Origin of the sequence: Selenomonas sp. FC4001, from assembly GCF_000701565.1 — a bacterium.
GTDB lineage: Bacteria > Bacillota > Negativicutes > Selenomonadales > Selenomonadaceae > Selenomonas_A > Selenomonas_A ruminantium_B.
This window is the reverse complement of record NZ_KL370793.1, coordinates 115,343-173,013: the sequence shown is the minus strand read 5'-3', so window position 1 is coordinate 173,013 and position 57,671 is coordinate 115,343. Positions and strand designations below refer to the sequence as shown.

At 52.1% G+C, this 57,671-nt stretch carries 56 protein-coding genes and 2 riboswitches (2 of these 58 running past the window's edge); of the genes, 51 read left to right on the top strand and 5 right to left on the bottom strand.

The features are described from left to right. The 27 genes from T320_RS10515 to T320_RS10380 form a co-directional block, all read left to right on the top strand. Positions 1–353 carry the 3' portion of a hypothetical protein gene (locus tag T320_RS10515; protein WP_037355590.1) on the top strand. Its footprint begins 169 nt before the window's first position, so 353 of the gene's 522 nt are visible here — the last part of the coding sequence; its start codon lies beyond the left edge, outside the window; its stop codon occupies positions 351–353. After that, positions 340–726, top strand: a complete 387-nt coding sequence (locus T320_RS10510; RefSeq protein WP_037355588.1) for a hypothetical protein — start codon at positions 340–342, stop codon at positions 724–726. The genes T320_RS10515 and T320_RS10510 overlap by 14 nt, the downstream gene beginning before the upstream one ends. Continuing rightward, on the top strand, positions 677–1,252 hold the full coding sequence (locus T320_RS10505) for a hypothetical protein (RefSeq protein WP_037355586.1): 576 nt from the start codon (positions 677–679) through the stop codon (positions 1,250–1,252). The genes T320_RS10510 and T320_RS10505 overlap by 50 nt, the downstream gene beginning before the upstream one ends. Beyond that, positions 1,209–1,673 carry a hypothetical protein gene (locus T320_RS10500; RefSeq protein WP_156032812.1) on the top strand — a complete coding sequence of 155 codons (465 nt, stop codon included), beginning with the start codon at positions 1,209–1,211 and terminating at the stop codon, positions 1,671–1,673. The genes T320_RS10505 and T320_RS10500 overlap by 44 nt, the downstream gene beginning before the upstream one ends. Next, positions 1,636–2,805, top strand: a complete 1,170-nt coding sequence (locus T320_RS10495; protein WP_156032810.1) for a PilN domain-containing protein — start codon at positions 1,636–1,638, stop codon at positions 2,803–2,805. The genes T320_RS10500 and T320_RS10495 overlap by 38 nt, the downstream gene beginning before the upstream one ends. Beyond that, positions 2,768–3,337, top strand: a complete 570-nt coding sequence (locus T320_RS14060) for a type IV pilus inner membrane component PilO (protein WP_051608725.1) — start codon at positions 2,768–2,770, stop codon at positions 3,335–3,337. Before T320_RS10495 ends, T320_RS14060 begins: the two co-directional genes overlap by 38 nt. 91 nt (positions 3,338–3,428) lie before the next feature. Beyond that, positions 3,429–4,598: a chorismate synthase gene (gene aroC, locus T320_RS10480; protein WP_037355576.1), complete on the top strand. Its 1,170-nt coding sequence runs from the start codon at positions 3,429–3,431 to the stop codon at positions 4,596–4,598. Next, positions 4,591–5,121 (top strand): shikimate kinase, encoded by a 531-nt coding sequence (locus T320_RS10475; protein WP_037355574.1) that lies wholly within the window; start codon positions 4,591–4,593, stop codon positions 5,119–5,121. Before aroC ends, T320_RS10475 begins: the two co-directional genes overlap by 8 nt. Then, positions 5,114–6,199: a 3-dehydroquinate synthase gene (gene aroB / locus T320_RS10470; RefSeq protein WP_037355572.1), complete on the top strand. Its 1,086-nt coding sequence runs from the start codon at positions 5,114–5,116 to the stop codon at positions 6,197–6,199. Before T320_RS10475 ends, aroB begins: the two co-directional genes overlap by 8 nt. A gap of 120 nt (positions 6,200–6,319) precedes the next feature. Next, positions 6,320–7,207, top strand: coding sequence for a 4-hydroxy-tetrahydrodipicolinate synthase (gene dapA, locus T320_RS10465; protein ID WP_037355570.1), 888 nt, complete (start codon positions 6,320–6,322; stop codon positions 7,205–7,207). A 57-nt stretch (positions 7,208–7,264) separates the two neighbouring features. Beyond that, positions 7,265–7,927, top strand: a complete 663-nt coding sequence (gene sdaAB / locus T320_RS10460; protein WP_037355568.1) for an L-serine ammonia-lyase, iron-sulfur-dependent subunit beta — start codon at positions 7,265–7,267, stop codon at positions 7,925–7,927. Positions 7,928–7,948: 21 nt separating this feature from the next. Continuing rightward, entirely contained in the window at positions 7,949–8,818 is an 870-nt protein-coding gene (gene sdaAA, locus T320_RS10455; RefSeq protein WP_037355566.1) for an L-serine ammonia-lyase, iron-sulfur-dependent, subunit alpha, read from the top strand. 105 nt (positions 8,819–8,923) lie between these two features. Then, positions 8,924–9,865, top strand: coding sequence for a hypothetical protein (locus tag T320_RS10450; protein WP_026761028.1), 942 nt, complete (start codon positions 8,924–8,926; stop codon positions 9,863–9,865). A 130-nt stretch (positions 9,866–9,995) separates the two neighbouring features. Then, positions 9,996–10,484 carry a CarD family transcriptional regulator gene (locus tag T320_RS10445; protein WP_026761027.1) on the top strand — a complete coding sequence of 163 codons (489 nt, stop codon included), beginning with the start codon at positions 9,996–9,998 and terminating at the stop codon, positions 10,482–10,484. A gap of 154 nt (positions 10,485–10,638) precedes the next feature. Further along, a complete protein-coding gene (locus tag T320_RS10440) occupies positions 10,639–11,790 on the top strand; it encodes a PIN/TRAM domain-containing protein (RefSeq protein WP_026761026.1) in 1,152 nt (383 codons plus the stop codon). A gap of 52 nt (positions 11,791–11,842) precedes the next feature. Further along, positions 11,843–12,595: a 2-C-methyl-D-erythritol 4-phosphate cytidylyltransferase gene (gene ispD, locus T320_RS10435; RefSeq protein WP_037355564.1), complete on the top strand. Its 753-nt coding sequence runs from the start codon at positions 11,843–11,845 to the stop codon at positions 12,593–12,595. Continuing rightward, positions 12,595–13,071 (top strand): 2-C-methyl-D-erythritol 2,4-cyclodiphosphate synthase, encoded by a 477-nt coding sequence (ispF, locus tag T320_RS10430; RefSeq protein WP_037355562.1) that lies wholly within the window; start codon positions 12,595–12,597, stop codon positions 13,069–13,071. The genes ispD and ispF overlap by 1 nt, the downstream gene beginning before the upstream one ends. A 17-nt stretch (positions 13,072–13,088) precedes the next feature. Further along, positions 13,089–14,516, top strand: a complete 1,428-nt coding sequence (cysS, locus tag T320_RS10425; protein WP_026761023.1) for a cysteine--tRNA ligase — start codon at positions 13,089–13,091, stop codon at positions 14,514–14,516. Continuing rightward, positions 14,513–15,004 carry a Mini-ribonuclease 3 gene (locus T320_RS10420; RefSeq protein WP_026761022.1) on the top strand — a complete coding sequence of 164 codons (492 nt, stop codon included), beginning with the start codon at positions 14,513–14,515 and terminating at the stop codon, positions 15,002–15,004. Before cysS ends, T320_RS10420 begins: the two co-directional genes overlap by 4 nt. Further along, entirely contained in the window at positions 15,001–15,693 is a 693-nt protein-coding gene (thyX, locus tag T320_RS10415) for an FAD-dependent thymidylate synthase (protein WP_037355560.1), read from the top strand. Before T320_RS10420 ends, thyX begins: the two co-directional genes overlap by 4 nt. A 4-nt stretch (positions 15,694–15,697) precedes the next feature. Further along, positions 15,698–16,636, top strand: a complete 939-nt coding sequence (gene rlmB / locus T320_RS10410; RefSeq protein ID WP_231465888.1) for a 23S rRNA (guanosine(2251)-2'-O)-methyltransferase RlmB — start codon at positions 15,698–15,700, stop codon at positions 16,634–16,636. Between the two features lie 146 nt (positions 16,637–16,782). Continuing rightward, positions 16,783–17,532 (top strand): RNA polymerase sporulation sigma factor SigH, encoded by a 750-nt coding sequence (gene sigH, locus T320_RS10405; protein WP_037355558.1) that lies wholly within the window; start codon positions 16,783–16,785, stop codon positions 17,530–17,532. Between the two features lie 61 nt (positions 17,533–17,593). After that, a riboswitch (molybdenum cofactor riboswitch) is annotated at positions 17,594–17,728 on the top strand. After that, positions 17,724–18,509: a molybdate ABC transporter substrate-binding protein gene (gene modA / locus T320_RS10400; protein ID WP_037355556.1), complete on the top strand. Its 786-nt coding sequence runs from the start codon at positions 17,724–17,726 to the stop codon at positions 18,507–18,509. (Overlaps the previous riboswitch by 5 nt.) Beyond that, positions 18,510–19,181, top strand: a complete 672-nt coding sequence (gene modB, locus T320_RS10395) for a molybdate ABC transporter permease subunit (protein ID WP_037355554.1) — start codon at positions 18,510–18,512, stop codon at positions 19,179–19,181. Next, on the top strand, positions 19,172–20,218 hold the full coding sequence (locus tag T320_RS10390) for a sulfate/molybdate ABC transporter ATP-binding protein (RefSeq protein ID WP_037355552.1): 1,047 nt from the start codon (positions 19,172–19,174) through the stop codon (positions 20,216–20,218). Before modB ends, T320_RS10390 begins: the two co-directional genes overlap by 10 nt. Before the next feature lie 2 nt (positions 20,219–20,220). Further along, entirely contained in the window at positions 20,221–21,009 is a 789-nt protein-coding gene (locus T320_RS10385; RefSeq protein ID WP_026761015.1) for a metal ABC transporter ATP-binding protein, read from the top strand. After that, complete coding sequence (locus tag T320_RS10380) at positions 21,009–21,851, top strand: metal ABC transporter permease (protein WP_037356511.1); 843 nt, start codon at positions 21,009–21,011, stop codon at positions 21,849–21,851. The genes T320_RS10385 and T320_RS10380 overlap by 1 nt, the downstream gene beginning before the upstream one ends. Positions 21,852–22,032: 181 nt before the next feature. Here the strand turns inward: T320_RS10380 and T320_RS10375 are convergent, their stop codons facing one another. Then, a complete protein-coding gene (locus T320_RS10375; RefSeq protein ID WP_037355549.1) occupies positions 22,033–23,793 on the bottom strand; it encodes an Rqc2 family fibronectin-binding protein in 1,761 nt (586 codons plus the stop codon). A gap of 150 nt (positions 23,794–23,943) precedes the next feature. Between T320_RS10375 and miaB the strand changes: the two genes are divergently transcribed. The 21 genes from miaB (at position 23,944) to ruvC (ending at position 51,843) form a co-directional block, all read left to right on the top strand. Further along, a complete protein-coding gene (gene miaB / locus T320_RS10370) occupies positions 23,944–25,293 on the top strand; it encodes a tRNA (N6-isopentenyl adenosine(37)-C2)-methylthiotransferase MiaB (protein ID WP_037355548.1) in 1,350 nt (449 codons plus the stop codon). A gap of 78 nt (positions 25,294–25,371) precedes the next feature. Then, complete coding sequence (mutS, locus tag T320_RS10365; RefSeq protein ID WP_037355546.1) at positions 25,372–27,966, top strand: DNA mismatch repair protein MutS; 2,595 nt, start codon at positions 25,372–25,374, stop codon at positions 27,964–27,966. Further along, positions 27,963–29,906: a DNA mismatch repair endonuclease MutL gene (gene mutL, locus T320_RS10360; protein ID WP_037355544.1), complete on the top strand. Its 1,944-nt coding sequence runs from the start codon at positions 27,963–27,965 to the stop codon at positions 29,904–29,906. The genes mutS and mutL overlap by 4 nt, the downstream gene beginning before the upstream one ends. Positions 29,907–29,924: 18 nt before the next feature. Beyond that, complete coding sequence (locus T320_RS10355; RefSeq protein ID WP_037355542.1) at positions 29,925–30,722, top strand: class I SAM-dependent methyltransferase; 798 nt, start codon at positions 29,925–29,927, stop codon at positions 30,720–30,722. 900 nt (positions 30,723–31,622) lie between these two features. Then, a complete protein-coding gene (dinB, locus tag T320_RS10350) occupies positions 31,623–32,828 on the top strand; it encodes a DNA polymerase IV (protein WP_037355540.1) in 1,206 nt (401 codons plus the stop codon). Between the two features lie 30 nt (positions 32,829–32,858). Next, on the top strand, positions 32,859–32,987 hold the full coding sequence (locus T320_RS15070; RefSeq protein WP_255327094.1) for a hypothetical protein: 129 nt from the start codon (positions 32,859–32,861) through the stop codon (positions 32,985–32,987). Beyond that, a complete protein-coding gene (locus tag T320_RS10345; protein ID WP_037355538.1) occupies positions 32,975–33,232 on the top strand; it encodes a hypothetical protein in 258 nt (85 codons plus the stop codon). The genes T320_RS15070 and T320_RS10345 overlap by 13 nt, the downstream gene beginning before the upstream one ends. Positions 33,233–33,389: 157 nt before the next feature. Further along, a riboswitch (ZMP/ZTP riboswitch) is annotated at positions 33,390–33,472 on the top strand. A gap of 82 nt (positions 33,473–33,554) precedes the next feature. Then, the gene (locus T320_RS10340; protein WP_037355536.1) at positions 33,555–34,769 is read left to right on the top strand and encodes an L-lactate MFS transporter; all 1,215 of its coding nucleotides are present in this window, start codon (positions 33,555–33,557) and stop codon (positions 34,767–34,769) included. 230 nt (positions 34,770–34,999) lie between these two features. Next, on the top strand, positions 35,000–36,457 hold the full coding sequence (locus tag T320_RS10335; RefSeq protein ID WP_037355535.1) for an aminotransferase class I/II-fold pyridoxal phosphate-dependent enzyme: 1,458 nt from the start codon (positions 35,000–35,002) through the stop codon (positions 36,455–36,457). A gap of 48 nt (positions 36,458–36,505) precedes the next feature. Continuing rightward, complete coding sequence (speE, locus tag T320_RS10330) at positions 36,506–37,366, top strand: polyamine aminopropyltransferase (protein ID WP_037355533.1); 861 nt, start codon at positions 36,506–36,508, stop codon at positions 37,364–37,366. Continuing rightward, positions 37,363–38,622 (top strand): saccharopine dehydrogenase family protein, encoded by a 1,260-nt coding sequence (locus T320_RS10325; protein ID WP_037355532.1) that lies wholly within the window; start codon positions 37,363–37,365, stop codon positions 38,620–38,622. Before speE ends, T320_RS10325 begins: the two co-directional genes overlap by 4 nt. A 9-nt stretch (positions 38,623–38,631) precedes the next feature. Next, a complete protein-coding gene (gene nspC, locus T320_RS10320) occupies positions 38,632–39,801 on the top strand; it encodes a carboxynorspermidine decarboxylase (RefSeq protein WP_037356509.1) in 1,170 nt (389 codons plus the stop codon). After that, the gene (aguA, locus tag T320_RS10315; protein WP_037355530.1) at positions 39,798–40,928 is read left to right on the top strand and encodes an agmatine deiminase; all 1,131 of its coding nucleotides are present in this window, start codon (positions 39,798–39,800) and stop codon (positions 40,926–40,928) included. Before nspC ends, aguA begins: the two co-directional genes overlap by 4 nt. Then, positions 40,925–41,803, top strand: a complete 879-nt coding sequence (gene aguB / locus T320_RS10310; protein WP_369793451.1) for an N-carbamoylputrescine amidase — start codon at positions 40,925–40,927, stop codon at positions 41,801–41,803. Before aguA ends, aguB begins: the two co-directional genes overlap by 4 nt. A 436-nt stretch (positions 41,804–42,239) precedes the next feature. Beyond that, positions 42,240–43,853 carry a type I restriction-modification system subunit M gene (locus tag T320_RS10305; RefSeq protein WP_037355526.1) on the top strand — a complete coding sequence of 538 codons (1,614 nt, stop codon included), beginning with the start codon at positions 42,240–42,242 and terminating at the stop codon, positions 43,851–43,853. A gap of 2 nt (positions 43,854–43,855) precedes the next feature. After that, entirely contained in the window at positions 43,856–45,130 is a 1,275-nt protein-coding gene (locus tag T320_RS14055) for a restriction endonuclease subunit S (protein WP_051608724.1), read from the top strand. A 21-nt stretch (positions 45,131–45,151) separates the two neighbouring features. Then, on the top strand, positions 45,152–46,168 hold the full coding sequence (locus T320_RS10295; protein ID WP_037355525.1) for a PDDEXK nuclease domain-containing protein: 1,017 nt from the start codon (positions 45,152–45,154) through the stop codon (positions 46,166–46,168). Positions 46,169–46,187: 19 nt separating this feature from the next. Next, positions 46,188–49,220 carry a type I restriction endonuclease subunit R, EcoR124 family gene (locus T320_RS10290; RefSeq protein WP_051608723.1) on the top strand — a complete coding sequence of 1,011 codons (3,033 nt, stop codon included), beginning with the start codon at positions 46,188–46,190 and terminating at the stop codon, positions 49,218–49,220. 10 nt (positions 49,221–49,230) lie between these two features. Beyond that, entirely contained in the window at positions 49,231–50,427 is a 1,197-nt protein-coding gene (locus T320_RS10285) for an MFS transporter (RefSeq protein ID WP_231465886.1), read from the top strand. A 131-nt stretch (positions 50,428–50,558) separates the two neighbouring features. Further along, positions 50,559–51,290, top strand: a complete 732-nt coding sequence (locus T320_RS10280; protein ID WP_014424194.1) for a YebC/PmpR family DNA-binding transcriptional regulator — start codon at positions 50,559–50,561, stop codon at positions 51,288–51,290. 55 nt (positions 51,291–51,345) lie between these two features. After that, positions 51,346–51,843, top strand: a complete 498-nt coding sequence (gene ruvC, locus T320_RS10275) for a crossover junction endodeoxyribonuclease RuvC (protein WP_037355522.1) — start codon at positions 51,346–51,348, stop codon at positions 51,841–51,843. On the opposite strand, the gene T320_RS10270 is transcribed toward ruvC, so the two are convergent. Next, positions 51,836–52,291 carry a DUF441 domain-containing protein gene (locus T320_RS10270; protein WP_026760992.1) on the bottom strand — a complete coding sequence of 152 codons (456 nt, stop codon included), beginning with the start codon at positions 52,289–52,291 and terminating at the stop codon, positions 51,836–51,838. The genes ruvC and T320_RS10270 overlap by 8 nt on opposite strands. 57 nt (positions 52,292–52,348) lie before the next feature. Here T320_RS10270 and T320_RS10265 point away from each other — a divergent pair, with 57 nt between their 5' ends. After that, positions 52,349–52,966 (top strand): LysE family translocator, encoded by a 618-nt coding sequence (locus T320_RS10265; RefSeq protein ID WP_037355520.1) that lies wholly within the window; start codon positions 52,349–52,351, stop codon positions 52,964–52,966. 69 nt (positions 52,967–53,035) lie between these two features. Here the strand turns inward: T320_RS10265 and T320_RS10260 are convergent, their stop codons facing one another. Continuing rightward, positions 53,036–54,355: a Na+/H+ antiporter NhaC family protein gene (locus T320_RS10260; RefSeq protein WP_037355517.1), complete on the bottom strand. Its 1,320-nt coding sequence runs from the start codon at positions 54,353–54,355 to the stop codon at positions 53,036–53,038. A gap of 180 nt (positions 54,356–54,535) precedes the next feature. On the opposite strand from T320_RS10260, the gene nudC reads away from it, so the two are divergent. Continuing rightward, the gene (gene nudC / locus T320_RS10255) at positions 54,536–55,381 is read left to right on the top strand and encodes an NAD(+) diphosphatase (protein ID WP_037355515.1); all 846 of its coding nucleotides are present in this window, start codon (positions 54,536–54,538) and stop codon (positions 55,379–55,381) included. Here nudC and T320_RS10250 read toward each other — a convergent pair. Together T320_RS10250 and T320_RS10245 are read right to left on the bottom strand one after the other, a co-directional pair. Then, entirely contained in the window at positions 55,365–55,628 is a 264-nt protein-coding gene (locus T320_RS10250) for a hypothetical protein (RefSeq protein ID WP_143035107.1), read from the bottom strand. The two genes, nudC and T320_RS10250, sit on opposite strands and share 17 nt — an antisense overlap. Before the next feature lie 126 nt (positions 55,629–55,754). After that, a complete protein-coding gene (locus T320_RS10245) occupies positions 55,755–56,891 on the bottom strand; it encodes an SLC13 family permease (protein WP_051608722.1) in 1,137 nt (378 codons plus the stop codon). Between the two features lie 189 nt (positions 56,892–57,080). On the opposite strand from T320_RS10245, the gene T320_RS10240 reads away from it, so the two are divergent. Further along, positions 57,081–57,671, top strand: partial view of an FIST signal transduction protein gene (locus T320_RS10240; protein WP_037355513.1) — the 5' portion only. 522 nt of this gene lie beyond the right edge of the window; the window shows 591 of its 1,113 coding nt (coding positions 1–591); the start codon lies at positions 57,081–57,083; the stop codon falls past the right edge of the window.

Here is a 57,671-nt window from a genome sequence, read left to right as displayed (position 1 = left end):
GGAATGCGAATCGGCTGACAGCGGAGTCGGCCTGGAACCATGGTGCGCAATCCTCAGACAAGCATAATTTGTTTGTGCGCTTGTATTCCGGCTATAACTGCATTTACGCTGGGGAGTCGGGCGTTCTTCGCGGGCGCAATTATTATTTGCCGGGGATTAGGGCCAGCAAGGAAAAGGAAAATGGCACTTTGGTGGAGGGGCAGGCCGATATCAAATTTGATGACAAGGAAAAGCCCAAGGCCCTGATTACGGTATTGATTTATTATGACGGCTATCCGCAGGAGGGACGGGAGATTATGGTCAGCAAGGGCGGCCGCATCAGAATGGAGCGTGGTAAGGTTGGCAGACGATAGGCAGGCAGGTTTTTTCCTTTGGGAAACGGTGGTGTTGAGTTTTCTGCTCATGGCTATGGCTGTGACGGCAGGGATGTATGTTAAGGCGGCTGAAGTTAAAACTGCGACAGCAGCGCAGGGCGGCGCGGATTTTATCGCTCGGGCGGAATTTGCCTATGCCGAGGCCTGGCTGGAGCGTAATGGGTCCCTGCCGGAGAGCATGACCTATTTGGGGAATGGAGATGACCTTCAGCAAAATGGCATCCGTTATGAGGTCACAGCACAGACTTGGGCTGAGGGCGGACTATGGCAGATGACGGTGGAAATTTCCTGGGAGGCAGAACATGGTCAAGGCAGGCGGGTCTACAAGCGGTATCTGGCGCGGCACAGCTGAGGGCGGCTTCATCTTCATGGAAACGCTGATAGCCCTGCCCCTGCTGGTGATGCTGCTCATGGGCATAATGACATTATTCTTCTGGTGCATGCGCTGCTATTTCATCAATCTGGCCGATGAGGAACTCGTGCAGGAAGTGCAGGGCGCTTTTGCGCAGATTATGGAAGATGCGTTGCGCGGAGAAGCTATCGAGCAGACTGGCCATAAGGAACAGAGCTTTGCCATCATAAGCAAGGCTGACCCTTTGGGGAAGCATACCAGCAAGGAGGAAAAAAGGCCGGATGGAAAGTTTGTGATAACGTACGGGCTCCATACCATGGCCGGAACCAAAAAGCTGATTCGCGGCGACCAGCTCGAAGCGCCGCTGACCGGTGACCACGCACTGGCCCGCGTGACCATAGAAGAACTTTGGGCGGAGGCGGATGGCAGCTGTCCAGGAATTTACAAGCTGCACATCAGGGGAAGAAGCGAGGTGACACAGCATGCGTATACTCTGGAAAGTGCCGTGTATCTGCCAAGGCCGTAGGAATCAGCAGGGCTTTGCCTCTTTTACAGCCCTGTGCCTATTATTGGTGCTGGCCTTTATGGGGCGGGGATTGGTTTATTTTTCCCGGCAGGGGGCAGATAGTGCCCGCATCTATCATCAGGAAATGGAACTGCGTCTGGCTGGGGAAAGTCTGGTGGAGCAGCAGGTGTTTCGTCTGAAGCAGGACAGCAGTCCGCTTGCATCTTTGGCGGAAAAGACGGACAGCCTTTTTGCGCGGGGCGATTATGATGGCCTGCCCTATCGAATTTATGGCAGACGGCAGGGGGATAGGTATTATATCATGGCGTATACCTTTTGCCGGGAATCTGAATGGGACAAACGCACGGAACCGCATTTTCTGGTCAAAGGGGTGTTGAAAAAAGATGGAGAGCAGTATAAGTGGCTGGGCTGGGCACCTTAGAGATTTTGTTTTCACCACGGAGCGGGCGTATCTGTTTGTGGCAAAAGGCCCTGCAGCAAAGGTCTGGTACTTTATCTGGCAGAGCGGCTCATGGCAAAAAATGGCGGAATGTACAGCGTCAGGGGATGCGGTCTATGCGGCAGGAGAACAGGAAGATGGGACTTTGCTGGAGCTGGCCAGTCAAGCGGCTATGGAAATTGCCAAGAAGGGCTGGCAGGATTTGCCTGTGGTTTATGTGGTGCCGGAGGCGGAACTTATCCGCTATGCCCTGCAGCTGCCGCCTGACTTGTCAAGAGAGGAGCAGCGGGAGGCCGCGTATTGGGAACTTGATGACAAATTGCTGGCCAGAGGGCTTAGCGGTGAGGATTTTGCCTGTCTTTGCCAGCCAGCCAAGGAAATGGATGGCAAGTGTCTGATAACCGCCGTGCGCAAGGGTTATTTGCAGGCGGTGAGACAGGCTTTTGCCCAAGTGGAACTGAAGCTGGTGGATATGATTCCCGCCGGTGGTGAAGAACAGCAGGGGCCGCTTAACTATCTGCAAAATCCACAGCGGGAACGGGCGGGCTTTTGTGGGCGGACTGGTTCGGAACTTGCTTATGGGCGGCTGTTGTCTATCTGGCTGGCCTTATTGCTGCTCATCTGTACCTGCTTTGTCGCTTGGGATGTTTTTACGTATCAGCAGGCCAAAAGTTTTGCGGCAGAAAGACAGGCGGAACTGGTGCTTATGGAGCAGGAGCGTAAGCAGATGGCTGAATTGACAGCTAAACGTGCCGCTGTTGAACGGCGGGAAGGTCTTTGGCAGCAGCTGGGCCAACAGGGAATATCCGGCTACAGTCTGCTGGTGCATTTGGGAACGAGCATCGGGGATGGTGTCTGTCTTACCCGGATAAATGCAGTTGTTGAAGGCGGGGAAATTATGCTGGAAGGTCAGGCGGCAAATTATGATTGTCTGATGGATTTTATGGGACGGTTGGAGGCAGACAGGGATTATTTTTCCGCGGTGAACCTCGATAATTCTTCGCTGGCCAAAGGACAGTCTGGGGAAGCAGACAGGATTCAGTTTTCTCTGCGGATAAATGGGGAGTCGGATGAACATGGAAAAGCTCGGGGAAAAACTGAAAATTCCCGGTAGCCCAAGGCAACGGTTTTTCGTTTTGGCTCTGGCAGGAACCCTGCTTTTGCCGCTTTGTTTTTATGTTGTGTTGCATCGTCCTCTGCAGATGGCGGCGGCAGATTTCCGTCAGCAGGGGGCGCAGGCAGAAAAAACGGTGACGGCGATTGCCAATTTCCAGAATGCCCATTTGCCTTTGCATGATTATCAAAGGGAACTTGGCAGGCGGGAAAGGCTGGCAAAGATGGCCTTGCCGGGAAGTATGGAACAGGGTGAGTTTCTGGTGGCGCTGGACAGGCTGGCGGTGCGGAGCCATTTGCGAATACTGTCCGTGGTGCCGGGAAAAGCCGCCGCTGATGAAGGAAGGCATTGTCTGCCAGTCAAATTACAACTGACAGGCAATTACTTTTCCCTGCTCCATTTCCTGCAGGGGCTCCAGCAGGGAGAGCGTCTGGTGGTCATAAACAGCCTTACGGTCAAGCAAGGGAAGGACAGGGAAGATGCCTTGACGGCAGAATTGGGACTTAGTATCTTTTCTGTACCCGATGAATAGACAAAAATACCGCGCAGAGAACTTGCATTATACATAATGATACATTAAAATGTAAATTAATGTGAAATTTTGCTACGATGAGGTGTATAGTATGAGCGAACTGCGTTTTATGACGGCGGGGGAATCCCATGGGCCAAGGCTGACAGCGATTTTGGAAGGGCTGCCGGCAGGTCTGAAACTGGAGAAGGAAGACATCGATAAGGAACTGGCCCGCCGTCAGCAGGGCTATGGCCGGGGCGGCCGCATGAAGATAGAGACGGACAAGGTGGAAGTGCTCTCGGGAATGCGTTTTAATGAAACTCTGGGCGGCCCGCTGACCCTGCAGGTCATCAATAAGGATTTTGCCAACTGGAATGGCCGCATGGCGGCTTTCGGTGAGCCCGAAGGAGAAAAGGTGACGGCGGCCCGTCCCGGTCATGCGGATTTGACGGGGATATTGAAATATGACCGTCAGGATGTGCGGGATATATTGGAGCGCTCCAGTGCCCGGGAAACCACCATGCGGGTGGCGGTAGGCGCTGTGTGCAAGGCCTTTTTGCAGGAATTGGGCATTAAGGTCGTATCCCATGTGGTAAATATCGGTGGCGTTGCAGTTGACATGTCAAAAATTGACATGTCAAAAATCGGTGAGGATGTGGGCTCGGAGCTCAACTGTTATGACAGCGAGGCCGAAGCTAAGATGAAGGCCCGCATTGACGAGGCCAAGGCCGCCGGGGATACCTTGGGTGGCATCTTTGAAGTCATCGTTCAGGGCGCGCCTGTGGGGCTTGGCAGTCATATCCAGTGGGATAGAAGACTCGATGCGCGCTTGTCTGCGGCGATGATGTCCATTCAGGCCATCAAGGGTGTAGAGATTGGCGCAGGTTTTGCATGTGCTGTTCTTCCGGGCAGTCAGATTCATGATGAAATCTTTTTGGCGGATGGCCGCGTGCAGAGAAAGACCAACCGCGCAGGTGGACTCGAAGGCGGCATGACCAATGGTGAGAACATCGTCCTGCGGGCAGCAATGAAGCCCATTCCCACGCTGATGACGCCGCTTAAGTCCATTGACATTGAAAGCCGTGAAGCGGTGCTGGCCTGCAAGGAGCGCAGCGATACCTGTGCGGTGTCTGCCGCTTCCGTGGTCGGGGAAGCCATGACTGCTTTTGTCGTGGCGCAGGCTATCTGCGAGAAGTTTGGCGGGGACGCCCTGACGGATGTGAAGGCGGCCATGGCTGCTTACAACAAGCGCATTGGAAAGGATTGGTGCGCGCATGCGTAATGTCATTTTGATTGGCTTCATGGGCACCGGCAAGACCAGCACCGGCAAGATGCTGGCCCAGAAGCTTGGCTGTGCCTTTATTGATATGGATGTGAAAATCGAAGAGGAAGCAGGCATGAGCATCCCCGAGATTTTTGCTAAGTTCGGCGAAGAACATTTCCGCAAGCTGGAGCATGAGCTGGCACTCAAACTTGCGGCCCGCCGCAATGCGGTGATTTCGACGGGCGGCGGTACGGTGAAGAATCCTGCCAACGTGGAGGCTTTGAAGAAGAGCGGCGTCATGGTCTGCCTAAAAGCCAATGTGGACACGGTGTTGGAACGGACGCAGAACCGCGGCACTCGTCCTGTGCTGGACAAAGAGGATAAGGGCGACCGCCGTCAGGCTGTGGAAAAACTTTTGGCCGAGCGAGCGGAGCTTTACAAGCAGGCGGATTTTGCTGTGGATACGAGCGAACTGTCTCCCCTGCAGGTGGTGGAAATCATCGCCAAGACATTAAAGACAAGAGGTGTACTTCATGCGTAAGGTGCGTGTTGATTTAGGAGAAAAGAGTTACGATATCGTCATCGGTTACGGCATTGAACAGGAGATAAAGGATTTTGTCACGAGTGCTGGTTATAGTTCCAAGGCATTGCTCATCACCGATACGCATGTGGGCCCTCTCTACGGCAAAAAAGTGCAGGAGCTTTTGAGCGAGGCAGGCCTTACGGTGACCATGGTGCAGATTCCTGCCGGGGAAAGCTCCAAAAATCTCACGGTGGCCAATGAGGTGTTCACCCGCGCCATTGAATTGGGGCTGGACCGCAAGTCGCCCATCTTTGCTTTAGGCGGCGGTGTAGTCGGTGATTTGGCCGGCTTTGTGGCGGCTACCTACATGCGGGGCGTGCCCTTTGTACAACTGCCGACAAGTTTACTCGCGCAGGTGGATTCCAGCGTAGGCGGCAAGGTGGCAGTGAACCACGAGCTGGGCAAGAATCTCATCGGTGCCTTCTACCAGCCGCAGGCGGTCTTTATGGAACTCAACTGCATGAAGACGCTGCCCCAGCGGGAAATTTATACGGGGCTTGGGGAAATCATTAAATACGGCATCATTTATGATGCGGATTTCTTTGCGTTCTTGGAGGAGAACAAGGAACAGGTACTCTCCCTGGAACCGGAAGCTCTGGTGCATATGATTGCCCGCTCTTGTGAAATCAAGGCGGCCGTGGTCAGCGAGGACGAGAAGGAAGCAGGCCTGCGCCGCATTTTGAACTTCGGACATACCATTGGCCACGCCATTGAGAAGGAGACGGAATATGTGCGTTACAATCATGGCGAAGCTGTGGCCACCGGCATGATTGGCGCTGCCCATATCAGCCGCCAGCTGGGACTCATTGATGACGAAGCTTTTGAACGTGTCAAGAAGCTCGTGGCCGCCTACAAGCTGCCCTTGCAGGCCGGTGGTGTAACAGTGGATGGCATGTACGGCGATATTTTCCACGACAAGAAGACGGTCGGGGGCAAGGTGACCTGGGTGCTGATGGAGAAAATCGGTCAGGTCATCTGCCGCAATGATGTGCCGGCCGATGTGGTGAAGCAGGCTATGGCTGCTGTCAGCGCCTGATGATTTTGCAGGAAGTGCATCAGGGGCGTTGACTTTACCACGGTTTAATGTGATAATTAAAGACAGTTAAAAGTAGATGAGCAATGAACGGGTTATATGACTCGCAGGGGAGGCTTTTTCATGAAAAAACCGATTTTTCGTGGCGCAGGTGTAGCAATCATCACTCCGTATACGGAAGATGGTATTAACTTTGAAGAACTGGGCCGGATTATTGATGACCAGATAGAGAAGCATACGGATGCCATCATCATTACGGGTACCACTGGTGAATCCGCTACCATGAGCGACGAGGAGCACCGTGCTGCCATTAAGTTTGCCGTAGACCATGTGAAGGGACGGATTCCTGTCATCGCAGGTACTGGCTCCAACGAAACCAGCTACGCAGTGGAGCTTTCGAAATACGCGGAAAGCGTGGGCGCGGATGCACTGCTGGTGGTAACGCCGTATTACAACAAATGCACCCAGAAGGGGCTGATTGCTCATTACACGGCTATTGCCGATGCGGTGAATATCCCCATCATCCTCTATGATGTACCTTCCCGTACCGGGGTGGCCATTGCTACTTCTACCTATGTGGAACTGGCTAAGCATCCCAACATCGTGGCTGTGAAGGAAGCCAATGGCGACCTGTCCAAGATTCTGCGCCTGCGCGCCGCTGTGGGCGACGACCTGGTGATTTATTCCGGCAACGACGACCAGATTGTGCCGATTCTTTCTCTGGGCGGTCAGGGCGTAATCTCCGTGCTTTCCAATGTGGCACCGCAGCAGACGCATGATATGTGCCAGGCCTTCTTTGACGGTGACACCAAGAAAGCAGAAAAGCTGCAGGTGGAATACGCAGACCTCATCGACGCACTGTTCTGCGAGGTCAACCCCATTCCTGTTAAGGTCGCGATGCGCAAGTTGGGCTATAATGCCGGTCCCCTGCGCATGCCTCTCTCGGAAATGGAACCCCAGCACGAAAAACAGCTGGAAGATGCCCTGCGCAACCATGGGCTGATTCAGTAAAAACAGTAAGCCTTCCCCAGAAGGGAAGGCTTTTTTTCACGTAAGGAAGGAAACATTATGCACGGAGTATTTGATATCGTCGGGCCGGTGATGATTGGCCCTTCCAGCTCCCATACGGCAGGGGCGGTGCGCTTGGGGCTAATGGCCCGGAAGATTTTAGGCGAGGAAGCCGTGCGGGCGGAAATCAATCTGCATGGCTCCTTTGCCCGCACCTATCGAGGCCATGGTACGGATAAGGCCCTGATTGCGGGCATCTTAGGCTTTGCCCCGGAGGATGAACGCATTCGCGATGCACTGAATATCGCGGCTGGCACGGGGTTGGAATTCAGCTTCCAGACGGTGAATTTGGAGGAAGCCCATCCCAATACGGCGGTCATCTATCTGGTGGGCAAGTCCGGCCGCATGGCCAGAGTTCGTGGTGCTTCGGTAGGTGGCGGCAACATCATGATTTCCAATATCGATGGTTATAATGTGGAATTGACCGGTCAGTATCCGGCGCTGATTACGATTCACCATGACTGTCCAGGCGTCATTACCAAGGTCACGCAGATTCTGGCCCATGCGGCCGTGAATATCGCCTTTATGCGTGTGTCCCGCCAGAACCGAGGCGAAACCGCCATGATGATTATGGAATTGGATGAGGAACCCACGCCGGACGTCATCAACGAATGCCAGCAGGCGGCTAATGTGCAATACGCTTTTGCCATTCCGGCCATTTGAGTCTTAGGAGATTAGGAAGCTATGTTAAACTTCAATACCATACAGGAAATGGTGGACAGAGCGGAGGAGCAGCACTGTCCCCTTCATGAAATCGTGATTCAGCGGGAAATACATGACAGTCAAAAGACAAGGGACGAAATCATTGCGGCGATGGCGGCTAATTGGCAGGTCATGCAGGCCTCCATTGAGCGGGGCATCAGCAATACGGAAAAATCCCTTAGCGGTCTTACGGGCGGTGATGCCAAGAAACTCTACCATTATGCCGATAAAGGCTATATGGGGAATGAGGTGCTCAAAGCTGCTGCCTACGCTGTGGGCATCAGTGAGGTCAACGCCGTAATGGGCCGGATTGTGGCCTGTCCGACGGCAGGTTCCTGCGGCATTGTGCCGGCGGCGCTCTATGCAGCGAAAATGGAGAGGAAGCTGGCGGATGAAGATATTGTCAAGGCGCTTTTCACTGCGGCAGGCATTGGCATGGTGGTTGACCAGAACGCCAGCATTGCCGGGGCAGCGGGCGGCTGTCAGGCAGAATGCGGCACAGCTGCAGGCATGGCCGCCGGTGCTCTGGTGGAACTTGCCGGAGGAACGCCTGCGCAAATCGGCAACGCCGTGGCGCTTTCCATCAAGAATCTTTTGGGCCTCGTCTGTGACCCCGTGGCCGGACTGGTGGAAGTTCCCTGCGTGAAGCGCAACGGCTTTGCTGCCATTGAAGCCATGCTGGCGGCGGATATGACGCTGGCAGGGATAGAATCTGTCATCCCTGTGGATGAGGTCATCGATGCCATGAACCGTATCGGCAAGGCACTGCCCAAGAGCCTGCGCGAGACGAGTGAAGGGGGCCTGGCCACCACGGCAACGGCCCAAGCCATCGAAAAACGCATCTATAAATAAGCCTTTGCCGGCTGCTTGCAGAAAAATATAAAGGTTTTTGGCAAAAAAAGTAGAATTAAATAGCCATGGACAATGTGAAAGTCGTTTAAGGAAAGAGGGAAGATTATGAACAAACTCTTCAAAATCGGTTCCCGGGCCTTGTTAGGCGCCATGGTCTGTGGCTGTTCCTATTTTGCCCCGGCGGCCGCCGCTGATGATATGGCAGCCTTTCGGGAGGCGCTGACCAAACCGGTCACGCAGGATACCCGCATCATGCGTGAGAACATCAGCTTCTTTGTGCCTTCCGGGCAGGCCAAGCTCGATGTCATGGCGCAGCATCAAAAAAATGGCTGGTGTATGGCCGGTGCTTTTGATGTACTGTTCCATGATGCAGATGGCGGCACCCTGACGGAAAAGGTCCCCTTCTTCATCGAACAGGACAAGAAGAATATGACCATCTATTACAAGATGGGCAAGAAGTGGGAAAAATTTGAGGCACCGAGTCTGGCCGCTGTTCTTACCGATGCGATTGCCACGCCAAACAGCAAGGAAATTGCTGAGACGATTGCCATGGTGAAGGACGTGAAGGTGGTGCGGGAGTCCAACACCGAGCGCACCATGTTCGTGAAATTGGACAGCAATAAGGTAGCAGATGCAGTGGCCGCCTATAATAAGGCCAATCCTGCAGACAAGGGCACGGCCGATGATGCAGAATTCCAGAAGAATGTGATGAAGTATCTGGACAAGGGCATTCGCCGCGCAGAAATCAGCTACATGTGGACGGTGGACAAGACCACCTGGCAGACTGTGACCGAGAGCACGAATCTCACGGGTGTGGTTCAGGAAACCGCCAAAGCAGTTCTCGAAGACAATGCGGTTCAGGGTAATCCGCTGCTCGAAGATATTCTGCAGACCGTTGCTTATTACAGCGATTTGAAAGAGTATACCGTATTCCTGACGCCGAAGGCTAAATCCAAACTGATGGTGCCCAAGGATGTGAAAGAGAAAGCTGTTCTCTCCAAGGATATCATCGGCGATAAGTCCAAAGACAAGAAGACGAAGAAATGAGATAACAGGGGTGCTTCCAGCAAGTCAAGCACCCCTGTAATAATTTTTGAAAAAATTATTATTTTGTGCTAAAATAATAATAGTGTGCTACGGTCTTCCTATTATTCGTTATTGCTTAGGGGGTGGGTGCTTGTTACAAATTGGTGATAAGGTGGTCTATCCAATGCATGGTGCCGGGGTAATATCCGGTATCGAAAAATGCGAGGTACTAGGTGAAGGCAGGTCCTATTATGTTCTGCAGATGCCGCTGGGGGATATGAAGGTGATGATTCCCGCAGACAAGGCAGAAAATATTGGACTGCGGGATGTGATTCCGGAAGCCCGGGTGGACGAGGTGCGTGATGTGCTTGAGGACGAGCCTGAGCGGCTGATGGGCACCTGGAACCGGCGGTATCATACGAATCTGGAACGGTTGAAGTCCGGCGATATCTGTGATGCGGCGGCGGTGACGCGCAACTTGGTTGTGCAGGAACGGGAGCGGCGCATTTCAGCAGGTGAGCGCAGGCTGCTCGATTTGGCCCGGCAGATAGTGGTCAGCGAACTCGTTTATGCCTGTGACAAGAGTCCGGCGGAAGTAGAAGTCTGGATGGATGACATCCTGGCGGCCAATAATTCCTAAAATTAAATTCTCGGATAGCTGATGTTCGTTGGCTGTCCTTCTTTTTTTACGAGGAAATCTTTGTGCTCGTGACCCCTTTAGCGTTGACATAGGCGGGGAAAATTTACTATACTTAAAGTTATGCAAGTATATCATTAAGAAAGGGGGTGAATGTATGTTAGACCGTGTTTTACGTTTTTTCATTATCCTTTTGCTGGCCATTGCCGGTGGGGCACTTCTCAATATGGCCACGCCGCTATTGACCTCTTTCATCAGTACGGAGATACTGAAAACGGAGATGGGGATTTTCAAACTGTCACTGGCAGGTTTTTTGAGCATCCTCTTTGGTGCCGGAGCCGGTGCCGTTCTGGGGTTCCTGTTATCTCCCTTCTTTATCCGCAAGCTCAAAGGTTTTGCCGTGTTTGTGGAGGCCCAGCTCAACAAAATGCCTACGCATGATGTGGTGGCTGGTGCTATTGGTTTACTTATCGGACTCATTATTGCAAATTTGCTGGGTTATGCTTTCTCCAAGATTCCCGTGGTGGGCGAGTATATCCCCGTTGTGTTCAGCATTGTGCTGGGCTACCTTGGTATTCATATCATGATTAAAAAGCGCTCGGAACTGGTGGGCATTTTTGACTTTATCCCGAAATTCATGAAGGAAATGGTCAAAATCCGGGAAGCTAAGCAGGCAGCAGCGCCAAAGGCGCCGGCAGTGGAAAAAAACGAACAGCCCAGCTATAAGCTGCTGGATACCAGCGTGATTATCGATGGCCGCATTGCTGACATCTGTGAAACGGGCTTTTTGGAAGGCACGCTGTTGATTCCGGTTTTTGTGCTGGAGGAATTGCAGCATATTGCCGATTCGGCAGATGCCTTGAAGCGGGTACGCGGACGGCGCGGGCTGGATATCCTGCAGAAAATCCGTCAGGAAAGCCGTATGAAGGTAAAAATCACCGAGGAAGATTTCGAGGATATTCCCGAAGTGGATTCCAAACTGGTGCAGCTGGCCCAGCAGGTCGGGGGCAAAATCATCACCAATGATTTCAACCTCAACAAAGTGGCTCAGCTCAGAGGCGTGGAGGTACTCAATATCAACGCCCTGTCCAATGCGGTGAAGCCTGTGGTTATTCCGGGTGAGAATATGCAGGTAAGCATCGTGAAATCCGGCAAGGAGGCAGGCCAGGGGGTTGCCTATCTCGAAGATGGCACCATGATTGTCGTGGAAAACGGCAATCGCTATATGGGCGAAAACATCGAAGTGGAAGTGACCTCTGCCCTGCAGACGGCGGCGGGCAGAATGATTTTTGCCAAGCCGAAAAATTAATGAACAGAGCCTTCCCCTCGGAGGGAAGGCTTAATTTCTTAGGAGTGATTGCATGGTCAGTGTTATTTTCCCCGCCGCCGGGCAGGGAAAACGAATGCAGGCTGGTATAAATAAAGTGCTCTTGACCTTGGGGGGAGAGCCTATCTTAGTGCGCACCTTAAAGACTTTTTCCGCAGTGGAAGAAGTGGGCGAGCTTATCGTCGTGGTGGCTGCTGATGAAGTCACGGCAGTGGAAGGGCAACTGCAAAAGGTCAGCGGCTTAAAGCCTTTTCAGGTAGTGGCTGGCGGCAGTGAACGGCAGTATTCCATCTACAACGGCCTGCAGCAGGTTGCAGCGTCCGCTGATGTGGTACTGGTGCATGATGCGGCCCGGCCGATGGTGACCGTCATGACCATTCAGGCGGTGATTGATACGGCCCGTTCTAAGGGCGGGGCCATTGCCGCGGTGCCGGCGAAGAACACCATCAAGGTGGTGGATGCGGAAGGTCTCGTAGTGGATACACCGCCGCGCAGCGCCCTTTGGGAAGTGCAGACGCCGCAGGGGTTCCGCAAGGACATTCTGATAAAGGCCAACGAAGCGGCTGTGGCCGATAACTTCTTGGGGACGGATGACGCGAGCCTCGTGGAGCGTATCGGTGCTCCTGTGGCGGTGGTGCAGAGCGATTACCGCAACATCAAAGTGACCACCCCGGAGGATTTGCTGGTGGCAGAAGCGTTCCTGAAGTGTACGGCAGAGGACGAGGCCCGCAGCCTGCAGGCGGCGGCTAAGACTGCCCGTGAGGCTTGGCTAAAGGAGGCAGAATAATGACTAGATTTGGTATGGGCTACGATGTTCACCGTCTGGTGGAAGGCCGTAAGCTCATTATCGGCGGGGTGGAAATTCCCCATACATTGGGCCTGCTGGGCCATTCCGATGCAGATGTACTGCTCCATGCGGTGGCAGATGCCCTGCTCGGGGCGGCGGCTTTAGGTGATATTGGCCGTCATTTCCCCGATACGGACCCTAAATTCAAGGGGGCTGACAGCATGAAGCTTCTGGCCCATGTGGCAGAGCTCATCAAGGAAAAAGGTTATGTCACCGGCAATGTGGATGCTACGATTGTAGCCCAGAAGCCCAAGATGAAGGATTTTATCCCCCAGATGAACGAGAATATCGCCCGTGTGCTGGGGATTGAATTAGACCAGGTGAACGTGAAGGCTACCACTGAGGAAAAGCTGGGCTTTACCGGCAGTGAGGAAGGTATCTCCGCCTATGCGGTGGCAGGTATCGAAAAGGCCTGAACTAAAGGAGAATCTCAATGTTAAAAGTTTACAATACCATGAGCCGCAGTAAGGAAGAGTTCAAACCCTTGAAAGAGGGGGAGGCCAGCATTTACTGCTGCGGCGTTACGCCCTATAACCATCCCCATATCGGCAATGCCCGTCCCTTTGTGACCTGGGACGTGATTCGCCGCTATCTGGCCCATAAAGGCTATAAGGTGCGCTATATCCAGAACTTCACGGATGTGGATGATAAGATTATCCGCACGGCCAATGAAGAAGGCGTGAAGTGGAGCGACATTTCCGGCCGTTATATTGACGCCTATTTCAAGGCTATGGATGCGCTTAATGTCAAGCGTGCGGATATTTATCCGCGCGTCAGCGAAACCATTCCCGACATCATCGCCATGGTGCAGAAACTCGTGGACAAGGGTTATGCCTATGCTGTGGACAATGGTGACGTGTTCTACCGCGTGGAAAAATTTGCCGGCTATGGCAAATTGAGCGGCCGCAAACTCGAAGACATGCAGGCCGGTGCCCGTATTGATGTGGATGAACGCAAGGAACATCCCATGGACTTCGCCCTCTGGAAGGCAGCCAAGCCCGGCGAACCGAGCTGGGACAGTCCCTGGGGCAAAGGCCGTCCGGGCTGGCATATCGAGTGTTCCACGATGTCGTTGAAATATCTCGGTGAGAAATTTGACTTCCATGGCGGCGGCAGTGACCTTATCTTCCCGCACCATGAAAATGAGATTGCCCAGAGTCAGGCCTGCATTGGGGATGAACACAGTTTTGCCCAGTATTGGCTCCATAACGGCTTTATCACGATTCACAACGAGAAGATGTCCAAGTCCAAGAACAATTTCTTTACGGTCAAGGATATCCTCGCTGAATATCCGGGTGAAGTCGTGCGTTTCTTCATCCTGCAGACCCATTACAGAAGCCCGCTGGATTTCAGCGACGAGCGCCTCAAGGAAGCACAGACCAGCCTCAATCGTCTGGCGCAGTCCAAGGGCTTTATGGACGAACTGCTGGCCAAGACCGGTTCTAGCGATACGGCTAAGGATTTGGCTGAAAAGGCTGCCGGTTACGTCAAGGAATTCCATGAGGCCATGGATGATGACTTCAACACGGCACTGGCCATCAGCCAGATTTTTGCCCTGTCCAAGGATATCAACATCTACTATCAGGATGTCATGAACAAGGGCATAGCTTTCGACAGCGAAAACTTTGCCAAGGTGGCAGAAAGCTACAAGCTTATGACGGGCATTATCGGCATCTTCGAGCAGGATGAAGCCGCTGATGATGAATTGGCAAATAAGCTCATGGACTTAATCATCAACATCCGTCAGGATGCCCGCAAGGAAAAGAACTGGGCTTTGGCGGACAAGATTCGCGATGAGCTCAAAGAAGCTGGGGTAATCCTCGAAGATACCCCCAATGGAGTACGGTGGAAAAAGGCATGAAGTTTGACCATTTTAAGATGCTGGTGGAAATGATGTTCCAGCCGGACGGCGACGGGGGCATACTCCAGCGTTACAAAGATGTGGATGTAAAGCAGCTTCACCCGTTGGTGCTGGCCTATGTGGGGGATGCTTACTTCCATCTCTATATGCGTACCCGCCTGCTGTCCTACGAGCAGGCCAAGGTACAGGCCCTGCACTCCTTCAGCGCCCAGATGGTTTCGGCGGTCTGGCAGGCCAAAGCCTATCAGGGCATCGAGGACAAGCTGACGGAGGAGGAGAAGGCCATTTACCGCCGGGGCCGCAATGCCAAGAGCCATGCTCCGCGCAGTGCCTCGGTTGCTGAGTACCATGCCAGTACCGGTTTTGAGGCCCTGCTGGGCAGTCTCTATCTTTCTGAGCAGAATGAACGGCTCTATGAGATTGCGGAAATGTCTTTCCAGATTATATCCCAGGCTATGATGAAGGAAATTCGGGAGAAGAAATCATGATTAAAGTAAAACTCTTAAATTATACGCCGGAGCCGGAGCGGGCGGTGGCTATGGCTGCCCGCCTCTGTTATTCCGCCAGCGGTGCAGAGGAACTGGCGGAGAAGTTAAGCGATGAGAAGGTTAAGGAAATGGTGCGCCGCATGGTGGCTTTGGGCCATGGCTCCACCCTCGAACACGCCAGCTTCACCTTCGGCATTGAAGGTGTGAGCCGTGTGCTGACCCATCAGCTCGTGCGTCACCGCATCGCTTCCTATGACCAGCAGTCCCAGCGCTATGTGGCTGCGCATGGCTTCCAGTACATCACGCCGCCCTCCATTGCGGAAAAGCCGGAAGCTTTGGCTAAATATGAAGCATTGCTCGAAGAAATCCGTAAGACCTATGACGAACTGACGGAAATGGGCGTGCCCAAGGAAGATGCCCGCTATGTGCTGGCCAATGCCACGGAGACGAAGATTCTCGTGACCATGAATGCCCGCAGTCTTATGCACTTCTTCAATCTGCGCTGCTGTAACCGGGCCCAGTGGGAAATCCGCGATATGGCCTATAAGATGCTGGCTGAAGCCAAGAAGGTGGCACCGACCCTGTTCTTCAATGCCGGGGCCAGCTGCGTCAACACCGGCCGCTGCCCGGAAGGGGCCATGACCTGCGGCAAGCTCAGTGAAATGCTGAAACTGCGGGAGAAAGAATAAAACAATGAGAAACGATAACAAAAAAGATGTAACACGCAATAAAAAACGCGACAATAAGAAAACGGGGCGCGAAGGAACCCGGAAAAATGCTTACACAGAGCGGGCAAATCGGGAAAATTTGACCCGTCAAAAATTGACCAGTCAGGTACTGGCCCAGGAAGCCCGCAAAAATCAGGACGGCCAAAACCAGCGGGAACTGCCCGAAGATGTGCTGATTGGCCGCAATGCCGTGACCGAAGCCCTGCGTGCTGGCCGTGGCATCAACAAGATTCTGCTGGCTGACGGCGACCGCGAAGGTCAGGTCAGTGAAATCACAGCTCTGGCCAAGGAACGCGGCATCATTCTGCAGTTTGTGGAACGCAGCAAGATTGAATCCATTGCCGGAGGTCTGCGCCACCAGGGCGTACTGGCCTATGTAGCACCTGTGGCCTATGCCGAACTTGAAGATATCTTAGCCAAGGCAGAGGCTGCCGGGGAGCCGCCGTTCCTGCTCTTGCTCGATGAACTCGAAGACCCGCATAATCTCGGCGCCCTGCTGCGTACAGCTGACGCAACAGGCGTCCATGGCGTGCTGATTCCCAAACGCCGCAGTGTGCCACTTACGGCCACGGTGGCCAAGACTTCGGCCGGGGCTGTGGAATACGTGCCAGTGGCCCGTATCGGCAACATCTCCCAAACGCTGAAAGCGTTGAAGGAAAAAGGCTTTTGGGTGGCCGGTGCCGACATGGACGGCAGCCAGAATTATTATGAGGCTGACCTCACGGGGCCGCTGGTCCTCGTGGTGGGCAGTGAAGGCAAGGGCATGGGCCGCCTTACCAAGGAACAGTGCGATTTTATCGTCAAGATGCCCATGGTCGGCAAAATTAACTCCCTCAATGCTTCGGTGGCAGGCTCTATTCTGATGTATGAATCCATGCGTCAGCGTTTAGCCAAGAAAAATTGAATACATATTGGGGAATATGTATTATAGGGACTTGAGTCCCGAAACCTTTCTTGACTTTGGCAAGGGAATAGAGTTATAATCAAGTCGTATTAGGGGATTGTAAGAAAGTGAAAACTGGGGAAGTTTTCAGTAAAGGGGAACGTGCGATGGAAGCAGAACAAACTACCGAAGATTTATTCGTCGAAGAAATCTACAGTGAATTCGCCAAACTAACGGATGAAGATATTCTGCTCGCAATCAAAGACAACAATGACAAGGCGGCACTCGATTACTTGATTAACAAGTATCGTAATTTCGTGCGCGCTAAGGCTCGTTCGTATTTTTTGATTGGGGCAGACCGTGAGGACATCATTCAGGAGGGCATGATTGGCTTTTACAAAGCGATTCGGGATTTTCGCAATGACAAGCTGTCGTCCTTCCGGGCATTTGCAGAGCTGTGTGTGACCCGGCAGATTATCACTGCCATTAAGACGGCCACCCGGCAGAAGCATATTCCACTGAATTCGTATATCTCTCTCAACAAGCCCATCTATGATGAGGATTCGGACAGAACCCTGCTGGATGTGCTGTCGGGGGCGAAGGTAACGGACCCGGAGGAACTCGTTATCAGCCGGGAAGAATTCGTGGATATCGAAAAGAAGATGGAAGAAATCCTCTCCGATTTGGAGTGGAAGGTGCTTATGAGTTATCTGGATGGCAAGAGCTATCAGGAGATTGCTGAGGACTTGCACCGCCATGTAAAATCCATCGACAACGCTTTGCAGCGTGTGAAGCGCAAGCTGGAGAAGTACATGGAAAAACGGGGCGATGAGCTCGATGTTACCACCATCTACCGTGGATTGAGTTCCATTAACCGCCGCTTGCGGGGCGTGGACGAAGACGATTATCTGCGCTGAAATCATCATAAGTAATAAGAATTGACAGGTCAATTTTGACCTGTCAATTTTTTTCTGCTATAATGTCTGTAGTTTCCGAGCAAAAATATCTAAGGCCATCGGGCTATGATATTGCGCCAGAACGCAGCGCGTTCTCAGGGCGCGGCGAGAAATTGCCGCACCTTCCTCATTTGAAAAGGAGCTGAAGACAAATGAAAAAAGTTTTGGTCTGGATAGTGGCAGCACTATCCCTGCTAATTGTGGGCTGCGGTAGTGAGCAGGGCCGGCCGGAGCAGAAAGACAGGACTGTGGAGCTGCATGTGGCAGCGGCAGCCAGTCTTACCGATGTGATGCAGGAGATAGCGGCTGCATACGAAAAGGAACATCCTCAAGTCAAAGTGGTCTTTAACTTTGGCAGTTCCGGTGCCCTGCAACAGGCCATCCAGAACGGCGGTCAGACGGATTTATTCTTCTCGGCGGCCCAGAAGCAGATGAATGCTTTGGAAAAGGATGGGCTGCTAGCCGAGGGAACCCGCAGGGATTTGCTCATCAATGAAGTGGTGCTGATTGTGCCCGCAGAGGGCGGCAAAAACTTGCAGGATTTTAAGGAGCTGACCCGGGCGGATATTCAGCATATTGCCTTGGGAGAACCCAAGGGCGTGCCAGTGGGGCAGTATGCGGAGGAAGTATTTACGTCACTGGGCATTCTTGAACCGATAAAGGCTAAGGCCGTCTATGGTTCCGATGTGCGCCAGGTGCTTTCCTGGGTGGAGACCGGTGATGCGGACTGCGGCGTGGTCTATGCTACGGATGCAGCAGTGTCGAAAAAAGTCAGGGTGGCAGCGAAAGCCCCGGCAGGCAGTCATAAGCCCATTGTTTATCCGGCCGCCATGTTGAAGGACAGCAAGCATCCGGAGGCAGCCAAAGATTTTTTGAACTTTGTGGGCAATGATGATAATAAGAAGTTATTTGCAAAATATGGTTTTGAGGTAAAATAAATGGAATGGTCACCGCTGATTATCACCTTGCAGACGGCAGGGACGGCAACGGTGGCAACGTTCTTTCTCGGCATTGGTCTGGCCCTGCTGGTGGTGCGTATGCGCCGCTTTCAGGGGCTGGCTGATGCCGTTATTACGTTGCCTATGGTGCTGCCACCTACCGTGGTAGGCTTTTTCCTGCTGCTGCTGTTAGGCAAACGCAGTGTCATAGGAAAATTTTTATTGCAGTTCGATATCAATCTGGTCTTTACCTGGAAGGCAGCGGTTATCGCGGCCATTGTGGTGTCTTTGCCGCTGATGTACCGCACGGCCAGAGGTGCGTTTGAACAGCTCGACCCCAATATCATCAGTGCGGCCCGCACGCTTGGCGTGTCTGACTGGCGCATCTTCTGGCATATTCTGCTGCCCAATGCCCGGGGCGGAATTCTGGCCGGGCTGGTACTATCCTTTACCCGCGCTTTAGGGGAATTTGGGGCCACCATTATGTTCGCCGGCAATATTCCCGGCGTAACCCAGACCATGAGCACGGCCATCTACGCTGCTGTGCAGGCCAATGATTACGATTTGGCCGGACAGTGGGCTATGATTATCGTGGCCTTTTCGCTGTTCTTCGTCCTGCTGCTGAACTGGTGGCTGGCTCGGCAGACGAAGGGAGGGGCCTTATGGAGCTGATGGTAAATATCGAAAAGCAGCTGCGCAATTTCACCCTGCAGGCCGATTTTTCCCTGCGTGATGAGGTGTTCGCCCTGTTGGGGGCTTCGGGCTGCGGCAAGAGCATGACGCTGAAATGTATTGCGGGCTTGGAAAAACCGGACAAGGGCAGGATTGTGCTCAACGGCCGCGTACTCTACGACAGCGAAGCGGGCATAAACTTAAAACCACAGCAGCGTAAGGTGGGCTATCTCTTTCAGAATTATGCGCTCTTTCCCAACATGACCGTGGCGGAAAATATCGCCTTTGTAGCTGGCGGCAGCCGTGCGGAAAAACAGCGCAGGACGGCAGAGAATCTGGCCCGGTTTAAGCTGGAGGGCCTCGCGGGAGCTTATCCCCATGAGCTTTCCGGGGGCCAGCAGCAGCGGGCAGCTCTGGCCAGAATTCTGGCGGCGGATAACGAACTGTTGCTGCTCGATGAGCCCTTTTCGGCGCTGGATAGCTATCTGAAATGGCAGCTGGAAATGGAATTGACGGCTGTACTGCAGGACTACCATGGCGCGGCACTATTGGTGTCCCATGACCGCGGAGAGGTCTACCGTCTGGCCCATAGAATTGCCGTCATCAATCAGGGAAAGATGGAGGCGGTGCATACCAAGCAGGGGTTGTTCCAAAGTCCGGACACTTTAGCGGCAACTCTCCTTACGGGCTGCAAGAATGTATCGGCAGCGCGCAGGCTGGCAGCGGACATGATTTATGCAGAGGACTGGCAGCTGGAACTGCAGGTGGCAGGTCAGGTGCCGGAAAATGTCCATTATGCCGCAATCCGGGCCCATTTTATGGAAGTTAAGCCGAAGATGCAGGAAAATACCTTTGCGATGGATGTGGTCAATGTGGTCGAAGATGTGTTTTCCTATCTTGTGATGCTGCGGCGTCAGGGAACAGAGGCGCGTCCTTTGCGATGGGAGCTTTCCAAAGAGGAATGGCGCCGTCTTAAGGAACCGGCGGTACTCTATCTCTATTTCCCGCCGGAGAAGATTATGTTAATGGAGCGATAAAAGTGTTTCGAAATATCATGCACCATAAAGCAAGTTCATGCAGCGACTGCGCCAAGCTTTGCTGCACGAAAATCGAAAATTTCAGTGTCAAGGTGGGCAGCCTGACCATTTTTGAGGATGTGAATCTGCATCTGCATTGCGGCCAGCTGACGGCTTTGATTGGCCCTAACGGTGCCGGCAAGAGCACCCTGCTCAAGGCCATCTTAGGAGAAATTCCCCATAAGGGAAATCTCCATTATGCGGCGGCTGACGGGCGGCGCACAGGGCAGCCGATTATCGGTTATGTGCCCCAGTATCTGAATTTTGATGTGAGCGCCCCCATCAGCGTCATGGATATCTTTCTGGCCTGTCTGACGGATAAGCCCGTATGGCTGACCTCCGGTCGGAAACTGCGCCCTCGGGTGCTCAAAAATCTGGCGCGGGTCCGGGCGGAACATCTGATTGACCGGCGCTTAGGTGCCCTGTCCGGCGGGGAATTGCAGCGGGTGCTGCTGGCTTTGGCCCTCGACCCATTGCCGGATTTGCTGCTGCTTGATGAGCCGGTGTCCGGCGTGGACCAGAATGGTCTGGAACTTTTCTATGAGATACTGGCGGAACTGCGGGAGCAGGAGGACATGGCCATCCTACTCATCTCCCATGACCTCAATATGGTGGCAAAACACGCCGACCAGGTCGTGCTGCTGAATAAGGGTATCGTCAACAGCGGCACGCCGGAGGAAGTATTTGCCGATGCGCGGACGCGGCAGATTTTTGGCCTGCTGGCAGGTTTTAACCAGGAGGCGGATAAATGATGGAAATGATTTACAGTCTGATGGATACGCTCTTGCCCTTTGATTGGGCGGCCTATACCTTTATGAAGCATGCCTTTCTGGCCATTTTGTGCATTACGCCGCTCTTTGGCCTGTTGAGTACCATGGTGGTTTCAAACCGCATGGCCTTCTTTTCCGATTCCTTGGGCCATGGTGCCTTTACCGGTATTGCCATCGGCGTGCTGCTCGGTTCGGTGTCGCCGCTGTTTTCTCTGATTATTTTTTCTGTGGCCTTTGCGGTGTTCATCACCTATATCAAGAACAAGAGCACAGCTTCCACGGATACGATTATCGGCGTCTTTTCGTCTACGGCCATTGCCTTGGGCCTTATGATTATGAGTCGCGGCGGGGGCTTTAATAAGTTTTCGTCCTTTCTGATTGGCGATGTGCTGAGCATCACCGTGGAGGATTTGCAGGGGCTGCTCGTGGTGGTGGTCGTCGTGCTCCTTGGCTGGGCGGTACTCTTTAACCGTCTGCTGGTGCTCTCCATTAACTCTGCTTTTGCCCGCAGCCGGGGCATCAGCACCTTCTGGGTCGAGAGCCTCTTTGCGGCACTGCTGGCCGTGGTGGTTTCCGTGAGCATCCAGTGGGTGGGCATTCTGATTATCAATGCCCTGCTGGTCTTGCCCGCGGCAGCGGCCCGCAATGTGACCAATACGGTGAAAAGCTATCAGCTTCTGTCGGTGGCCATTGCCCTGACGGCCGGCATCAGCGGCCTGCTGCTGGCCTACTACTGCAATATGGCTGCCGGTGCTACCATCGTGGTGCTGTCCGCGCTGATTTTCTTTGTGACCCTGCTCTTAAAGTCCCGCTTTGCCCGCTAAGAGCATAAAAAAGGCGATGTGGCAAATGCCACATCGCTTGCAGAAGGGGAACGCCTTGCGCTTTGGGGAACTAACTGCATAAAGGGGAAGTTCCTTAAGCGCACATTGATTGGTAACCTAAGATGTATTATTCGCGATGTCCCCGGAAAAATCCTTTTTTCCGGGGACATTTTATTAGAGATTATTGAGAATCCTGTGCTAAAATCGGCGCCAGCTCCTGCTCGTCCGGTGTGATGTACAGGGTTTTTTGATTGGTGAAGATGACGAAGCCGGGCTTGCTGCCGGAGGGCTTTTTCACGTAGCGGATTTCCGTGTAGTCCACGGGAACCTTGGACGAACCCTGGGCCTTGCTGAAATGCGCCGCTATCTGGGCGGTGAGCAGCAGGGTTTCTTCGCTGATTTCTTCGCCGCCATTGCGCAGGATGACATGGGAGCCGGGAATGTTCTGCGTATGGAACCAGGTGTCGTTAAAGCTGGCGGTCTTGCAGGTGAGCTTGTCGTTCTGGTAGTTGTTCTTGCCCACGAGAATCTGCGTGCCGTCGGGCGCCGTGAAGCGGAAAGGATGGGAGGGTTTGTCGTTGTTCTTGCGCTTGAGCTTCTCCCGCAGGTAGCCGCCTTCCACGAGCTCGTTATGGATTTCGGCGATTTCTCCAAGGCTGGAGGAGGCCAAAAGCGATGCTTCAATGCTTTCGAGATAGGCGATGGCCGCCTCACATTCCTGACGCTGTACCTGCAAGAGTTCCTGCGCCCGCTTGAGCTTATCGTACTTCTTGTAGCAGAGCTGCATGTTCTGAATGATGGTGAAGCGCTGGTCGAGCGGAATGGTGATTTCCTCACCGGTTTCGCTGTAAATGTTGGTTACCGTGATGGCGGCATCCTCGTGGTCGTTGTACTGATACTGATAGGTCATGAGGTTATCGCCGCGGATTTTGTATTCCTCGGCATTTTCGGCGGCGGCGATTTCCTCATCCAGTTTTACCAGTTTGTTTTCGGCCCGGTGCAGTTCGTTTTTCACGAGTTTCTTGAAGCGGTCCTTGTCTGGCAGGACATAGCTGCCAGAGAGGGCACTGGCCTTTTCGAGCATGGCGCTGACGGTGGGAAATTCCAATGTGACGGCCTGCGGCAGATAGTGCAGGGGGAAGGAGGCCATGGCAAGGATTTTCTGGTTTTGGTCCATCAGGATGACGGGCTGGGGATGTTCCTCCTGGGCGGCATCCCGGATTTCGGCTAAAGCTGCAGACAGGGCGTCATAGTCCACATCTTCGAGCTCGTGCAGGCGGGTGCTCGGGGCAAGGCCTGCACCGAAGCAGGTTTCCTTGGCTGAAACCGGGCCAAAGCCCATGCAGGCGCCCAAGATGGCCTTGTCGAGCCGTTCCTCGCTGTCGGTGTTGCGGATGCGCTCCATAACTTCCGGCAGGGGGCTCGTGAATAAGTCCAGCTTGTCCTGTCCCGGCGGGAGTTCATAATTATCACCGGGCAGCACCGTGCGCACCCGGCTGCTGTTGGTGCCGATTTTGCGCAGGGCGTCGATGATGGTGCCATCCTGAACGAGGATGATGTTGCTGTACTTGCCCATAAGCTCCATGACCAGTGTCTTGGTGACAATCCGTCCACCGGCGGCGATGGAGTCCACATCCATCAGAATAATGCGGTCGAGGCCGTGCTGGCGGAAACCGGCAATGCGGCCCGTTTCGAGCTGTTTCCTGAGCACCATGCAGAATACCGGCGGTTCCGGCGGATTTTCCAAAGTCTTAGCCATGAGATGGGCGGCAGGATTCTGGGAATTGATGCTGATATGCAGCTGCTGATTATGTCCAGGCTGACGGATGGACAGCACGATGGACTGCTTGTTGGGCTGGGTTATCTTGTCAATGCGGCCGCCGGCCAGGGCGTTGTTGAGCTCCTGAACCAAAGGGCGCATGGAAAAGCCGTCAAGACTCATAGTTATAGCTCCTTAAAATTTGCAAGAATAGAATAAAATCTATTATAGCATTGCGGAAATAGGGGGTCAAATCCTCCATGGACAAATTGACCTGCTTTTGCTACAATAATATATCGAGTTATATTTTGCAAAAGGAATGAACATAGAAGTATGAAGATAATAAATGGCAAAGCCCAGCGCTATGTCAAATTTTTGGTTTATGGCTGCCAGATGAATGTGGCCGATGCGGAGCGCATGGCAGGGCAGCTGGCCGATATCGGCTATGAGCGCCTCGCCGATGATGCGCCGATGGAAGATGCGGACCTTCTCATCATCAATACCTGCGCCGTACGCGAAACGGCCGAGGATAAGGTCTATGGTAAAATCGGTGAAATCAAGAACATCAAGCGCAAGAATCCGCAGCTGATTTTCGGCATCACCGGCTGCATGGCCCAGAAGGAGAGCGACAAGCTCATCAAGCGGGCGCCGCATATCGACTTCGTGCTCGGTACGGGTAAGGTGCATGAACTCAACGCGGTTGTGCAGGAAATCGAACGCGAACACGGTCATGTGGTCAATACGGAACTGGATGCCAAGACGGCACCGGCTATCGCCGAGGACCATCGTGTGGCCCGTGATGGCAAGCTCTCGGCCTGGATTCCCATTATGTATGGCTGCAACAACTTCTGCACCTACTGCATTGTGCCCTATGTGCGCGGCCGTGAGCGCAGCCGCCGCCCCGAAGATGTGGTGAAGGAAGTCGAGCAGGCTGTGGCGCAGGGCTATAAGGAAGTCACCCTGTTAGGCCAGAACGTCAACTCCTATGGCAAGGACCATAAGCTTGCGACCTTCGCCGAACTCTTAAAGATGGTGGACAAGGTGGAAGGCATTAAGCGGGTGCGCTTTATGACCTCCCATCCCAAGGATTTGAGCGACGAAGTGATTGAGGCCATTGCCACGGGCGAACACCTCTGCGAGCATATTCATCTGCCGGTGCAGTATGGCAGCAACCATCTCTTGAAGGCCATGAACCGCGTTTATACGGTGGAAAGCTATAAGGAACTCGTGCGCAAAATCCGCGCCCGTCTGCCGCAGGCATCCCTGACCACGGACCTTATTGTGGGCTTCCCTGGCGAAACGGAAGACGATTTTGCGCAAATGCTGGATTTCTTAAAGGAAATCCGCTATGATTCAGCCTATACCTTTATCTACTCTAAGCGCAGCGGTACGCCTGCGGCCACGATGGACAATCAGGTGGACGATGCCGTGAAGAAGGAACGGCTCAACGCCTTGATGGCCGTGCAGAATCAGATTAGCCTTGAGAAGAATCAGGCGTTACTCGATTCGGTTATGGAAGTTATGGTCGAAGGCCCCAGCAAGAATGATGATTCCGTCTGGACAGGCCATACGCGAACGAATAAAATCGTGCTTTTCAATCATCAGGATGAGCAGCCCGGTGATTTTATCAATGTGAAGATTACGCACCCGCAGACCTGGGTGTTAAAAGGTATTCGTGTGTAATATAGATTAGGAGAGCTCCCTCAGGCGAGGGAGCTTCTGCCGTTATTTTATCAATTTTAGTGGAGGTGCAGTGCTTACATGGAATTAACACCCATGATGCAGCAATATCTGGCCACCAAGGAACAGCATCCCGAGGCCATTCTCTTTTTCCGTTTGGGTGATTTTTACGAAATGTTCTTTGATGATGCCCGCATTGTGTCCAAGGAACTGAGCCTGACGCTTACAAGCCGCAGCGGCAATACGGATAAGGCGCCCATGTGCGGCGTGCCCTATCATGCGGCCGAAGGCTATATCAATAAACTCGTGAGCCGCGGCTACAAGGTGGCCATTGCCGAACAGATTGGCGACCCCAAGGCCAAGGGCCTGACCAAGCGCGAAATCATCAAGGTTATCACGCCGGGGACGGTACTGTCTGAATCCGCGCTCAAGGACTCGGCCAACAACTATATTGCCCTTGTCTATGAAAAGGGCGAACATATTATATTAGCGGGCGCCGATATTTCCACCGGGGAATGTTTCTATGGCATCTATGGCGGCGGCAGCCGAGAGCAGATGCTCTACGACGAGCTTTACCGTCTGGCTATGCCGGAGCTTCTGGTGGTGGGCAAGCCCTCCTTTATGGCAAGCCTCAAGGAATTTACGGATTTGCGCCTGCCCGCAACCTCCTATACCATGATTGAAGAAATCTCTCCGGCGGTGGAGGACCGGATTATCGAGCATTTCGCCGCTGATGTGCGGCCAAGTGACGAGGGGGCCAAGGAAGCGGTGGCAACCCTCTTGGATTACCTCCATGACACGGTGATGACGGATTTGACGCATCTTAATCAGCTGAGCTTTCTTGATGCTTCGGAAAATCTCGTCATTGACACCTATACCCTGCGGAACCTCGAAATCACGCGCAATCTGCGGGACGGAGGCAAGAAGGATACCCTGCTCGATGTGCTCGATTTCACCAACACCGCCATGGGCAGCCGCCTGCTGAAAAAATGGCTCGAATATCCGCTCTTGAATATCCTGCCCATCAATCAGCGCTTGGATGCGGTGGAAGAACTCACGAAGGACTTTGCCCTGCGTGGGGGGCTTAGGGAAGCTTGCAAGGATATTCACGACTTTGAGCGTTTGCTTACGCGCATTGAGGTGGGCACGGCTAACGCCCGCGACCTTATCGCCCTCAAAATCTCCTTGATGAGCCTGCCTGCCATTAAGAATAAGATGGCAAGTGTAGAGGCTAATGTGCTGATGAATTGCCAAACGAACATCCATGTATTTGACGATTTGGTAGATTTACTGCAGCGCTCGATTGTGGAGGAGCCGGGCATTTCCCTGCGTGACGGGGGCATCATCAAGGATGGCTACAATGCAGACCTCGACGAATACCGCCGCATTGCCCATGACAGCAAATCCATGCTGCAGGAAATCGAGGAGCGCGAGAAGGAAGCGACGGGCATTAAGTCGCTCAAAATCGGCTATAACAAGGTGTTTGGCTACTATATCGAAGTGCGCCACAGTGGCGCGGATTTGGTGCCGGAACGTTATATCCGCAAGCAGACTTTGGCTAATGCCGAGCGCTATATCACCGAAGAACTCAAGGAGTTTGAAACCAAGATTCTCGGCGCACAGGAAAAGATTGTCAGCATCGAGTACAATCTCTTTACCGAAGTGCGCGAGGTCATCAAGAGCCGCCTGACGGAGATTCAGGGCACGGCCCATGAAATTGCTATCGTGGATGTGCTCACGAGCCTGGCCGAAGCCGCTGTCGCCTATAACTACGTACGGCCGCGCATGGCCAATAACGGCGAAATTGATATCAAGGACGGCCGCCATCCGCTCGTGGAACGGATTCTGACCCGCGACCTCTTTGTGCCCAATGACACGAAACTCAATCATAGCAGCTGCGAAATCATGCTGATTACCGGGCCGAATATGGCAGGTAAATCCACCTATATGCGGCAGACAGCGCTCCTTACACTGATGGCGCAGATTGGCAGCTTTATTCCCGCGCGGGAAGCAACGATTTCGCCGGTGGATAGAATCTTTACCCGTATCGGCGCCAGCGATGACCTCGTCAGCGGCCAGAGTACCTTTATGGTGGAGATGAATGAGGTGGCGCAGATACTCAAATACGCCACCAAGAACAGCCTCGTCATTCTCGACGAAATCGGCCGTGGCACGAGCACCTTTGACGGTATGAGCATTGCCCGCGCCGTGATTGAACACATCGAGCAGAAGGTTCATGCCAAGACCCTCTTTGCGACGCATTACCATGAACTCACGGATTTGGAAGACGATATCGTCAAAAATTACTGCGTAGCCGTAAAAGAACGCGGCACACAGGTGGCCTTCCTGCGGCGCATTGTGCCCGGGGCGGCCGATAAGTCCTATGGTATCCATGTGGCGCGGCTCGCAGGTCTTCCCAAGAGCGTGACCAAGCGGGCGGAGGATATTCTCGCTGAACTCGAGTCGGAAGCGGCCACCGCTGTGCCCGCAGCAGAAAATGTCAAGCAGGAAACCAAGCAGGCCCCAGCTTCCATGGATATGATGGGCTCGCTCTTTGCGAACAGCCTGAGCGACAAGCTGCTCGCACTCGATGTAATGACCATGACCCCACTCGAGGCCATGAATGAACTCTATAAACTGCAGGAGCAGGCGAAAAGGGAGGCAGGACAGGCATGACGAAAATTCATGTGCTTGACGATAATACCATCAACAAAATCGCCGCCGGCGAAGTGGTGGAACGTCCGGCATCGGTAATTAAAGAACTGATAGAAAACGCCATGGATGCGGGGGCAACTCGCATTGAAGTCGAAATCATGGCAGGCGGCACATCCTTTATGCGGGTGACGGATAACGGCAAGGGCATGAGTAAAGAAGATGCCTCCGTGGCCATCCTGCGCCACGCTACGAGCAAGATTCAGGAGGTTTCGGACCTCAATAGCATTTCCACCATGGGCTTCCGTGGTGAGGCCCTGCCGACGATTGCTTCCGTGTCCCGTTTTACCATGCTGACCCGTGAGCCGGGCAGTGATTTGGGCACGAAGGTGGAAATCAGCGGCGGCAAGGCGCCGGATATCATCGAAATGGGCTGCAATGTGGGCACGAGCATCAAGGTGGAGGATTTGTTCTTCAATACGCCCGCCCGCAAGAAATTCCTCAAGACCAACCATACCGAGGGCGGCAAAATCAACGATTTCATCATCAAGCTGGCGCTCTCCCGTCCCGATATCGCCTTTCAGTTTATCAACAACAATAAGACCTCGGTGGTGACACCGGGCAACGGCAATCTCTTTGATACCGTGCAGGCGATTTATGGCGGGCAGGTAGCGGATTCTTTGCTGACCCTTAATCTGGAGGACGAAGACCTGAAAATTTCGGGCTTTATCACCAAGCCCTCGATGCTCAAAAGTTCCCGCACCTGGCAGACTTTTATCGTCAACGGCCGTATCATTCAGAACCGCGCCATTGCCAAGGCGATTGACAATGCCTACCGCTCGCTGATTCCGAAAAGCGGCTTCCCCTTCACGGTGCTCAAAATCGAAGTGCCCCAGCGCACGATTGATGTCAATGTCCATCCGCAGAAAAGCGAAATGAAGTTCGAGGACGAAAGCCGTATCTTTAAGTCCGTCTATAAGGCAGTCTTAGACGCCATCCGTCCAAGCTCCGGCAATCTCACGGAAGTGGCGGCGGTCGTGGAAAAGCCCAAAGTGGAATACTCGATGGAGCCCATGCAGTTTGTGCCCGCCAGTTCCCCAGAACCGACAGCGCCAGCTGCTCCGGTGCATTCCGGCAGCTATCAGCCCAAAACAATTTATGAAGCAGTCAGCCGCCCGGCAGTGAAGCCTGCGGTAAGCTTTGCCGAAGCGCAGGCTAAGCTGCAGCAGGAGCGGCAGGTGCATTATCAGCAGACTGAGCGCCATGACGAGGTGGCAGATGGTCAAAATATTGACAAGTCAAATTCTGACATGTCAAATGACCCGTCAAAAATTGACATGTCAACTGCTGACCCGTCAACTGCGGAGCGGCCTGTGGAAAATACGGGGCGCATGATTCCCATTGGGCAGGTGGACTTGACCTATATCATCGCGCAGGATTTGAAAGGGCTATATATTATCGACCAGCATGCGGCCCATGAGCGCATTCTCTTTGATAAGCTCTCGGCTATGGCCGATGGCATTCCCTCCCAGCAGCTTTTGGTGCATCAGCTTTTGACCTTTGACCGCAAAGAAGCAGCCTTGGTGGAGGACAACAAGGAACTCTTTGCTAAATTGGGCTTCCATTTGGAGGCGGCAGGCGACTTTGACTACCGCCTGATGGAAGTGCCTGCCGATGTACCCGTGGGAGAAGCCGAGGATATTATTCGGGAAATCCTGACGGATTTGGGCAATATGCATGAGACAACGGCCAAGGAAATCCGCCAGGCGTGCCTGGCGACAACTGCCTGCCGGGCAGCGATTAAAGCGGGCGAGGAACTCAATATGCGGCAGATGGAAATTTTGCTCGATGAGCTCTCGACAACGGCCTTTCCATATACCTGCCCACATGGACGCCCGACGATTTTGAAATTCAGCAGTGAAGATTTAGCCAAGATGTTCAAGCGGACAGGCTTTGGCTTTTGAGAAAGTGATGGATAGATATTGAACGAAAATAAATTGTCAGCCATAGCGACCACTGGCCGCAAATGGAACCGCCCCAGTGAAAAACTGGCCCGGGAAATGGCAGAGAAGTTAAATATTCCCTACGCCGAACGCGGGCGCACGAATATACCAGAACTTTGCCAGAGTTATGACGCCAAGTTTGCCTTGGTGGCAAAAAAAGGACTGCTGACCCTCGTTACACCGGAAGCAGAACTTTTCTTCCATCCCAATATGGCCCATCTGCGCTTGAAAAACCTGCGCTTCGGTGATGGCGACCGCATGGCCGAAGCCATGGACTTAAAGCCGGGCATGGATGTGCTTGACTGCACATTGGGCTTCGGCGCAGATGCCATTGTGGCAAGTTCTGTGGTCGGCGACAGCGGCAGTGTTACGGGCCTGGAATCCCAGCCACTGATTGAAGCGGTGGTGGGTTATGGTTTGGCTAACTACACTAACGATACGGACACAGTGATTGCCGCCATGCGCCGGGTGAAAACCGTCTGCACCGAGGCTTACGATTACCTCAAAGCCCAGCCGGACAACTCCGTGGATGTCATCTACTTTGACCCCATGTTCCGCCATCCCTTCGCGGAAAGCAAGAACATTGCGCCTTTGCGCCCCGTGGCCAATAAAAATCAGCTGACCTTAGAAACAATCGCCGAAGCCCGTCGCGTGGCAAGACATCGCGTGGTGCTTAAAGAATCCAGCAAGAGCCGCGAATTTGCCCGGCTGGGATTTACGGAACGGGCAGGCGGCCGATACAGCAAAGTGCAGTACGGGGTCATGCGGCTGCGGTGACCATGCGAGCTTAATGCAATCGGTTACAGCTCAGTGGGGCGGAGGTGGTAATACTTTTCGCCGTTCCACTGAATGACCCACAAGTAAATGTATGGGCTTTTTAGTTACCTGCGCCGGGCAAGACCGGCGGCGCGTATATTCATATCAGTGTTTAGTTTATGCCGTTTGTGGGCCAGTCCTCACTGTGTTCGGACAGTCGTTCCACGGCGAAAAGCATCACCACCTCCACCCTAAGCAATGTCCGTATAAGTTGGCATTTTCGCAGTGACACGGGGCAAGTACATCGATGTTCTTGTAACGGGAGCAACGAGTTCTCGCCGATTGCATAATCTGTAGTTTGGGGCGGACGGGGAGTGATTTTTCTGTAGGGAGCGACTGCCTGAACGAAGTGAAGGCCGGCCCCTGTAGGAAGCAACTAAGCAAATACGCTGAAAGCAGCGCCGTTGGCCTGCCCGGCGCAGGTAACTGGACATCTTTCTTTTGCGAGGGGGTCGTTTAGCGGAAAACAGAAAAATTACTCCCCGTTCGCCCCTGACAACGTATGAACTGGATACCTTTATCATGAACTAAGCGGGGCTATGCATAAGTGCCTTCTCACTTATGCATAGCCCCGCTTTTCTGCCTGCTTATTGTTCCTTACGAAAGCGAATCAATAGTATTCGTTGGTTCCATTCTTGTTCAGAATGATGGTGCTCACATTGCGCACATCGACGTCGTACCATTCGTTGCTGTCTTTGGGATTTCCTGCCGACAAGCAAAATTTTCTGTGAGCATAATCACTTGCTTACGCAGGGGAAATTGTTGCAAAGAGACGGTTGCAGTGTGTAATTATCCTTGCCTGAATCGCGCTTTCATGTTACACTTTGTGTAAGTTAGTTATACGCGAAGAAAGAGGTCGTTATGAAGCGGGTCATCATACATGTGGATATGGATGCATTTTTTGCTTCTGTCGAAATCCGGGACAATCCCAAACTGAAGAACCGGCCGGTTGTTATCGGCGCTATGCCCCATGAGCGCGGTGTTGTCTCCACCTGCAATTACATTGCCCGAAAGTTTGGCGTCCACTCGGCTATGAATATTAAGGAGGCATACCGGCTTTGCCCGCAGGCGGTCTTTATGCATGGCGACTATGAAAAATACCGCCGAATATCCGGCGAACTTCATCACATCTGGGAAACCTATGCAGATGTCACCGAATACATTGCCTGTGATGAAGGTTATCTGGATGTTACCCGTTCCGTAAAGAATTTTCACAGTCCCGAGGAACTGGGCCTCTTGATAAAAGCCCGGGTAAAGGCTGAAACCGGGTTGACCTGTTCCGTTGGTATCGGCTATTCCAAGTCGGCGGCGAAGATTGCCAGCGAGGAGAAGAAGCCGGACGGCTTTTTTGTGATTCCTGACCGGGAGTCGTATTGCCAGCTGATTAGCGAGCGGGATATCCGCGTGATTTTTGGCATTGGCAAGCGCACGGCAGAGAAATTAAATGGCTATGGCATTTATAAGGTCAAAGACATCATCGCCAAGTCAAAACAGGTGCTGGAAATGTTGGGGCCAAAACACGGCAGCTTTATCCTCAATTCTGCGTTAGGCATGGATGAACGGCCGGTGGTTCATTATGATGCCGCCGATGCCAAGTCATTGAGCCGGGAAATGACCTTTCAGAAGGACCAGCGGAATTTCGCCTTTTTGCAGGATGTGCTGCTGATTCTGGCCCGCAATGTGGATGAGCGGCTCAAGAAGCGGGGACTTTATGGCCGGACGGTAACGCTCAAGATTACCTATGGGGATATGAAGTCCATTACCCGTTCCCAGGCCTGCGAAAGTACCGATGACGGCTATGAGATTTACAAAATTGCGGTCGAGCTGCTGCGAAAGGTAAAGCGCCAGCCGGTGCGCCTCATAGGTCTGGGCATGCAGAATCTCAGCAAGGACTATATCCGCCAGCTCTCGTTTGCCGATTTGCAGGACAAGAAACAGGCGAGCGGCATGGAGCAGGGGATAGGCCAGCTTGAACAGCGCTATGGCGTGGACTTGTCCTTGGAAAAAATGCATTCCGCCCTGGGCTATCTCTATCAGGTGGTGGAGGAGATGGCGGCGCGGCCCTGATGGGCGAATAGTGGAAGTTGTTCGAAAAATATGGTACAATACGTGCGGGATTTGCTTTATCTTGGCTATGATGGCAGTATCCCTGCTTTTGTGACTCATTTCCTGTTTGGTCTGTCAAAGGGGAAAGAGGAAAAGGAGGAAAAGCCGTGTCTGTTCTAAAGAAACTCGTAGTGATTCTGGTCTTGGAGTATCTTTTGTTTGTCTATGTGAACAGTATGGGACTGTGGAGACTGGAATGGGGCAGTATGTTATTGAAGCTAACACCAGAGCAGAAGGTGGAGCTTGCGCATCTGGAGCAAATGCTGGTAATTGGGTCGGTCGTTATCGTGGTGGTTGTGGCCTGGGGTGAAAGATTTTGCATTTTGCTGGGTCGATTATTAGATCGTTGTTTTAAAAGCCAGTAGGTCGAATAGCAAGAAGGGGCATGTCATGAAAAAAATATGGTTTTACGTAGTGCTTACTTGTTTGCTGATAGTTCCCAATTATACAGTCGCTTTGACAAGAGAAGAAAATCCATTGACATAATCCTATGGATGCTGATATACTAATTGCAAAAGTAAACAGGCCATGCAGGGCTGACGGATTAGTGGAAATGACCACATGCACTGCATGGTTATGATAGGCCGACCGTCTGGGCAGAGATTTTTGTCCAGGCGGTTTTTGTTTTGCCCGCCGGACGGAAATCTCTTTTCGGTTGCTGTTTATACAGCAGAAAGGATGGTTTTCATGCGGAATCGTTGGCTGATTGCTCTGGCTGCAGTGGGGATTCATATTTCCATTGGCAGCGTCTATGCTTGGAGTGTACTGACCCGTCCCATTATGGCGGAGATGGGCTTTACCCTGTCGGAAACGACCTGGACCTTTTCTTTGGCTATTCTGTTCTTGGGCATGTCCGCAGGTTTTCTGGGACGGTTTGTGGAAAAGCATGGCCCTAAGAAAAGCGGTCTTTTGTCCATGGCCTTCTTCGGCACAGGAATGTTCGGCACGGCGCTGGCTTTTTATCTGCACAGCCTGCCGCTGCTCTATCTCTTTTATGGTGTGATTGGCGGTATTGGTTTGGGCGTGGGCTACATTACGCCGGTATCGACTTTGGTCAAGTATTTCCCCAATCACCGCGGCTTTGCCACGGGGCTCGCCATTATGGGCTTTGGCTTTGCGGCTTTGCTTGCTGGGCCGGTGATGCAGTATTTGACGGCTCGCTTCGGTTTGGTGGAAAATTTCCTGATTCTGGGCACGGTCTATATGGTGCTGATTGGCGCGTCGGCCATGTATCTGCAGCCGCCGGTACTGCCGGAAGGAAGTTCTGTAGTCAAGAAGCTCCAGCATGGTGCAACGGCGGCCGAAGCCATTAAGACCTGGCAGTTCGGTGCCCTTTGGTGGATATTCTTTGTGAATATCACCTGCGGCATTGGTCTGTTGGCGGTGGCTTCCCCCATGGCCCAGCAGGTCACGGGCATGGATGCGGCACAGGCAGCTTCCATGGTGGGCATTATCGGTCTCTTAAATGGCGGCGGGCGCATCCTTTGGTCAACACTTTCGGATTATTTGGGCCGCGGGCTTACCTATATGGTGTTCTTTGCGCTGGAAACAGCAGCCTTCTGGCTATTGGCAGGCACCCGTGATGCCATGCTGTTCCAGATGCTGGTGTTTCTGATTATCAGCTGCTATGGCGGTGGCTTTTCCTGCATGCCGGCCTATCTTTCCGATATCTTTGGCACCAAGGAGCTCAGTGCCATCCATGGCCGGGTGCTGACAGCCTGGGGCATGGCCGGTGTGGTGGGGCCAACCATCGTGGCCTGGTTCTGGGAGCACACCCATAGTTATGCCGACACCCTGTACTTCTTCGGAGCTTGCTTCGTGCTGAATCTCATCATTGCCACAGCGTTGAAGTTCTATGGCAATGCGGAGGCAGTGCCGGTGCAAACGCCGGAAGTTCATTGATGAATTGCTGTCAATCAAATTAGATACATTGACAATGTCCTAAGGAAATTGATATACTAATAGCGAAATGATGATAAGCTGTGCAGGGCTGACGGATTAGTGGAAATGACCACAAGTGCTGCATGGCTTCTATACACCAACCGTCTGGGCCAAGAAATTTTGTCCAGACGGTTTTTTTTACGAAAATAAATTCGTATGAATTATCGGATTATTCATGTTTGGAGGGGAAAATGGATCGAATTAAACAACATTCGGCGCCGGTTTACGAGGCCATGTTAGAGCTGCGCAAACGGCGTGTTGTTCCTTTTGATGTGCCCGGACATAAAAGGGGCCGGGGCAATCCGGAACTGGTGGACTTTCTGGGGGAGAAATGCGTCGGGGTAGATGTCAACTCCATGAAGATGCTGGATAACTTGAGTCATCCCATCTCGGTTATCAAGGAAGCAGAGGAACTGACGGCGGATGCCTTTGGCGCCCAGCATGCCTTCTTCATGGTGCACGGGACCACCTCGGCTGTGCAGGCCATGGTGCTGGCTACCGTGCGGGCGGGGGAAGAAATCCTGCTGCCGCGCAATGTGCATAAAAGCGTCATCAATGCCCTGGTGCTTTGCGGCGGGATTCCCGTTTATGTGCCGGTGCGGGTCAATCACCAGATTGGCATTGCGACAGGTATGGCGCTGGCGGATGTGGAGCGGGCTATCCGTCAGCATCCCAAGGCCAAGGCCATCTTTGTCAACAATCCCACCTATTACGGCATTGCTTCCGACCTTAAGGGCATTGTGGATTTGGCCCATAAGGCGGGCATGAAGGTGCTGGTGGACGAGGCTCATGGCACCCATCTTTACTTCGGGGATAATCTGCCCATTTCCGGTATGGCAGCCGGGGCGGATTTAGCGGCGGTGTCCATGCACAAATCCGGCGGCAGCCTGACCCAGAGCTCCATCATGCTCTGCGGCAAGGGCGTGGACGCCGAATATGTGCAGCAGATTATCAATCTGACCCAGACCACCAGTGCTTCGTATCTCTTGATTTCCAGCCTTGACCTGTCCCGCCGGAATCTGGCCCTCCATGGCAAAGAGTCCTTTGAAAAGGTCAGCTCCATGGCGGAGTATGCCCGTTCGGAAATCAATGAAATCGGCGGCTTCTATGCCTATGGCCGGGAGCTTATCGATGGGGATAGCGTCTTTGACTTTGATGTGACGAAGCTTTCCGTATTCACCCAGGGCATTGGCATGACGGGCATTGAGGTCTACGATATGCTGCGCGACGAATACGATATTCAGATTGAATTCGGGGATATCGGCAATATTCTGGCCTATATTTCCATCGGCGACCGCATTCGCGATATCGAGCGCCTGGTGGGGGCTTTGGAAGATATTGCGGACCGGTCAGCGACAGCAGACAAAAAGGAACTATATTGCGGGGAATTTATTGCGCCGGAGCTGGTTATGAGTCCCCGGGAGGCCTTCTATGCGCAGGGCGAGAAATTGCCTTTGCAGGAAACGGTAGGCAGGGTAGCCGGGGAGATGCTTATGTGCTATCCGCCGGGGATTCCCATTCTGACACCGGGGGAGCGCATTACCCAGGAGATCCTGGACTATATCGAATACGCCCGGGAAAAGGGTTGCTCCCTTCAGGGCACTCAGGACCCGGAATGCAAGGAAATGCGCATTTTGACGGAAATTTGACCGGTCAATTTGACATGTCAGTTTGACCAGTCAAAAGGAGGCAGATACATGGAAATATGGTTTTCCCAGATGGATACGGAAAATGTCAAGACCTCTGTGCGGGTGGATAAGCAGCTTTTTTCCAAGCAGAGTGAATATCAGCGCATTGATGTGTTTGAATCGCGAGAATTTGGCAGGATGATTGTGCTCGATGGCGAAATTATCTTTTCGGAGGCAGATGAATTCATCTACAACGAAATGGTGGTGCATGTGCCCATGGCCGTTCATCCCCACGTAAAAAATGTGCTGATTATCGGCGGCGGCGACGGCGGTGTGGCCAAAGTCCTGACCCAGTACCCAGAGATTGAGTCCATTGACGTGGTGGAGCCGGACGAAATGTTCATCGAGGTTTCGCGGGAGTTTTTCCCCGAGACGGCCAAGGGCTTTGATGATGACCGGGTGAAGATTACGAACATGGACGGCCTGCGCTTTTTGCGGCGCTGCCGGGATAAGTATGACCTCATCATCAACGATTCGACTGACCCCTTTGGCCATACGGAAGGGCTGTTTACGCGCGAGTTTTACGGCAATTGTTACCGTGCCCTGCATGATGACGGCATTATGGTCTATCAGCATGGCAGCCCGTTCTATGATGAGGATGAGGCAGCATTCCGCGCCATGCACCGCAAGGCCTATCAGAGTTTTCCGGTGAGCCGCGTTTATCAGGCGGGAATCCCGACCTGTCCGGCTGGGCTTTGGATGTTCGGCTTTGCGTCCAAGAAATATCATCCGTTGAAGGATTTTGATGACAAGCGCTGGAATGCGCGCGGACTCAAAACCTGGTATTATACGACCCATCTGCATAAGGGGGCTTTTATGCTGCCCAAATATGTTGAGGATATTCTTTCAGAGGAGGAAGTAAGAAAATGAGCAAATTGATGATTATCGGCTGCGGCGGCGTTGCCAGTGTAGCCATCCATAAGGTATGTCAGAATGATGAGGTATTCGACGAACTCATGATTGCCAGCCGCACGGTTTCCAAGTGCGATGCCTTGAAGGAAAAATTGCAGGGGCAGACGAAGACGAAAATCACCACGGCGCAGATTGATGCCGATGATGTGGAAGCTCTGACCAAGCTGATTAAAGAATATAAACCGGATGCCGTGCTCAATGTGGCCCTGCCTTATCAGGACCTCACCATTATGGATGCCTGCCTGGCTGCCGGCGTGGATTATATCGACACGGCGAACTATGAGCCGGAAGATACGGAAGACCCGGAATGGCGCAAAATCTATGAAAAGCGCTGTAAGGATTTGGGCTTCTCCGCTTATTTTGACTATTCCTGGCAGTGGGCTTATGAGGACAAGTTCAAGAATGCGGGCCTGACGGCGCTTTTGGGCACAGGTTTTGACCCGGGCGTAACCTCCGTATTTGTCGCTTATGCAAAGAAACATTACTTTGACACCATCGACACCATTGATATCCTCGACTGCAATGGCGGCGACCATGGCTATCCCTTTGCCACGAACTTCAACCCCGAAATCAACCTGCGCGAAGTTTCCGCCCCTGGCTCCTATATGGAAAACGGCAAGTGGATTGAGATTCCGGCTATGAGCATCAAGCGTGAATACGACTTCGAAGGTGTGGGCAAGAAGGATATGTACCTGCTGCACCATGAGGAAATCGAGGCCTTGGGCCGTAATATGCCCGAAGTCAAGCGCATCCGCTTCTTTATGACCTTTGGCCAGAGCTATCTCGACCATATGCGCTGTCTGGAAAATGTGGGCATGCTCTCCACGACGCCGATTCATTACAACGGTCAGGAAATCGTGCCGATTCAGTTCCTCAAAGCGCTGCTGCCCGACCCGGCTTCTCTTGGCCCGCGCACGAAGGGCAAAACGAATATCGGCTGCATCTTTACGGGCAAGAAGGACGGCAAGGAACGCTCCATCTACATTTACAATGTCTGCGACCATCAGGAATGCTATAAGGAAGTCGGCTCGCAGGCCATCTCCTATACGACCGGTGTTCCCGCGATGATTGGTGCTATGCTCGTAGCCACGGGCCAGTGGAAAAAGCCCGGCGTATTCACCACGGACGAGTTCGACCCAGACCCGTATATGGAAGCCCTCAACAAATGGGGCCTGCCCTGGAAGGTCGAAGAAAATCCGGTGCTGGTGGACTAAGGCATGCGCATGAAAATCGACAAAGTGCCTACGCCCGCCTATGTGGTGGACGAACAGGCATTAGAGAACAACCTGCGGATTTTGCAGCAGGTTAAAGAAGAGGCAGGCTGCAAAATCTTGCTGGCGCAGAAATGCTTTTCAATGTTTGCTGAGTACCCGCTGATTGGCAGGTACCTTGACGGTGCCACCGCCAGCGGCCTTTATGAGGCACGCTTGGGCCATGAGGAAATGGCGGGGGAGAACCATGTGTTTTCCCCTGCCTATCGGGCTGAAGAAATCGAGGAGATTGCCGCTATCTGCGACCATGTAATCTTCAATTCCTTTTCCCAGCTGCGCCGCTTTGGTGCCAAGGTCAAAGGAATCCAGCAGGCGCGGGGCATAACGCATGGCATTGGCCTGCGCATCAATCCCGAATGCTCGACACAGGAGCATGCCATCTACGACCCCTGTGCACCCGGTTCGCGCTTGGGCGTTACGGCGGAGGATTTTGCCCAGGCGGTAGAAGCCGAACCGCAGCTTTGGAATTTGCTGGACGGCTTGCATTTCCATACCCTTTGCGAACAGAACAGTGATGCTTTGGCCAAGACTTTGCAGGCCGTAGAGCAGAAGTTTGGTCGCTGGCTGCAAAAAGATTCCATTCATTGGCTCAATATGGGCGGCGGCCATCATATCACGCGGGCGGATTATGACCGTCAGCTATTGATTGACCTGGTTAAGGAGGTCAAAGAAAAATATGCGGTGGAAGTCTACTTGGAACCCGGCGAGGCCGTGGCGCTTAATGCAGGTTATCTCGTTACAGAAGTGCTGGATACAGTGACCAATCATGGCGTAAATATCCTGCTTCTTGACGCGTCCGCTGCCTGCCATATGCCCGATGTGTTGGAAATGCCCTATCGGCCGCCCCTCAAGGATTCCGGCGAGGCAGGGGAGAAGGCATATACCTACAAGCTTTCCTCCTGCACTTGCCTGGCGGGGGATATTATCGGCGATTATTCCTTTGACCGGGAAATCCTGCCAGGAGACAGGCTCTATTTTGAAGATATGGCCATCTATTCCATGGTCAAGAACAATACCTTCAACGGCATGGCCCTGCCTGCTATTTGGAAGATGGATGCCAGTGGTGACTGTACATTGGTCAAAAAGTTTGGTTATCAGGACTTTAAGGAACGATTGTCATGAGGATAAAGGATAGTACACCAAAAGCCGACGGTTTCTATATGCCCGCCGAGTTTGCACCCCATGCAGGAACTTTCCTGATTTGGCCCACCCGGCCCGGTTCGTGGACGAATAACGGCGCGGATGTGCAGCCGGTGTTTGTGGAGCTGATTCGCGAGATTTCGGCTGTGGAGGAGCTTTATCTGCTGGTGGATGAGGCGCATCGCGCGCAGGCAGAAGCAATGCTTAAGGACCTGCCGCAGGAGCATATCCATTATCTGGCGATTCCCACGGACGATGCCTGGGCCAGAGATATGGGGCCAACCTATGCCGTTGATGGTAAAGGCCGGCGCCGGGGCATCAACTGGCGCTTCAATGCCTGGGGCGGTGATTTTGACGGCCTTTACCCGGATTACGCGCAGGATGATGCGGCGGCGGAGAAGATGTGCGCGGCCCTGCATGACGATATCTATGATGCCGGAGATTTTGTGCTTGAAGGCGGCTCCATCCATGTGGATGGTGAAGGAACGGTCGTTGTGACCGAAGCCTGCCTGCTGTCCAAAGGGCGCAACCCTGACTGGTCAAAAGAGCAGATTGAAGCAAAACTGCTGCAATATCTCGGCGCGGAAAAAGTCATTTGGCTGCCACGGGGCATTTATAATGACGAAACCAACGAGCATGTGGATAATGTCTTTGCCTTTGTAAAGCCCGGTGAAGTCCTGTTGGCCTGGACGGAGGATAAATCTGACCCGCAGTTTGCGCTGAGTCAGGCGGATTTAGCGGTATTGGAAGCAGCTACGGACGCCAAGGGGCGTAAGTTTATCATTCATAAACTGCCCATCCCCAAGAAGCCTGTCTGCATCACCGCGGAAGAAGCAAACAGCTTTACCTTCGAGGAAGGTGAGGACAGGCGGGAGCCGGGGGAACGACTGGCGGCCAGCTATGTGAATTTCTATCTCTGCAACGGCAAGGTCATTCTGCCGCAGTTCGGTGATGAAATGGACAGGGAGGCCCGGCGTATCTTAGGAGAATGTTTCCCAGAGCGCCAAGTGGTGCCCTTGCCTGCCAGAGCTGTAATCGTGGGCGGCGGCAACTTCCATTGCCTGACCCAGCAGATTCCTTCCATCACGCAGAGACACGAGGTGAGATAATGCGCAAAGTAACCGTTGCCGCCATTCAAATGCAGATGGTGGCAGGTGTAAGTGAGAATATAAACAAGGCTGAACAACTGGTACGAAAAGCCGCGGAGCAGGGCGCACAGATAATCCTGCTGCCGGAGCTCTTTGAACGGCCCTATTTCTGCCAGCAGCGGCAGTATGATTTCTATGATTATGCCACATCCGTAGAGGAAAATCCGGCCGTGCGGCATTTCCAGCCCATCGCCAAAGAACTGGCCGTGGCTATGCCCATCAGTTTCTATGAAAAGGATGGCACGCGGCTCTTTAACAGCATTGCCATGCTCGATGCCGATGGTGAGGTTTTGGGCGTTTACCGCAAGACCCATATTCCTGACGACCATTACTATCAGGAAAAATTCTACTTCACGCCGGGCAACACGGGATTCAAGGTCTGGGATACCCGCTATGGCAAGGTAGGTGTAGGCATCTGCTGGGACCAGTGGTTCCCCGAAGCTGCCCGTGCCATGGCGCTGCAGGGAGCAGAAATCCTGCTCTATCCCACGGCCATCGGTTCTGAACCCATTCTGGAAACCGACAGCATGCCCCATTGGCGCCGCTGTATGCAGGGCCATGCCGGCAGCAATCTCGTGCCCGTAATGGCGGCTAACCGCATTGGCGTAGAGAAAGTGGAACCCTGTGCAGAAAACGGTGCCCAGTCCTCGTCGCTGAGCTTCTATGGTTCATCCTTTATCACGGATAACACGGGGGAGATTATCGCGGAAGCGAACCGTGCGGATGAGCAGGTTTTGACCGCTTCCTTTGACCTCGACCAATACGCCAAAGACCGCTTGAGCTGGGGGCTGTTCCGCGACCGGCGGCCGGAAATGTATCGGGATATTGTAAAGTGAAATTATCTAAGAAAATAGTGCTGTTGTAACTTCGGCAGGCAAAGAGGGATTATTCCTAAGCGATCTACACGCGCAGCGTGTACTAGCGCAGGAATAATCCCTTTTTGTCTGCTGTCATCGAGCGTGAGGTGTCATATTACGTTGAGGGAAAGAATGACGCTCAAGATGACGCCCAAGGTGACGCTCAAGATGTCGCTTAAGATAAAAGTTCGGTGAAGTTCGGAGAAAGTTCGGAGAAAAATGGCGGTGATTGGCGGTGAAATGGCGGTAATATACAGGAGCGGATTATTGAAGCTGTATGTGAGCGTAACAAAAGGCGATAGCCATTCGTTGGGGAACGGAGGCTGTCGCTTTTTTGAAAACAAAGAATAAATCTAGTATAATAGATACCAATGGTATAAGATTCTGATTAATTAAGGCAAGGAATGATAGAGATATGGCATCACAGGAATTGAATCAGGCGTTATGGAACGCAGCTAATGTTATGCGTAGCACGATGAGCGCGGACGAATACAAGGATTATCTTCTCGGCATGATTTTTTATAAGTATCTGTCTGACCGTCAGCTTTATACGGTGGTTGACTTGTTGGAAGACCGCCAGCCGGAAAGTCTTGATGAAGCGCAGCAGTTATATGAGGAAGCCCGTCAAGGTGAGGATTGGGATGATTTGAAGGCCGAGTTGGAGGAAAATTACAGTTTTGCGATTGAGCCGCAGTATACATTTACGGCGCTGTACAATGAAATCAACAACAAGACTTTTACCACCGACCATCTGCGTCAGGCCATGCGGGATATTGAGCAGGGCGGTGAAGCTATTCGCGGGCAGAAGCTCTATGAGGATTTGTTCGAGGATTTTGATATTGACTCCAAAAGCCTTGGCACCACTCCGGCAAAGCGCAATGCTATGCTTTCGGATGTGATGAAGGAGTTGGCTCATATTGACTTTACGCAGTATGGCGCGGATGCGCTCGGTGATGCTTATGAATATCTGATTGGTCAGTTTGCGGCGGGGTCCGGGAAAAAGGCCGGGGAGTTCTATACCCCGCAGGCTGTTTCGGAGCTTATCACCCGTATTGTGACCAAAGGCAAAGAAGGGGAGCCGGCTTTTTCCATTTATGACCCGTGCATGGGTTCAGGTTCCCTGCTTTTACATGCCCGCGCGTTTATTAACGAGGATTGCCGCAATGGCATTCAGTTCTTCGGGCAGGAAATCTCGCATACCACCTACAACTTGGCCCGCATGAATATGATTCTGCATAATGTGCCCTTCCAGTATCAGCATTTCCGCAATGGCGATACCTTGGGGGCTGACTGGCCCACGGAGGAGCCGACGAACTATGATGCTACCGTGATGAATCCTCCATACAGTCAGCATTGGAGCGCGGCGGCAGGTTTCTTGATTGACCCGCGTTTCCAGCGTTATGAAAAGCTGGCGCCGAAGTCAAAGGCTGATTTTGCCTTCCTGCTTCATGGCTTCTATCATCTGAAAGAAAACGGCACAATGGGCATTATCCTGCCGCATGGCGTTCTGTTCCGCGGGGCTGCAGAGGGGACAATCCGTAAACACCTGCTGGAAGATGGCAATATCTATGCGGTTATCGGCCTGCCTGCGGGGATTTTCTTCAATACGGGCATTCCGACCTGCATTATCGTGCTGAAAAAAGGCCATGTGAACCGTGATGTGCTCTTTATTGACGCGTCAAAGGAGTTCCGCAAGGAAAAGGCCCAGAACTTCATGGATGCGGAGCATATTGACAAGATTATGGCGGCTTATGATGAGCGCAAGGATGTGGACAAGTTTGCCCATTTGGCCACCTTTGAAGAAATCAAGGAAAATGACTACAACCTCAATATTCCCCGCTATGTGGATACCAGTGAACCCGAGCCGGAGGTTGACCTCAAAGCAGTATGTGCCAATTTGCAGGAGATTGATGCCGAGATAAAAACTGCCAATCATGAACTGCTGGCCATGATGAATGAGTTGACCAGTGATGATGCAGACGCAAGAGCGGCATTGGCGGAACTGGGCAAAATCATACAGGGGGTGTGAAGATGAGCACACCTAAAATTAGATTTAAGGGATTTACGGATGATTGGGGACAGCAAAAGTTATCGGACATATATCAGGATATTGGAAATGCTTTTGTTGGTACAGCTACTCCATACTATGTTGAAGAAGGACACTTCTATCTTGAATCCAATAACGTAAAAGATGGGCAGATAAACCATAACTCAGAGATATTTATAAACGATGAGTTCTATGAGCGACAGAAAGATAAATGGTTACATGCTGGTGATATGGTTATGGTTCAATCTGGACATGTTGGTCATGCGGCTGTAATTCCTAAAGAATTAGATAATACGGCGGCTCATGCGCTTATAATGTTTAGAAATCTGAAGGCTCCAATAGAACCATATTTCTTGAATTATCAATATCAGACTGACAAAGCAAAGAAGAAAATTGATAACATTACAACAGGCAATACAATAAAACATATTCTTGCGTCAGATATGCAAGAGTTTGTAGTTGATGTAGCTTCTTATGAAGAACAAGGCAAGATTGCTGATTGTTTTAAGCAGTTGGATAGCCTTGTTACTCTGCACCAGCGAAAGTGTGATGAACTGCAAAAAGTAAAGAAGTATATGCTTCAAAAAATGTTTCCGAAAAAAGGCGAAAAAGTTCCAGAGATTCGCTTTGCTGGGTTCACTGATGATTGGGAACAGCGGAAGTTCCATGAAGTGTTTGATGGATTACCAAATAATACTCTTTCAAGAGCTGACCTAAACTACGAGAAGGGCGAAGCACAGAACATTCATTATGGCGATATTCTTGTCAAGTTTGGCGATTATGTTGATGCTACAACAGAAGAACTACCTTATATATCCGATAAAAAGTTGGTGGATAAATTCAGTAATTCATTCTTGCAGGATGGAGATATTATAATTGCAGACACTGCAGAAGACGAGACTGTAGGTAAGTGTACGGAGATAGTTGGGGCACAAGGCAAGAAACTGATTTCGGGATTACACACTATCCCTTGTCGTCCTAGGCAGAGGTATGCTCCTAAGTTCTTGGGGTATTACATGAATTCTAATTCTTATCATGCTCAACTACGACCACTTATGCAAGGAGTTAAGGTGATATCTATATCTAAAGGTGTTTTGCAAGACACCAAGATGGTCTTACCCCAGTCAGTGGGAGAACAGGGAAAAATAGGTGCATATTTCTCCAATCTCGACAATCTTATCACCCTTCATCAGCGTAGGCATGATACCCTTAAAGAAATCAAGAAGTATATGTTGCAAAATATGTTTCCTAAAAAATAAAGGCATTGGGGGTGAATCGGTATGAATGAAATTGAGAAAGTATCGCAGTATATTTACGGTGAAATCAGACAAAGTATAATCCATGTACAGTATAAGGTACAACAGGCCGTAAATACTGGCATGGTGCAGATATATTGGGAAATTGGTCAGCAGTTGGATAAAGCTTGTGACGGTAAGCAGGCGGAATATGGCAAAGGTGTATTGCAACAAGTTTCGGAGAAGTTAACGGCTGAATTTGGGAAGGTCTATTCTGTCAGAAATTTGCAGATGATGCGGCAGTTTTATCTGGCTTTTCCAAATGCGAACACACTGTGTTCACATTTGAGCTGGTCGCATTATAGACTGCTGATGAGGGTAAATAATATAGAGGCAAGAACATATTATGAGAAAGAGTGCGCTGCCTCACGTTGGAGCGTAAGGGAGTTGGAAAGACAAATATCAACTCTTGCGTATCAGCGAACATTATCAATACAGGAAGAAACTAAAAATCTTCCCCAGATGGCTCCTAAAGACGAATCTGATGTGGCGTATACGGATTTTATTCGTGACCCGTATGTATTGGAATTCCTTAATTTGAAATCTTCGCCTAATTTTCATGAAAAGGATATAGAGCAAGGAATCATCGAGCACTTAAAAGAATTTTTGCTTGAGTTGGGACGTGGTTTTTCATTTGTTGCCCGACAGAAACATATAGACCTGGATGGTGACCACTTTTATATTGATTTGGTATTCTATAATTATATATTAAAGTGCTTTGTCCTTATTGACTTGAAGTTAGGCAAGGTAAAACATCAGGATATGGGACAAATGCAAATGTATGTTAATTATTATAAGCGTAATATGAAAATTGACGGAGATAATGACCCTATAGGAATTGTTTTGTGTGCTGAGAAAAATGAAGCGGTAATTAAATATACTTTAGGGGATGACAGTAACACGCAGATATATGCTTCCAAGTATTTGTCGTATATGCCAACTGAGGAAGAATTGAAAAAGGAACTGCGCTTGCAGGAACTTCCTTTGGCAAAAGAAGAATAACGTAGCAGGAGGAATGTGCATGGCACCAAGTGAAGTGTCGATGGAATGGGCGCTGATTAAGCAGCTCACGGGGGATGTTTCCCAATGGACTTATCGCAAGGATATTGTAGACGAGGAATCCCTTTGGGCAAATTTCCGGACGAAGCTGAATCAGAACAATCTTGCTGTGCTTGATGGTGAGCCTGTAACGAATGCCGAGTTTCATCAGATTCGGGAATATATGCTGGATGTGGCCAAGACTCCTTACAAGGCGGCTTTGTGGCTGGCGGGGGAGAATGGTGAGGCGGTCATTCCCTTGACGCGCGAGGATGCGGCCAAAGGCACAATCCACCTTATGGCGGTCAGCAATCGGGAAATCGCCGGGGGCAGGTCATCTTATGAGGTCATCAACCAGTTTGTTTCCGACAAGCAGGATGATGATGACCGTGAGCGCCGCTTTGATGTGACTTTGCTGATTAACGGCCTGCCCATGATTCATATTGAACTCAAGAACCAGGACCATCCCTATATGGATGCTTTCCGTCAGATAAAGAAATACAGTCTGGAAGGGAAATTCCGCGGGCTTTTTGGCATGGTGCAGATGTTTGTCATCAGCAATGGCAGCAACACCCGCTATATTGCCGCCGATACCGGCTCAAACCTCAATGAGCGTTTTTTGACTTCGTGGGTTAACAAGAACAATGAGCCGGTGGAAAATTATCTGGAATTTGCCAAGGAAGTTTTGCGGATTCCTGAAGCGCATGAGATGGTGGGCCATTACAGTGTGGTGGATGCGGAGCGTCATAAGCTGATTTTGCTGCGGCCCTATCAGGTGCATGCCATTGAAGCCGTCAAGCAGTCCTCCCAGCGGCAGGAGTCGGGCTTTGTCTGGCATACGACGGGTTCCGGCAAGACGTTAACCTCCTACACGGTGGCCAAGAATCTCATTTTGATTCCGGGGATTGACAAGACCATTTTCCTCATTGACCGTAAAGACCTCGACCAGCAGACCTCCATTTCCTTCAAGGCTTATGCGGAAAATGACATCATTGATGTGGACGAAACCGATAATGTCCATGACCTGCTGCAAAAGCTCAAAAACAAAGACCGCGTGGTGATTGTCACCACCATCCAAAAGATGCAGATTATCATGAAGCGCTACAATAGTGAAGCGAAGAAGGATTCCGCCACGGCAAAGCGCCTTCATGGGATGTGCATTGCTTTTGTAGTGGATGAATGCCACCGCACGGTCACGCCGGAAACCCAGCGGGAGTTGCAGAAGTTCTTTAGCAATTCCCTGTGGTACGGTTTTACCGGTACGCCGATTTTTGATGAAAACAAGCGTCAGCGCAAAGGGGATTTGGCGCGTACTACGGAAGCGCTGTATGGCCCCTGTCTGCACAATTACACCATCAAGGAGGCCTTGCATAATAATGCCGTTCTGGGGTTCCAGATTGATTACAAGGATTCTGTGTCCCATGACCAGCTGCTGGAACTTGGTGAGAAATTGCAGGTGGCCAGTGCTGATGAACTGGCCAATATGGAGCCGGACAAGCTGGAGGAAAAGGTTTTTGCGGCTTATTATAAGAACACAGGCGTCGATATTTACGATAATGACGAACATCGTCGCAGCGTGGTGAAGTACATCATCAACAAGGCGGCGGGCAAGTTTCGTCTGAATGCCCCGCAAGGGGAGGCTTATGAGGCGATTCTTACTGTGTCTTCCATTGAGATTGCCCAACGGTACTATCAACTGTTCAAGGAATTCATTGCGGGCGGGAATGTGTCGCCCTCCATTCGGGAGAAGTGTGTGGACTTCCCCAAGATTGCCATTACCTATACGGTGACGGAAAACGACGAAGATTCGCTTGCCAATCAGCAGGCCATGAAGGAATCTTTGGCCGATTACAACGAAATGTTTGGCACGAAATTCGCGCTGGATAGTTTGCAGGCCTACAACACCAATCTCAATGACCGTTTGGCCAGGAAGAAGGGGCGTTATAAACAGCGGAAAGAACAGTTGGATATTGTCATTGTGGTTGACCGCTTGCTGACCGGTTTTGATGCGCCGCCTTGCGCTATTCTCTTTGTAGACCGCCCGCCGATGGCCCCGCAGAATATCATTCAGGCTTTCAGCCGCACCAACCGCATTTTTGACAAGAGCAAACGCTATGGAATGGTGGTGATTTTCCAGCGGTCGGCGCAGTACCAAACGGCTGTGGATGGTGCATTGCTGCTGTACAGTAACGGCGGCACAAAGGAAGTCAGCGCGCCGACCTTTGCGGAAATCGAAAAGGATTTTAAGGATGCACTGGCAGAACTCAAAAGCATTGCGGCAACGCCCGAGACTGTGGAAACGATTATGGGCGACCGCAGCGCCATGCAGAAATTTGCCAAGGCCTTTCAGAAAGTTGACCGCCTCAGCGGTGAGATTCAGGTTTATCAGGAATGGGAGGACAAGGAGTTCAGCGATTATGGCATTGTGAAGGAGAGTCTGACAGAATACGGCGGCAAGTATCATAATGTCATTGAAGAACTCAAAACGCCGACGAGTGATGAGGAGCCTGTGGTGGTGGATATCGGCTATGAGATTGAGAATATCCGCAGCGTGACTATTGACTACCGTTATATCGTGTCGTTGATTCAGAACTATATGCCTGGGGAAGATGAGCTTATTGTAGAGCCTATCGAAGATACTGCCATTGACAGCCATATCGATAAACTCCGTGAAACGAATCCGGCGCTGGCTGATGTCATTGGCGGCTTCTGGGAAGATATGAAGAAAGACCCGCTGAAATATAAGGGCCTTGATGCCATGACGGTGATTGAAACCCGTATCGAGGAAATTATCGCGCAGCAGATTAACAGCTTCACGAAAGAATGGTGCGCACAGAAAAAAGATGTGCTGGCCATATTGAATACCTTTAGGAAAGGCGATAAAATATCCCTCGTCACAGACTACGAAGCCTATAAGCAAAACCACGAGGGTGTCAGCAAGTTAAAATACAATCGCAAGGCCAAAGATGCCGTTATCGAGCTGATTGAAAAAATCCGGCCATTGCGGGAGAAGTGAGGCGCTTTTCATGGCAGCGACCATTCCACTCTGGAAGAAAAATCTTTATATATGTTGTATTGCATCCTTCATCGTATCCATCGGCATGAGTCAGATGGCTCCGATTTTGCCGCTGTATATTGCTGAGCTCGGCGTCGATAATCCTGCGGATGTGGCCCGTTGGTCCGGGATTGTCTTTGGCTGTAATTTTATCAGCCTGGCCATCTTTTCGCCCATATGGGGCAGGCTTTCGGACCGCTGGGGGAGAAAGCCGATGATTCTGCGTGCCTCCGGCTGGCTGGGGCTCATCATGATTGGTATGGGCTTTGCGCAAAGTGTATGGCATCTGGTGGCGCTGCGCCTATTGCAAGGCTGTCTGAGCGGCTTTCAGGCGGCGGTTATTCCGCTGCTGGCACAGGAAACACCGAAGGACCGGTCAGGCTGGGCCATGGGCATGTTCTTTACCGCACAGGTATCCGGCGGGCTCATGGGGCCTATCTTTGGCGGCTGGCTCAGTGAAATAATTGGCTTCCGCAATTCCTTTCTGCTGATTGGCTCATGCTGCCTGCTGGGCTTTTTGGCATTGACGCAGCTCAGCGAAACAAGACAGCCTGCAGGTGAAAAAGCTGTGGCTGGCGAGTTGCCATCCTTTCGGGAACTGCCACAGTATAACATCATTCTCGGCGTTTTCCTGACGACCGTATTGCTGCACTTCTCCCTGTCCTGTGCCGCACCGATTCTCACGGTCTATGTGCAGGAGATTGCCGGTAACGTCGAACATCTGGCCATTATCTCGGGGGCGATATTCTCGGCCACAGGCCTGGCCAGTATGATATTTGCTTCAAAGCTTGGCCGACTGGCTGACCGCATCGGTTCGGCCCGCATTTTGTTTTCCTGCCTGCTGCTTTCAGGTCTGGTTTCCATCCCGCAGGGCATGGTAACCGCTCCTTGGCAGCTGGGAGTTTTGCGGTTCTTCCATGGCATAGCCATTGCCGGTCTTATGCCATCGACCAATAACCTCATTCGTCAGTTAACTCCGCCGGCGTTGATGGGAAGGATTTTCGGCATCAATCAGTCGGCGCAGTTTATCGGGATGTTCACCGGTGGTTTCTTGGGCGGGCAGTTAGCTGCTAGCATCGGTATCCGCAATCTCTTTCTGCTGGTGGCGGCTTTGCTGCTGTGCAATGCCCTTTGGTGCCGGTTTTTCATTTGCTCCCGGCAGAAATAAATATGAGGCTATAAATTCGTCACTATCGAGTAGGCTGATTTGACGATAACGCCGAATCGTAGTATACTGTTAGAGTTATTAACGAATTTTTCCTCAGACGAGGGTAAATAAGCAAAAGGAGCGAATTTTGCATGTCAGGACATTCCAAATGGGCCAACATTAAACGTAAAAAAGGCGCCAACGACGCCATCCGCGGTCGTATCACCACGAAAATCGGCCGTGAAATCACCATTGCCGTACGCATGGGCGGCGGTGACCCCACGGGCAATATGCGTTTGAAGCTGGCTCTTTCCAAGGCCAAGGCCAACAACATTCCGAAGGACAACATCAACCGCGCTATCCAGAAGGGCCTCGGCGCTTCTGAAGGCAGCAACTACGAAGAACTCACTTACGAAGGTTACGGCCCGGCTGGTACGGCTGTTATGCTCGACATCCTCACGGATAACCGCAACCGTACGGCTGCTGATGTGCGCCACCTGTTCTCCAAGTTCGGCGGCAACCTCGGTCAGGACGGCTGCGTAGGCTGGATGTTCAACAAGAAGGCCATCTTTGTTGTGGAAAAAGAAGTGTTCGACAACGAAGACGAACTCATGGAAATCGTGCTCGAAGCTGGTGCAGATGACATGAAGGACGAAGGCGATGTATTCGAAATCACCGCTGAACCGGATGCTTTTGACGCTATCGAAGCTGCTCTGGCTGAAAAGGGTATCGAAACGGCTTCCGCTGAAATCACCATGGTTCCGGAAAACACCGTAAAACTGTCCGGTGAAGATGCCGAGAAGATGCAGAAGCTCGAAGACGCTCTGGAAGACAACGACGACGTTCAGAACGTGTACAGCAACTACGAAACGGACGAAGACTAAAGCATAAAAAATGGGCTCGTAAGAGCCCATTTTCTGTATCAAGGAAAGGATATTAATGTTAGCACTAGGAATTGACCCCGGTACGGCTATCTGCGGTTTTGGTTTGGTAGAATCCCGCGGCAGCCGTCTTATCCCGATAAAATATGGTTCGGTATTCACCTCGCCCAAGATGCGCATGGAAGACCGGCTGGTCAAGATTTACGACGAACTCGATGCGCTGATGAAGGAATACAAGCCCGATATTATGGGGATTGAAAAACTATTCTTCAACCGCAATGTCACGACGGCCATCCCCGTAGGGCAGGCGCGCGGTGTCGTGCTGCTCGCGGCGGCGAAAAACAATATTCCCATCGTGGAGCGCACGCCGATGCAGATAAAGCAGGATGTGACGGGGTATGGCAAGGCCGATAAGAAGCAGGTCATCTACATGGTGACGAAACTTTTGCACCTGCCGGAGCCGCCCAAGCCTGACGATACTGCCGATGCTTTGGCTGTGGCTATCTGCACGACCTACTGCATGGGCAACGCCGCTTTCCGCAACGGCATCAGGTAAAGGCTTTCATGAGCCAGAGGATGAAATAGGTCAGGCCGCCGGCAATCAGCGGGCCGACAGCTACGCCGTGGAACAGCAGAACGCCTGCCATGGTGCCGATAATCAGGGCGGGAATCACATCCGGCGTGTTTTTCAAGAGCTCAACACCGCCACCGCCGGCAATGGCGGCCAAGAGTCCCGCAACAATGGCGATGATGCCTGCATGGGTGCGGAAGGCATCGAGCATGGTCTGGATGGTGATGGTGCCGTTGGCAATGGGCACGAGAATGGCGGCGGTCAAAATGATGATGCCCCAGTTGAGGCCCTGGGAACCCAGGGCGTTGAGGGCCGTAGTCAGTCCGAGTATTTTCAGCCCGAGTACAATGGCGGTGGCATAGACAACGGTCATATTATGGCCCAGATAACTGAGCAGCAGTACCGCACCTAAAGTAATATATTCGATATACAAATCAATCAGCTCCTTTGTTAAAACACACCTTACTATTATACACGAGAGGGAGAGCTTATGGAAATAAATACTCTGTTTTATTTTTTGACCGCTTCCGTGATACTGACTTTAGCCCCCGGGCCGGACAATATGTACCTGCTGGCCAAGAGCCTTGCGAGCGGTGCCAGAAGTGGTGTGGCTTTAAGTGCAGGACTCGCCAGCGGCATAGTCTTTCATACCACTCTGGTCATTGTGGGGGTAGCGGCACTGTTGCAAAGTTCTCCGCTGGCTTTTACGGTGTTGAAATTTGTGGGGGCAGCCTATCTCCTGTATCTGGCGGGAAAGGCTTTCCGTGAGCACGGCGAACTGCAACTGGGCGAGGCCGGGGAAGGCGCGCCCTATCTTGCCATCTATCGCCGCGGCGTGCTGATGAATGTTTTGAATCCCAAGGTCTTGCTGTTCTTTTTGGCTTTTCTGCCGCAGTTTGTGGATACGGCAAGTGAGCAGGTAGGCTGGCATATCGCCATGCTGGGAGCAGTATTTGCCTTGCAGGCCTTTGCTATCTTTTCATTCATTGCCCTTTGTGCAGGGAGAGTGCGCAGCTTCATTCTGGGCTGCAAAAACATAAATCGTATTCTGGGTATTGTTCAGGGCGTGGTCCTGACGGCTATCGCGCTGGCCATCTTACTGACCTGAATAAGGAATGTCCCCCATAAGGCTGATGTGGAATCAGCTTATGGGGGACATTTTTATGCGAACAAATGCTTATTTTTTCCGTGCATCCAAGGCAATCCAGAGGAGGACGGCCAGAGCTAAAAAGAAGGGATAGAAGAGATAGGGAATGATGCTGAGGCTGGTGATGCCGGCGATGGCCGAGGCAATCAGGAGCTGCGCACCGTAGGGGATGATGCCCTGTGCGATACAGGAACAGGTATCGAGAAGGGAGGCACTTTCACGCGGGGCAATGCCGTACTCCTCGCTGATGTTCTTGGCAATGGGGCCGGCCACCACAATGGCTACGGTATTGTTGGCGGTAGCTACGTCCATCAGGATGGTTAAGAGGCCGATACCTAGACGGCCGCCGCCTTTGCCCTTGAAGTGCTTGCGGATAAAGGCGAGCAGTGCTTCAAAGCCGCCGCCGTCCCGCATGAGGGCGCTGATGGATGCGGCTAGGATGGTGACAATCATGGTTTCAAACATGCCGTTGGTGCCGGTGCCCATGGCGGAAAATGCCTTGGACAGGTCAGTGGTGCCGGTGGCAAGTCCCAGACCAAAGAACAGCACAATGCCTGTGCCTAAAACCAGAAACACATTGCGTCCCATAAGGGCCATAATCAGCACGAGAAAATAGGGCAGAGCCAGCAGCAGGGAGTAGTCAAAATGGCCTAAGTCCGCCGTACCGCCGGAAAGTGCCAGGTAAATGAGCACGACCAGCGTGACCAAGGCTGCGGGCAGGGCCAGCTTAAGGTTGGCATAGAACTTATCCTGCATGCGTGTGCCCTGGGTGCGCGTGGCGGCAATGGTCGTGTCCGAGATAAAGGAGAGGTTGTCGCCGAACATGGCGCCGCCCACCACGGAAGCCACCGTCAGGGGCAGGCCTAGGTCAGCATTCTGGGCCACCGAGGTAGCGATAGGCACAAGAACGGTAATGGTGCCAACGCTGGTGCCCATGGCCATGGAGATTAGGCAGGCAATGAGGAAAAGACCGGGGATGGCAAAGGTTCCCGGTATGAAATTCAGCAGCAGATGGGCGGTGCTTTCCACGCCGCCTGCGGCTTTGGCGATGCCGCTGAAGGCACCGGCCATCAGGAAGATAAAGAGCATGATGGTGATATTCACATCGCCGATACTCTTGGCGCAGAGCTGTATATTATCCACAAAGAGGCGCTTGCGGTTCTGCATAAAGGCCACAATCAAGGCCAGACCGAAGGCCACCACCACGGACATGACATAAAAGCCCATCTGTCCTTCTACCGGTGCGATGTATTCATACCAGATGCCTGCGCCCAGATAGAGCACGAGAAAGACCAGTATGGGCAGCAGCGCGAGAGCACGCGGCTTAGGCTGCGTTGTATTTTGTTCCATAGATTCATCATCCTTTGTCAAGAAATAACTAACTTAACTAGTATAGTGAATATCGTACGGAATTGTCAAATGTATGTTTACAGCTTGACAGTAATTTTTTACTTGCGGGCCGATTAGGCGTATAATAGGTGATGGAAGTAGCGTGAAACTTAATAAAGCGAAAGAAGGAAGTGTACAGCTGTGATTCATGAAATTACGCCGTATAAATTGGATAATGCGTTTTTGCCCGATGCCGAGCCCTGGAAGGATGATATCATCATCTTTGCAAATCAGGATGGCTTGATGGTATCTGGGGAGCCGGGAAAGATGCGTTTTCCCAAGCGTCAGGAAATCCGCTCGAATAAGTACATGTATCAGTATTTGTTTTCGCTGGACGGCCATGGCGTGTACCATGGGGTGGGAAGTCATGTAGAGCCATTGGAGGGCTATGCCTATAAGACGCTGCGAGAAATCCGCTATGAGCTGCAGGGGCCGCAGGAGCTTATGTATGCGGCTTACACAGCGTGGCATCTCATTCGCTGGTATGAGGATAATCATTTTTGCGGCCGCTGCGGCCATCTGATGGCTTATGCGGCTGATGAGCGGGCCTTGGAATGCGATGACTGTGGTCATGTAGTTTATCCCCGCATCAATCCGGCGGTGGTGGTCGGTGTCATCAATGGCGACAGCATTTTGCTGACGAAATATGCCAAACGCAGCATGAGTTTCTATGCCCTGGTGGCAGGCTTTGTGGAAATTGGCGAGACGCTGGAAGAATGTGTGGCCCGTGAGGTCATGGAGGAAACGGGCCTCAAGGTCAAGAATATCCGCTACTATAAATCTCAGCCCTGGGGCAGTGTGCAGGATTTGATTGTCGGCTTTTACTGTGAGGTGGATGGCGATACCACCATCCGCATGGATAAAAGCGAATTAAAAGAGGCCCTGTGGATGAAGCGCGAAGACATCCAGGGCCAGACGGATGATTGGAGTTTGACCAATCACATGATGATGAAGTTCAAGGAAGGAGATATCAGTCTGCTTCGTTAAGTTCTTCCATTTCTATGGCTTCTGCATATTCCTTATTCATCAGGCAGCAGCAGAAGGAGATGAAATTGCATTCCACCAGCAGCGCCTCAATTTTTTCCTGATATTTACCGGCCTGATGCAGGGCCACCAGTTCTCTTAGGTCATCTTTGGTAAAGCCAAAACCAATCGCAGCGCTCAGCGTGGAGCTATCCTCAGCCGATTCCAGAGCTGCCGCCCAGTTGGTACGGTTTTCCGCCTTTGTCATCATAAAACATCCTTTCCTCGTGCTTGTAGAATTATTAGTAACCGGAAAACATGGTAGCATGGCAAGGTTAAAATTCCATAAGAAATAGAAAAAACGACAAGTCATTACAAAAGGCTTGTCGTTTTCACGTTATAGGAGTTGTGCCAGCATATCGCCATAGGTCATGTAGATATGATAATAAAGCAGAAGCAAGGCCAATACCGCCAGATTACTGCCCGTGAAGGTCAGCAGGTAATAGCCGGGCTTGCTGAAGCGGGTCTGCAGGTACGCCTTGAAGGAAATCACGCTGGCCATGGAGGCGATAATCGTGCCCAGACCGCCGATGTTCACGCCCAACAGCAGGGGCGTGTAAGCGGTTGTGTAGTTGGCTAAGAGCACCGTGGCGGGAACATTGCTGAGGAGCTGGCTCAGTAGCAGGGATACCCAGAACTCGTGACCGTTTAACATCTTGGCAGGCCAGCTTTGGAACACTTCGATATGACTGAGGTTTCCCACGCCGATAAATAAGAGGGCAAAGAGCAGCAGCAGTTTGTAATCTGCCTCCTTATAAAGACGGTAATTCAGCAGGGCCAGGGCAGGCACGACGATAACGGCCAGCAGGGAAAAATCCAACAGATGCACCACATGGAGCAGGCAAAGGCTGAACAGCAATAGCAGGGGCAGAATTTTTTGCCAAGGGAGTCGGGCTTCCAGCGCTGCTGGCAGATGTACATCACAGTCCGTCAGCGTATACGTGGCAAGGTAGATGGCCGCGCCGCTGAGCAGGACAATGGGGGCGGTGATGGCTAGAAATTCCAGCGGTTCCAGCCCGTAATGGGAGTAGATAAAGAGATTCTGCGGATTGCCAATCGGCGTGAGCATGCTGCCTAAGTTCGCCGCAATGGTCTGCCAACAGACGGTGGGCACGATAAGGCGGATGCGCCGGGCCTCGGTAAAGACCATAATGGCCAGCGGCACAAAGATAATCAGGGCCACATCATTGGTGATGAACATGGAACTGAAATAGCAGCTGAAGATAAAGAATCGTCCTAATGAACGGCCGGAGGCATTGCCTTTGAACAGCTGTTGAAAAATTGCGGCGAAGAAACCGCTGAGCCGCAGGCCTGCCACAATGCACATCAAGAATAGCAAGAGCCCCAGCAGGGGGATATTGAGCCGCGTCCCGATTTCTGTGAGGCTGGGCGGCGCGATAAAACTGGTAAGCAGGGCAAAAACAAGCGCCACGGTCAAATCCGGATTCTGGCGCAGTTTTTGGTATAGAAACATGGGAATGCTCCTTCCATAATCTGATCAGAGACAAAGTATAGCATATTTCCGTGCATCTTCACAGGGAAAAGTTGGGCTTTGGGTAAAATTTTTGCGGATTGTATGGAAAACAAGCTGGCAGGCAGCAGGAAAAAACATGCAGATAAGCGAAATATCCCCATATAGTTGTGTGGGATAGAGGAGAATGTTATGGAATACAAAATTGGACGCAGTCAGGCAACGCCGGTGGACAATGCCATCAGCCAGGCTTGCCAGACCATGACGCAGGCAAAGTTTGTTTGGTTTACGACGACGGTGGCCGCTTTTGCTGAGACCAGCCAAAAGATGCAGGCACGGTTTCCCCATAGCATTGTCATGGGGACGACTTCGATTGCGGCTTTTTCCAATGAGGGGATCTTTCACGATACCTTGGAAGTGCTGGCGATTGAAAGCGGCATTGAATGTGTGGGAAATGTATTGGAGGAGGCAGACTGCTGCCCGCTCAAGTATGTAGAGCGCGTGCAGGAAGCTGTACGGCAGCTCGGCACCCATCGCGCAGACGATACGATTTGTCTGACCGCGACAAATGGTTTGATTTCCTGCGAGGAATCGGTGCTGGCTGTGCTGAATTCCGTACTGCGAAAAGAACACATTCCTGTCTTTGGCGGTACGGCAGGCGACCGTGGCTTAGCGGAAAAGACTTTGGTTTCCCTGAATGGCAAAGTTTACGACAAGGCTAGTGTATTTGTGCTGCTCCGCAATCTGGGCGGCCGCATCCATCTTTATCGGGAAAATATCTAT

Excerpts from the sequence above, each read along its gene's own strand:
- T320_RS10505 (WP_037355586.1), top strand. The coding sequence starts at position 677 with ATGGTCAAGGCAGGCGGGTCTACAAGCGGTATCTGGCGCGGCACAGCT.
- T320_RS10500 (WP_156032812.1), top strand. The coding sequence starts at position 1,209 with ATGCGTATACTCTGGAAAGTGCCGTGTATCTGCCAAGGCCGTAGGAAT.
- T320_RS10495 (WP_156032810.1), top strand. The coding sequence starts at position 1,636 with ATGGAGAGCAGTATAAGTGGCTGGGCTGGGCACCTTAGAGATTTTGTT.
- T320_RS14060 (WP_051608725.1), top strand. The coding sequence starts at position 2,768 with ATGGAAAAGCTCGGGGAAAAACTGAAAATTCCCGGTAGCCCAAGGCAA.
- aroC (WP_037355576.1), top strand. The coding sequence starts at position 3,429 with ATGAGCGAACTGCGTTTTATGACGGCGGGGGAATCCCATGGGCCAAGG.
- T320_RS10475 (WP_037355574.1), top strand. The coding sequence starts at position 4,591 with ATGCGTAATGTCATTTTGATTGGCTTCATGGGCACCGGCAAGACCAGC.
- aroB (WP_037355572.1), top strand. The coding sequence starts at position 5,114 with ATGCGTAAGGTGCGTGTTGATTTAGGAGAAAAGAGTTACGATATCGTC.
- dapA (WP_037355570.1), top strand. The coding sequence starts at position 6,320 with ATGAAAAAACCGATTTTTCGTGGCGCAGGTGTAGCAATCATCACTCCG.
- sdaAB (WP_037355568.1), top strand. The coding sequence starts at position 7,265 with ATGCACGGAGTATTTGATATCGTCGGGCCGGTGATGATTGGCCCTTCC.
- sdaAA (WP_037355566.1), top strand. The coding sequence starts at position 7,949 with ATGTTAAACTTCAATACCATACAGGAAATGGTGGACAGAGCGGAGGAG.
- T320_RS10450 (WP_026761028.1), top strand. The coding sequence starts at position 8,924 with ATGAACAAACTCTTCAAAATCGGTTCCCGGGCCTTGTTAGGCGCCATG.
- T320_RS10440 (WP_026761026.1), top strand. The coding sequence starts at position 10,639 with ATGTTAGACCGTGTTTTACGTTTTTTCATTATCCTTTTGCTGGCCATT.
- ispD (WP_037355564.1), top strand. The coding sequence starts at position 11,843 with ATGGTCAGTGTTATTTTCCCCGCCGCCGGGCAGGGAAAACGAATGCAG.
- ispF (WP_037355562.1), top strand. The coding sequence starts at position 12,595 with ATGACTAGATTTGGTATGGGCTACGATGTTCACCGTCTGGTGGAAGGC.
- cysS (WP_026761023.1), top strand. The coding sequence starts at position 13,089 with ATGTTAAAAGTTTACAATACCATGAGCCGCAGTAAGGAAGAGTTCAAA.
- T320_RS10420 (WP_026761022.1), top strand. The coding sequence starts at position 14,513 with ATGAAGTTTGACCATTTTAAGATGCTGGTGGAAATGATGTTCCAGCCG.
- thyX (WP_037355560.1), top strand. The coding sequence starts at position 15,001 with ATGATTAAAGTAAAACTCTTAAATTATACGCCGGAGCCGGAGCGGGCG.
- rlmB (WP_231465888.1), top strand. The coding sequence starts at position 15,698 with ATGAGAAACGATAACAAAAAAGATGTAACACGCAATAAAAAACGCGAC.
- sigH (WP_037355558.1), top strand. The coding sequence starts at position 16,783 with ATGGAAGCAGAACAAACTACCGAAGATTTATTCGTCGAAGAAATCTAC.
- modA (WP_037355556.1), top strand. The coding sequence starts at position 17,724 with ATGAAAAAAGTTTTGGTCTGGATAGTGGCAGCACTATCCCTGCTAATT.
- modB (WP_037355554.1), top strand. The coding sequence starts at position 18,510 with ATGGAATGGTCACCGCTGATTATCACCTTGCAGACGGCAGGGACGGCA.
- T320_RS10390 (WP_037355552.1), top strand. The coding sequence starts at position 19,172 with ATGGAGCTGATGGTAAATATCGAAAAGCAGCTGCGCAATTTCACCCTG.
- T320_RS10380 (WP_037356511.1), top strand. The coding sequence starts at position 21,009 with ATGGAAATGATTTACAGTCTGATGGATACGCTCTTGCCCTTTGATTGG.
- T320_RS10375 (WP_037355549.1), bottom strand. The coding sequence starts at position 23,793 with ATGAGTCTTGACGGCTTTTCCATGCGCCCTTTGGTTCAGGAGCTCAAC.
- miaB (WP_037355548.1), top strand. The coding sequence starts at position 23,944 with ATGAAGATAATAAATGGCAAAGCCCAGCGCTATGTCAAATTTTTGGTT.
- mutS (WP_037355546.1), top strand. The coding sequence starts at position 25,372 with ATGGAATTAACACCCATGATGCAGCAATATCTGGCCACCAAGGAACAG.
- mutL (WP_037355544.1), top strand. The coding sequence starts at position 27,963 with ATGACGAAAATTCATGTGCTTGACGATAATACCATCAACAAAATCGCC.
- dinB (WP_037355540.1), top strand. The coding sequence starts at position 31,623 with ATGAAGCGGGTCATCATACATGTGGATATGGATGCATTTTTTGCTTCT.
- T320_RS15070 (WP_255327094.1), top strand. The coding sequence starts at position 32,859 with ATGGTACAATACGTGCGGGATTTGCTTTATCTTGGCTATGATGGCAGT.
- T320_RS10340 (WP_037355536.1), top strand. The coding sequence starts at position 33,555 with ATGCGGAATCGTTGGCTGATTGCTCTGGCTGCAGTGGGGATTCATATT.
- T320_RS10335 (WP_037355535.1), top strand. The coding sequence starts at position 35,000 with ATGGATCGAATTAAACAACATTCGGCGCCGGTTTACGAGGCCATGTTA.
- speE (WP_037355533.1), top strand. The coding sequence starts at position 36,506 with ATGGAAATATGGTTTTCCCAGATGGATACGGAAAATGTCAAGACCTCT.
- T320_RS10325 (WP_037355532.1), top strand. The coding sequence starts at position 37,363 with ATGAGCAAATTGATGATTATCGGCTGCGGCGGCGTTGCCAGTGTAGCC.
- nspC (WP_037356509.1), top strand. The coding sequence starts at position 38,632 with ATGAAAATCGACAAAGTGCCTACGCCCGCCTATGTGGTGGACGAACAG.
- aguA (WP_037355530.1), top strand. The coding sequence starts at position 39,798 with ATGAGGATAAAGGATAGTACACCAAAAGCCGACGGTTTCTATATGCCC.
- T320_RS10305 (WP_037355526.1), top strand. The coding sequence starts at position 42,240 with ATGGCATCACAGGAATTGAATCAGGCGTTATGGAACGCAGCTAATGTT.
- T320_RS14055 (WP_051608724.1), top strand. The coding sequence starts at position 43,856 with ATGAGCACACCTAAAATTAGATTTAAGGGATTTACGGATGATTGGGGA.
- T320_RS10295 (WP_037355525.1), top strand. The coding sequence starts at position 45,152 with ATGAATGAAATTGAGAAAGTATCGCAGTATATTTACGGTGAAATCAGA.
- T320_RS10290 (WP_051608723.1), top strand. The coding sequence starts at position 46,188 with ATGGCACCAAGTGAAGTGTCGATGGAATGGGCGCTGATTAAGCAGCTC.
- T320_RS10285 (WP_231465886.1), top strand. The coding sequence starts at position 49,231 with ATGGCAGCGACCATTCCACTCTGGAAGAAAAATCTTTATATATGTTGT.
- T320_RS10280 (WP_014424194.1), top strand. The coding sequence starts at position 50,559 with ATGTCAGGACATTCCAAATGGGCCAACATTAAACGTAAAAAAGGCGCC.
- ruvC (WP_037355522.1), top strand. The coding sequence starts at position 51,346 with ATGTTAGCACTAGGAATTGACCCCGGTACGGCTATCTGCGGTTTTGGT.
- T320_RS10265 (WP_037355520.1), top strand. The coding sequence starts at position 52,349 with ATGGAAATAAATACTCTGTTTTATTTTTTGACCGCTTCCGTGATACTG.
- T320_RS10260 (WP_037355517.1), bottom strand. The coding sequence starts at position 54,355 with ATGGAACAAAATACAACGCAGCCTAAGCCGCGTGCTCTCGCGCTGCTG.
- T320_RS10250 (WP_143035107.1), bottom strand. The coding sequence starts at position 55,628 with ATGATGACAAAGGCGGAAAACCGTACCAACTGGGCGGCAGCTCTGGAA.
- T320_RS10245 (WP_051608722.1), bottom strand. The coding sequence starts at position 56,891 with ATGTTTCTATACCAAAAACTGCGCCAGAATCCGGATTTGACCGTGGCG.